Annotated in this window: 51 protein-coding genes (2 of these 51 only partly in view); 34 read left to right on the top strand and 17 right to left on the bottom strand. The window is 68.2% G+C overall.

All coding sequences use genetic code 11. The features are described from left to right. Window positions 1-1,021 carry the 5' portion of a protein kinase gene (locus KK131_RS15045; RefSeq protein WP_214557540.1) on the bottom strand. The gene continues 686 nt to the left of window position 1, outside the view, so only the first 1,021 of its 1,707 coding nucleotides appear in the window; it begins with the start codon at window positions 1,019-1,021; the stop codon falls past the left edge of the window. Continuing rightward, on the bottom strand, window positions 1,018-1,554 hold the full coding sequence (locus KK131_RS15050; RefSeq protein WP_214557541.1) for an FHA domain-containing protein: 537 nt from the start codon (window positions 1,552-1,554) through the stop codon (window positions 1,018-1,020). Before KK131_RS15050 ends, KK131_RS15045 begins: the two co-directional genes overlap by 4 nt. A 191-nt stretch (window positions 1,555-1,745) precedes the next feature. Here KK131_RS15050 and KK131_RS15055 point away from each other — a divergent pair, with 191 nt between their 5' ends. Together KK131_RS15055 and KK131_RS15060 are read left to right on the top strand one after the other, a co-directional pair. Next, window positions 1,746-2,180 carry a PepSY domain-containing protein gene (locus KK131_RS15055; protein WP_214557542.1) on the top strand — a complete coding sequence of 145 codons (435 nt, stop codon included), beginning with the start codon at window positions 1,746-1,748 and terminating at the stop codon, window positions 2,178-2,180. Between the two features lie 81 nt (window positions 2,181-2,261). Then, window positions 2,262-3,914, top strand: a complete 1,653-nt coding sequence (locus tag KK131_RS15060; RefSeq protein WP_214557543.1) for a M28 family metallopeptidase — start codon at window positions 2,262-2,264, stop codon at window positions 3,912-3,914. 63 nt (window positions 3,915-3,977) lie between these two features. Here KK131_RS15060 and KK131_RS15065 read toward each other — a convergent pair whose 3' ends face one another. Both KK131_RS15065 and KK131_RS15070 read right to left on the bottom strand, forming a co-directional pair. Beyond that, on the bottom strand, window positions 3,978-4,949 hold the full coding sequence (locus KK131_RS15065) for an alpha/beta hydrolase-fold protein (RefSeq protein WP_214557544.1): 972 nt from the start codon (window positions 4,947-4,949) through the stop codon (window positions 3,978-3,980). Further along, complete coding sequence (locus KK131_RS15070; protein ID WP_214557545.1) at window positions 4,949-6,571, bottom strand: alpha-glucosidase family protein; 1,623 nt, start codon at window positions 6,569-6,571, stop codon at window positions 4,949-4,951. The genes KK131_RS15065 and KK131_RS15070 overlap by 1 nt, the downstream gene beginning before the upstream one ends. Before the next feature lie 434 nt (window positions 6,572-7,005). Here KK131_RS15070 and KK131_RS15075 point away from each other — a divergent pair, with 434 nt between their 5' ends. From KK131_RS15075 to KK131_RS15135, 13 genes are all read left to right on the top strand, one after another. Further along, on the top strand, window positions 7,006-9,900 hold the full coding sequence (locus tag KK131_RS15075; protein WP_214557546.1) for a TonB-dependent receptor: 2,895 nt from the start codon (window positions 7,006-7,008) through the stop codon (window positions 9,898-9,900). Between the two features lie 126 nt (window positions 9,901-10,026). Then, complete coding sequence (locus KK131_RS15080) at window positions 10,027-11,544, top strand: tryptophan halogenase family protein (protein WP_214557547.1); 1,518 nt, start codon at window positions 10,027-10,029, stop codon at window positions 11,542-11,544. A 35-nt stretch (window positions 11,545-11,579) separates the two neighbouring features. Next, a complete protein-coding gene (locus KK131_RS15085; RefSeq protein WP_214557548.1) occupies window positions 11,580-13,133 on the top strand; it encodes an alpha-amylase family glycosyl hydrolase in 1,554 nt (517 codons plus the stop codon). 25 nt (window positions 13,134-13,158) lie between these two features. Beyond that, complete coding sequence (locus KK131_RS15090) at window positions 13,159-15,537, top strand: TIM-barrel domain-containing protein (RefSeq protein ID WP_345777265.1); 2,379 nt, start codon at window positions 13,159-13,161, stop codon at window positions 15,535-15,537. A 94-nt stretch (window positions 15,538-15,631) separates the two neighbouring features. After that, window positions 15,632-17,659: a glycoside hydrolase family 13 protein gene (locus KK131_RS15095; protein ID WP_214557549.1), complete on the top strand. Its 2,028-nt coding sequence runs from the start codon at window positions 15,632-15,634 to the stop codon at window positions 17,657-17,659. Between the two features lie 361 nt (window positions 17,660-18,020). Beyond that, the gene (locus tag KK131_RS15100; RefSeq protein ID WP_214557550.1) at window positions 18,021-20,210 is read left to right on the top strand and encodes a Six-hairpin glycosidase-like protein; all 2,190 of its coding nucleotides are present in this window, start codon (window positions 18,021-18,023) and stop codon (window positions 20,208-20,210) included. Next, window positions 20,207-21,724, top strand: a complete 1,518-nt coding sequence (locus KK131_RS15105) for an MFS transporter (RefSeq protein ID WP_214557551.1) — start codon at window positions 20,207-20,209, stop codon at window positions 21,722-21,724. The genes KK131_RS15100 and KK131_RS15105 overlap by 4 nt, the downstream gene beginning before the upstream one ends. Next, the gene (locus tag KK131_RS15110; RefSeq protein ID WP_214557552.1) at window positions 21,721-23,406 is read left to right on the top strand and encodes an alpha-amylase family glycosyl hydrolase; all 1,686 of its coding nucleotides are present in this window, start codon (window positions 21,721-21,723) and stop codon (window positions 23,404-23,406) included. Before KK131_RS15105 ends, KK131_RS15110 begins: the two co-directional genes overlap by 4 nt. 201 nt (window positions 23,407-23,607) lie before the next feature. Next, on the top strand, window positions 23,608-24,108 hold the full coding sequence (locus tag KK131_RS15115) for a GNAT family N-acetyltransferase (RefSeq protein ID WP_250887321.1): 501 nt from the start codon (window positions 23,608-23,610) through the stop codon (window positions 24,106-24,108). Then, window positions 24,098-24,472: a hypothetical protein gene (locus tag KK131_RS15120; RefSeq protein ID WP_214557553.1), complete on the top strand. Its 375-nt coding sequence runs from the start codon at window positions 24,098-24,100 to the stop codon at window positions 24,470-24,472. The genes KK131_RS15115 and KK131_RS15120 overlap by 11 nt, the downstream gene beginning before the upstream one ends. Before the next feature lie 185 nt (window positions 24,473-24,657). Beyond that, complete coding sequence (locus tag KK131_RS15125; RefSeq protein WP_345777266.1) at window positions 24,658-25,083, top strand: GFA family protein; 426 nt, start codon at window positions 24,658-24,660, stop codon at window positions 25,081-25,083. A gap of 90 nt (window positions 25,084-25,173) precedes the next feature. Further along, window positions 25,174-25,377 carry a glycosyl transferase family 39 gene (locus tag KK131_RS15130; protein ID WP_214557554.1) on the top strand — a complete coding sequence of 68 codons (204 nt, stop codon included), beginning with the start codon at window positions 25,174-25,176 and terminating at the stop codon, window positions 25,375-25,377. A gap of 50 nt (window positions 25,378-25,427) precedes the next feature. Beyond that, window positions 25,428-25,853: an ACT domain-containing protein gene (locus tag KK131_RS15135; RefSeq protein ID WP_214557555.1), complete on the top strand. Its 426-nt coding sequence runs from the start codon at window positions 25,428-25,430 to the stop codon at window positions 25,851-25,853. 18 nt (window positions 25,854-25,871) lie between these two features. Here the strand turns inward: KK131_RS15135 and KK131_RS15140 are convergent, their stop codons facing one another. From KK131_RS15140 to KK131_RS15160, 5 genes are all read right to left on the bottom strand, one after another. Beyond that, window positions 25,872-28,367, bottom strand: coding sequence for an EAL domain-containing protein (locus tag KK131_RS15140; RefSeq protein ID WP_214557556.1), 2,496 nt, complete (start codon window positions 28,365-28,367; stop codon window positions 25,872-25,874). Between the two features lie 90 nt (window positions 28,368-28,457). After that, on the bottom strand, window positions 28,458-29,480 hold the full coding sequence (locus tag KK131_RS15145) for a LacI family DNA-binding transcriptional regulator (RefSeq protein WP_214557557.1): 1,023 nt from the start codon (window positions 29,478-29,480) through the stop codon (window positions 28,458-28,460). Window positions 29,481-29,633: 153 nt separating this feature from the next. Continuing rightward, window positions 29,634-31,058 (bottom strand): sugar porter family MFS transporter, encoded by a 1,425-nt coding sequence (locus KK131_RS15150; protein ID WP_214557558.1) that lies wholly within the window; start codon window positions 31,056-31,058, stop codon window positions 29,634-29,636. Window positions 31,059-31,344: 286 nt separating this feature from the next. Next, on the bottom strand, window positions 31,345-33,162 hold the full coding sequence (gene recQ / locus KK131_RS15155; protein WP_214557559.1) for a DNA helicase RecQ: 1,818 nt from the start codon (window positions 33,160-33,162) through the stop codon (window positions 31,345-31,347). A gap of 74 nt (window positions 33,163-33,236) precedes the next feature. Next, a complete protein-coding gene (locus KK131_RS15160) occupies window positions 33,237-33,578 on the bottom strand; it encodes an MGMT family protein (protein ID WP_214557560.1) in 342 nt (113 codons plus the stop codon). Between the two features lie 68 nt (window positions 33,579-33,646). Here KK131_RS15160 and KK131_RS15165 point away from each other — a divergent pair, with 68 nt between their 5' ends. Further along, window positions 33,647-34,051, top strand: a complete 405-nt coding sequence (locus KK131_RS15165; protein WP_214557561.1) for a hypothetical protein — start codon at window positions 33,647-33,649, stop codon at window positions 34,049-34,051. 132 nt (window positions 34,052-34,183) lie between these two features. Here the strand turns inward: KK131_RS15165 and KK131_RS15170 are convergent, their stop codons facing one another. After that, window positions 34,184-35,296 (bottom strand): inorganic phosphate transporter, encoded by a 1,113-nt coding sequence (locus KK131_RS15170; RefSeq protein ID WP_214557562.1) that lies wholly within the window; start codon window positions 35,294-35,296, stop codon window positions 34,184-34,186. An 87-nt stretch (window positions 35,297-35,383) separates the two neighbouring features. Then, window positions 35,384-36,013 (bottom strand): pit accessory protein, encoded by a 630-nt coding sequence (locus KK131_RS15175; RefSeq protein WP_214557563.1) that lies wholly within the window; start codon window positions 36,011-36,013, stop codon window positions 35,384-35,386. Between the two features lie 145 nt (window positions 36,014-36,158). Between KK131_RS15175 and KK131_RS15180 the strand changes: the two genes are divergently transcribed. Then, window positions 36,159-37,481, top strand: a complete 1,323-nt coding sequence (locus KK131_RS15180; RefSeq protein WP_214557564.1) for a hemolysin family protein — start codon at window positions 36,159-36,161, stop codon at window positions 37,479-37,481. Window positions 37,482-37,519: 38 nt separating this feature from the next. On the opposite strand, the gene KK131_RS15185 is transcribed toward KK131_RS15180, so the two are convergent. Beyond that, complete coding sequence (locus KK131_RS15185; protein WP_214557565.1) at window positions 37,520-38,278, bottom strand: RNA methyltransferase; 759 nt, start codon at window positions 38,276-38,278, stop codon at window positions 37,520-37,522. Window positions 38,279-38,395: 117 nt separating this feature from the next. On the opposite strand from KK131_RS15185, the gene KK131_RS15190 reads away from it, so the two are divergent. Both KK131_RS15190 and KK131_RS15195 read left to right on the top strand, forming a co-directional pair. Continuing rightward, on the top strand, window positions 38,396-39,199 hold the full coding sequence (locus tag KK131_RS15190) for an inositol monophosphatase family protein (RefSeq protein ID WP_214557566.1): 804 nt from the start codon (window positions 38,396-38,398) through the stop codon (window positions 39,197-39,199). A gap of 307 nt (window positions 39,200-39,506) precedes the next feature. Continuing rightward, window positions 39,507-40,280, top strand: a complete 774-nt coding sequence (locus tag KK131_RS15195) for a YiiX/YebB-like N1pC/P60 family cysteine hydrolase (protein WP_214557567.1) — start codon at window positions 39,507-39,509, stop codon at window positions 40,278-40,280. 79 nt (window positions 40,281-40,359) lie between these two features. Here KK131_RS15195 and hda read toward each other — a convergent pair whose 3' ends face one another. Genes hda through KK131_RS15210 form a run of 3 tightly spaced genes read right to left on the bottom strand, consistent with a single transcriptional unit; the run spans window position 40,360 to window position 43,231 of the window. Next, window positions 40,360-41,067, bottom strand: a complete 708-nt coding sequence (gene hda, locus KK131_RS15200; RefSeq protein ID WP_214557568.1) for a DnaA regulatory inactivator Hda — start codon at window positions 41,065-41,067, stop codon at window positions 40,360-40,362. Continuing rightward, window positions 41,064-42,233, bottom strand: a complete 1,170-nt coding sequence (locus tag KK131_RS15205; protein ID WP_214557569.1) for an AI-2E family transporter — start codon at window positions 42,231-42,233, stop codon at window positions 41,064-41,066. Before KK131_RS15205 ends, hda begins: the two co-directional genes overlap by 4 nt. Before the next feature lie 17 nt (window positions 42,234-42,250). Next, window positions 42,251-43,231, bottom strand: a complete 981-nt coding sequence (locus KK131_RS15210) for a DUF2066 domain-containing protein (protein ID WP_214557570.1) — start codon at window positions 43,229-43,231, stop codon at window positions 42,251-42,253. A gap of 166 nt (window positions 43,232-43,397) precedes the next feature. On the opposite strand from KK131_RS15210, the gene purM reads away from it, so the two are divergent. Genes purM through KK131_RS15225 form a run of 3 tightly spaced genes read left to right on the top strand, consistent with a single transcriptional unit; the run spans window position 43,398 to window position 45,842 of the window. Beyond that, window positions 43,398-44,426, top strand: coding sequence for a phosphoribosylformylglycinamidine cyclo-ligase (gene purM / locus KK131_RS15215; protein WP_214557571.1), 1,029 nt, complete (start codon window positions 43,398-43,400; stop codon window positions 44,424-44,426). 8 nt (window positions 44,427-44,434) lie between these two features. Next, complete coding sequence (gene purN, locus KK131_RS15220; protein ID WP_214557572.1) at window positions 44,435-45,100, top strand: phosphoribosylglycinamide formyltransferase; 666 nt, start codon at window positions 44,435-44,437, stop codon at window positions 45,098-45,100. A 34-nt stretch (window positions 45,101-45,134) separates the two neighbouring features. Further along, entirely contained in the window at window positions 45,135-45,842 is a 708-nt protein-coding gene (locus KK131_RS15225) for a DUF3108 domain-containing protein (RefSeq protein ID WP_214557573.1), read from the top strand. 72 nt (window positions 45,843-45,914) lie between these two features. Here the strand turns inward: KK131_RS15225 and murA are convergent, their stop codons facing one another. Together murA and KK131_RS15235 are read right to left on the bottom strand one after the other, a co-directional pair. Continuing rightward, a complete protein-coding gene (murA, locus tag KK131_RS15230) occupies window positions 45,915-47,174 on the bottom strand; it encodes a UDP-N-acetylglucosamine 1-carboxyvinyltransferase (protein WP_214557574.1) in 1,260 nt (419 codons plus the stop codon). 86 nt (window positions 47,175-47,260) lie between these two features. Then, a complete protein-coding gene (locus KK131_RS15235; protein WP_214557852.1) occupies window positions 47,261-47,503 on the bottom strand; it encodes a BolA/IbaG family iron-sulfur metabolism protein in 243 nt (80 codons plus the stop codon). 211 nt (window positions 47,504-47,714) lie between these two features. On the opposite strand from KK131_RS15235, the gene KK131_RS15240 reads away from it, so the two are divergent. From KK131_RS15240 to ptsP, 12 genes are all read left to right on the top strand, one after another. Then, the gene (locus tag KK131_RS15240) at window positions 47,715-48,725 is read left to right on the top strand and encodes a KpsF/GutQ family sugar-phosphate isomerase (protein ID WP_214557575.1); all 1,011 of its coding nucleotides are present in this window, start codon (window positions 47,715-47,717) and stop codon (window positions 48,723-48,725) included. A 66-nt stretch (window positions 48,726-48,791) separates the two neighbouring features. Beyond that, window positions 48,792-49,340, top strand: a complete 549-nt coding sequence (locus KK131_RS15245; protein WP_214557576.1) for an HAD hydrolase family protein — start codon at window positions 48,792-48,794, stop codon at window positions 49,338-49,340. After that, on the top strand, window positions 49,337-49,939 hold the full coding sequence (lptC, locus tag KK131_RS15250) for an LPS export ABC transporter periplasmic protein LptC (RefSeq protein ID WP_214557577.1): 603 nt from the start codon (window positions 49,337-49,339) through the stop codon (window positions 49,937-49,939). The genes KK131_RS15245 and lptC overlap by 4 nt, the downstream gene beginning before the upstream one ends. A gap of 28 nt (window positions 49,940-49,967) precedes the next feature. Further along, entirely contained in the window at window positions 49,968-50,510 is a 543-nt protein-coding gene (gene lptA / locus KK131_RS15255) for a lipopolysaccharide transport periplasmic protein LptA (protein ID WP_250887322.1), read from the top strand. Window position 50,511: 1 nt separating this feature from the next. After that, entirely contained in the window at window positions 50,512-51,231 is a 720-nt protein-coding gene (lptB, locus tag KK131_RS15260; protein WP_214557579.1) for an LPS export ABC transporter ATP-binding protein, read from the top strand. Window positions 51,232-51,328: 97 nt separating this feature from the next. Then, window positions 51,329-52,786, top strand: a complete 1,458-nt coding sequence (locus KK131_RS15265; RefSeq protein ID WP_214557580.1) for an RNA polymerase factor sigma-54 — start codon at window positions 51,329-51,331, stop codon at window positions 52,784-52,786. Window positions 52,787-52,934: 148 nt separating this feature from the next. Next, on the top strand, window positions 52,935-53,258 hold the full coding sequence (gene raiA, locus KK131_RS15270; RefSeq protein ID WP_214557581.1) for a ribosome-associated translation inhibitor RaiA: 324 nt from the start codon (window positions 52,935-52,937) through the stop codon (window positions 53,256-53,258). A 149-nt stretch (window positions 53,259-53,407) separates the two neighbouring features. After that, the gene (hprK, locus tag KK131_RS15275) at window positions 53,408-54,358 is read left to right on the top strand and encodes an HPr(Ser) kinase/phosphatase (protein ID WP_214557582.1); all 951 of its coding nucleotides are present in this window, start codon (window positions 53,408-53,410) and stop codon (window positions 54,356-54,358) included. Window positions 54,359-54,362: 4 nt separating this feature from the next. Continuing rightward, a complete protein-coding gene (gene rapZ, locus KK131_RS15280) occupies window positions 54,363-55,268 on the top strand; it encodes an RNase adapter RapZ (protein WP_214557583.1) in 906 nt (301 codons plus the stop codon). Between the two features lie 37 nt (window positions 55,269-55,305). After that, window positions 55,306-55,698: a PTS fructose IIA subunit family protein gene (locus tag KK131_RS15285; protein WP_214557584.1), complete on the top strand. Its 393-nt coding sequence runs from the start codon at window positions 55,306-55,308 to the stop codon at window positions 55,696-55,698. Next, complete coding sequence (locus tag KK131_RS15290) at window positions 55,691-55,960, top strand: HPr family phosphocarrier protein (protein ID WP_214557585.1); 270 nt, start codon at window positions 55,691-55,693, stop codon at window positions 55,958-55,960. The genes KK131_RS15285 and KK131_RS15290 overlap by 8 nt, the downstream gene beginning before the upstream one ends. Before the next feature lie 145 nt (window positions 55,961-56,105). Then, on the top strand, window positions 56,106-57,671 hold the 5' portion of the coding sequence (ptsP, locus tag KK131_RS15295) for a phosphoenolpyruvate--protein phosphotransferase (RefSeq protein WP_214557586.1). 180 nt of this gene lie beyond the right edge of the window; the window shows 1,566 of its 1,746 coding nt (coding positions 1-1,566); it begins with the start codon at window positions 56,106-56,108; the stop codon falls past the right edge of the window.

Consider the following 57,671-nt stretch of genomic DNA (forward strand, 5'->3'; position numbering starts at 1 on the left):
TGCGTCCCATCGAACTGCCGAAATCCAGCGCCACGCCGGTCACCGCGGCGCTCTGCTTGGCGTAGATCGCGGCCAGCCCCAGCATCAGCACCAGGCTCAGGATGGCGCCCAGGCTGCTGGCCCAGCGCAGGCGCAATGAAATGATGCGGGTCGCCAGCGGATTTTCGCGCTCGCGCTCGTACTCGCGCGCGGCCAGGCGCAGGTCGTCGATGACTTCCGCGCCGCGCTGGTAGCGCGACTCCGCCGTGGGCGCCAGCAAGGTGCGCACGATGCTGATCAAGATCGACGGCGTGGCCGGGTCGCGCGGGCGGATCGGCGGACGCGGCGAGCGCAGCCGCTTCCTGATCAGCTGCTGCATGTTGCCGATGTCCGGCCACGGCAGCTTGCCGGTGACCAGCCAGTACAGCACCACGCCCAGCGAGAACAGGTCGCTGCGCGCGTCGCTGCGCTCGCCGCGCAGGCGCTCCAGCGCCATGTAGGCCGGCGTGCCGCCGATTTCCGCGGGCATCCCGCCGGCGTCGCGCGGCGAACCGCGGCGCTCGGCGATGCCGAAGTCGCTGATCTTGGCGTAGCTCCAGCCGTCGGCCAGCATGATGTTTTCGGGCTTGACGTCGTGATGGAGGACGCCACGGGCATGCGCATAGTCGAGCGCGGCGGCGAGCTGTCCCACCAGGTCGATGATCACCGGCAGCGGCGGAAACCCCTCGCGGCTGACCGCGCCGGCGAGCGTCTCGCCCGAGAGGCGCTCCATCGCGATGTACGAGCGGCCGTCGTCGGTCTCGCCGACGTCGAAGATGGTGACGATGTGCGGATGGGTCAGGTGGCCTGCCGCGCGCGCCTCGACCAGGAACCGGCGCCGGTAGGCGGGATCGGCGGCAATCTCCCGGTGCAGGCACTTGATCGCCACCTTGCGCTCGATGCCCGGATCGAAACCGGCGTAGACGACGGCCATCGCGCCTTCGCCGAGGATGCCCTCGACGCGATAGCGGCCGACCTGCTGCGGAATGGCGCTCTCGCTCATGGCGACCCGAGGAACCACCACGCCAGCGTGCCCAGGATGCCGAGCACGGCAAGCAGCACGATCGCGCCGATCCAGCGCCGCGATGCGGGCCTCGGCAGGTCGCGCTCGCGGGTCAGGAACACGAACTCCGCCTGCCCCAGCCGGATGTGGTCGCCGTGGCGCAAGGTCGCCTCGTGGATGCGCCGGTCGTTCACGAACGTGCCGTTGGTGGACAGCGTGTTCACGATGACGCAGCGGCCCTGCTGGTTGGTGATCCAGGCATGGCTGCCGGATACGCTGAGGTCGTCGACGACGATCTCGTTGTCGACCCGGCGGCCGATGGCCTGCCGGCCGGGACGAAGGGTGAAGCGGCGCCCCTCGATGCCGGGGCTGCTGCCTTCCAGCACCGGCTCGTGCACGCTGGCCCGGTCATCCACCCTCTCCCCGGCATCGCTGGCGTACTGCCGCAATGCCTCGGTGGAAAAAAACCGGGTGCCCTGCGGTCCTGAAGATCGTTCGCCGGAGCGGAACGGTGCCTGACCACGATCGCTCATCGAAACCCCATGCCTCCGAACCAGTTCGAACTATAACCAACTGGGGGACGGTCGAGGGCGCCAAGGCCAGAAATCGTTGACGCAAAAGTCACGTGCCTGAACGGTAGCCGGCCGCGACGGTCCGCGTTCACTGCGGGTTGAGTGGGGCTGCTCAAGACTCGGGTTTCCCGCAGGCAACGAGGTGCTCCCCCATGACGAACAAGCTCGCTTCACTGACTTTCACTCTGGCGCTGGGAACGCTGGCGTCGGGAGTCTCCGCTGCCGCGGCGGCACAGCAGGCCATGACCGAACCGCAGGTGCAGAGCCAGCTCACCGCGCAAGGCTATACCAAGGTGCACGACCTGAAGTTCAAGAACGGCATGTGGTACGCCGAGGCGAAAAGCGCGAACGGCGAGCGGGTGGACCTGCGCATCGACGCGAGGACCGGCCAGGTGTACCCGGACAAGCAGGTGTCGCAGCTGAGCAAGCAGGACGTGCGTGCGTCGCTGGAAACCCAGGGCTACACGAACGTGCACGACGTGGAATTCGAGGACGGCATGTGGAAGGCCAAGGCGGACAACCCTGCCGGCAACCGCGTCAAACTGAAGATCGACGCCACCAGCGGCAAGGTGATCGGCACCTACTAAGGGCGCGTTCGCCGGATGGACCGGACGGCGGATGCTCACTACCATCGGGGGGATTCCTTCCCCCGACACAGGTGACCGCCCGTGAAGCGACTGCTCCTTTCCGCCCTGATCATGGCCGCATGCTCGGTCGTGCAGGCCGCCGACACGCCGACCTTCAGCCCTCAGCGGCTGTCCGCCGAAGTGAAGACGCTGTCCTCGGATGCCTTCGAGGGCCGCGGTCCGGCCACGCCGGCCGAGACGAAGACCATCGACTATGTGGTGGCGCAGATGAAGGCCGCCGGGCTGCAACCCGGCGGCGACCTCAAGGACGGCAAGCGCAGATGGACCCAGGCGGTGCCGCTGCGGCGCAGCCAGATCGTGGGCACGCCCGCGCTGAAACTGAGCCTGGGCGACAAACATGAGGCGCTGACGCAGGGCGAGCAGATCGCCGTGCGCGCGCCGATGGACGGCTCGACCACGGTCGCGGTCGCCAACGCACCGCTGGTATTCGTCGGTTACGGCGTCAAGGCGCCGGAGCGCAACTGGGACGACTTCAAGGGCGTCGACCTGCACGGCAAGATCGCCGTGGTACTGGTCAACGACCCCGACTTCGAGACCGGCCACGGCGACTTCGGCGGCAAGGCCATGACCTACTACGGCCGCTGGACCTACAAGTACGAAGAAGCCGCGCGGCAAGGCGCGCTCGGCATGCTGGTGATCCACGAGACCGCGCCGGCCTCGTACGGCTGGGCCACGGTGAAGAACTCCAACACCAACGCGATGTTCGACATCGTGCGCGACAAGCCGGCTGCGGTGCACCCGGAGCTGGAAGGCTGGATCCAGCGCGACCTGGCGGTACGGATGTTCAAGCACGCCGGGCTGGATTTCGACGCGCTGAAGAAGCAGGCGCAGACGCGCGCGTTCAAGCCGGTGGCGCTGAAGGGCGAGAGCCTGTCGGCGAACTTCAAGGTCGATTCCGAAGTGATCACCTCGCACAACATCGTGGGCCGCGTCGAGGGCAGCAAGCGCCCGGACGAGACGGTGATCTACAGCGCGCACTGGGACCATCTCGGCGTCGGCGCGCCGGACGCGAAAGGCGACCGCATCTACAACGGCGCCGTCGACAACGCCACCGGCACCGCGGCGCTGATCGAAATGGGCCGCGCGTTCGCGCAGGGGCCGAAGCCCGAGCGTTCGGTGGTGTTCCTCAACGTCACCGCCGAGGAGAAGGGCCTGCTCGGTTCCGAGTACTACGCCGCCAACCCGCTGTACCCCCTGGCCACCACCGTGGGCGTGCTCAACATGGATGCGCTCGACCCGCATGGCCCGGCACGCAACTTCACCATCTCCGGCAGCGCGAAACTCGGCTTGCTGGACGACCTGGTCGCGGTGGCGAAGCAGCATGACGTGGCCTACACCGCGGACCCGAAGCCGGAGGCCGGCCACTTCTTCCGCTCCGACCATTTCTCGTTCGCCAAGCGCGGCGTGCCCGCCATCTCGTTCGGCTCCGGCAACGACTGGATCGAGGGCGGCCTCGCGGCCGGCAAGGCGGCGGAAGACGACTACACCGCCAAGCGCTACCACCAGCCTGCCGACGAATGGCAGGCCAACTGGCCGTTCACCGGCATGGCGCGCGACCTGCAGCTGCTCTACATCGTCGGCCACGACCTGGCGAACTCGGACCAGTGGCCGAACTGGGGCAAGGACTCCGAATTCCGCGCCACCCGCGACGCCAGCGCCGCCGAGCGGAAGTAAGCCCCGGGTTCCTGATGTATTCCCTCCCGAACCTCCCCCTGCGAGCAGGGGGAGGAACAATCGTCAGTGCAGGCCGTAGGCCCAGCGCAGGAACACCGGCAGCATCCGCTTCCACGACGCCTGGTTGTGCACGCCGCCGGGCAGCAGGAACAGCGTGGCGTCGGCGTGACGCGACGGATGCTTCGCGGCATCCATGTTGACCGTATAGCCCAGTTGCTTCAGCCCGCGCAGGCGAAAGCCGTCGGCGCCGCGATAGCCTTGCAGCAGGTCCTGCGTGTCGTCGACGGTATCGTTGATGCCGTCGCCGTCGCGATCCTTGGTTTCCTCCGCCGTGCCCACCGCGAACCACATGCGCAAGCCTGCGCGCTTGCGGCCGTGATCGACCATCGCCTGCGCCAGCCGCGTGTGCTGCACCGCCGTGGCGCTGCCGCGATCCGCGGCCAGCCAGAACGAGGGCGAAAAGGCGCCGACCTGGCCGAACACTTCCGGGTACTGCCAGCCGAGGTTGAACGCGTTCAACGCGCCCAGCGACCAGCCCAGCATCGTGCGCCCGCGCGCGGACTGGCGCGTGCGGTAGTGCGCGTCCACATACGGCACCAGCGCCGTGGCGACCCAGGCGGAATAGTCCTGCGCGCGCGTGCCGATCGGGCCGATCGGCGAACCGCCGACCAGGCTGCGCGCCGCGGCGCGGTCGGACAGGCCGTAGCCGCTGGCGCGATCGGCGAGCATCCCGATCGCCACCACGATCACCGGCCCGATCGCCTTGTCCCGATACAGCTGCGCCAGGGCCGGCTGCAGGCCGACAGCCTCCATGTCCTGGCCGTCGTTCGCGTACAGCACCGGATAACGGCGCATCGCGGCGCGGTCGTAATCCGGCGGCAGATATACCGTGACCGCGATCTTCTCCGGCGCGAACGCCGGTGCATCGAGCCGCAGTTGCACCACGCCGGTTTCGTTCGACGCCAGCGCCGCCGGCACGCCGCCAGTCAGCAGCACGCCGCACAGGAAGCCCCGCACGAACCAGCGCCGCGCCATCATTCCACGCTGGCGAACCAGGCGCCGTAGCCGGGCAATCGCAACTGGCCGCCGTCGAAATGCCCCTGCAACAGCCCATGGCCGTCCAGCAGACGCGGCTGGCCGAGCGCCGCGGGCAGGCGGATGTCGATGGGCGCACCGGCCAGGTTGAACACCACCAGCACGGTCTGCCCGTCCAGGCGGCGGGTGAACGCCAGCACCGGCTCGGCGGTGTCGACGAATGCGATGTCGCCCCAGCGCAGCGCGGGCTGCGATTTGCGCCAGCGCATGAAGGCGCGGAAACCGTTCAACACCGAATGCGGATCGGCATCCTGCCGGCTCACAGCCAGTGCGCGATGTTCCTGCGGCACCGGCAGCCACGGCCTGCCGCGGCTGAAGCCGGCATGTGCGTCGGCATCGTTCCACGGCATCGGCGTGCGGCAACCGTCGCGGCCCTTGAACTGCGGCCAGAACGCGATGCCGTAGGGATCCTGCAGCGACTCGTACGGCAGCTGGGCCTCGGTCAGGCCCAGTTCCTCGCCCTGGTAGACGCACACCGAACCGCGCAGCGAACAGACCATCGCGGCAAGCAGGTTGGCCAGCTGCGGCGAGGGCTGATCCCTGCCCCAGCGCGTCAGCACGCGCTCGACGTCGTGGTTGGAGATCGCCCAGCACGGCCAGCCGTCGGTCATCTGCGCTTCCAGCGCCTGCACCGTGCCGCGGATGTGCGCGGCGCTGAAGTCGTCGGTGAGCAGCTCGAAGCTGTAACCCATGTGCAGCCGGCCGGGGCGGGTGTACTCGGCCATCGTCGCCAGCGAATCCTCCGAGGAGATCTCGCCCAGCGTGGCCACATCCGGGTAACGGTCCATCAGCGCGCGCAACTCGCCGAGGAAGGCCAGGTTCTCCGGCTGCGTGTTGTTGTAGTAGTGGTACTGGAACGCGTACGGATTGTCCGGGCTGAAGCCGCGGCCCACGCGCTTCTCCTTCGGCTTGGGCGGGTTGTCGCGCAGCTCGCGGTCGTGGAAGCAGAAGTTGATCGCGTCCAGGCGGAAGCCGTCCACGCCCTTGTCCAGCCAGAAGCGCACGCTGTCGAGAATGGCCGCGCGCACGTCGGGATGATGGAAATTCAGGTCGGGCTGCGAGGCGAGGAAGTTGTGCAGGTAATACTGGCCGCGCCGCGGCTCCCACTTCCAGGCCGGGCCGCCGAACAGCGACAGCCAGTTGTTCGGCGCACTGCCGTCCTCGCGCGCGTCGGCCCACACGTACCAGTCGGCCTTCGGGTTGTCACGGCTCTCACGGCTTTCCCTGAACCAGGCATGCTCGATCGAGGTGTGGCTGAGCACCTGGTCGATCATCACCTTCAAGCCGAGGCGGTGCGCCTTCGCCAGCAGCGCGTCGAAGTCGGCCAGCGTGCCGAACAGCGGATCGACGTCGCGATAGTCGGCGATGTCGTAGCCGAAGTCCGCCATCGGCGAGCGGAAGAACGGTGCGATCCAGATCGCGTCCACGCCGAGGCTGGCCACGTAGTCGAGCCGCTCGATGATGCCCGGCAGATCGCCCACGCCATCGCCATCGGTATCCAGGAAGCTGCGCGGGTAGATCTGGTAGGTGACGGCTCCGCGCCACCAGGGTGCATCACTCATTTGAACGTGTCCCCTCGGCATGAGGCGGGCACATCCGACCGCCCGTCGTTGAATGCCGATCAGCTTAGCCGCAGCTTCGTTGCGACCAGCACGGATGTGCATACGTATTCATTCGTGCTGCAGTCGCGGCATGCCGCGTGCGCGGCGTGCCGGCGGCGGTTCACGCGTCACGCGCCGATGCCGAGTCGCGTCGCGGCCTGCGCCGCCGGCACCCGCCTTCCGGATGCGCGATGCTGCAATGCGATAAGCGCAACAGGGCGCCGGCCATGAATACGTATGCAGGAAATGCTTCGCTGCGGAAATGCCGGCCTACCATGCAAACACGCCGCCGCAAATTTCGGCAGCGCACCTGCCGACGGTCGTCGCCGACGGAAGCGCGGGGGAATCCAATAACCGAGATCGACGGCGACACACCTTTAGTGGGAGGGGAGTTCATGGTTCTGAAACACAACGTGCTGGCGATGGCGATTGCATCGGTGTGCCTTGGCGTCTGCGCCACGGCTTACGCCGGGACCGCACCTTCGGCCAGCCAGCAGCAGGACACGCAAGATCAGGCCCAGCCGTCGCCGACCGACAAGAACAGCAAGGACGCCGACGGCAAGCACAACAAGGCGCAGAAGATGCAGGCCGTCGAGGTGAACGGCTTCATCAGCAGCATCGAGAACTCCACCGCGCTCAAGCGCAACGCCAGCAGCATCGTCGAGGCGGTATCGGCCGAACAGGTCGGCAAGCTGCCCGGCGTGAGCATCGCCGATACCCTCGGCCGCCTGCCCGGCCTCGCCGTGCAGACCGTCAGCGGTCGTCCGCAGGTGCTGACCATCCACGGCCTCGGCCCGGATTTCTCCACCGCGCTGGTCAACGGCGGCCAGCAGGTTTCCACGTCCAACAACCGCGACGTGCAGTTCGACCAGTATCCGTCGAGCTGGTTCGACAACGTGGTGGTGCACCTGACCCCGCAGGCCGACCTGATCGGCCAGGGCCTCACCGGCACCGTCGACATGCACACCATCCGTCCGCTGGAAAAGAGCGGCCCCGAGGCGGCGCTGAATGCCCACTACATCTGGAACGACATGTCCCAGCTGGCGAGTGGCCCCGGCGTCAGCGACAAGGGCTACAACGTCAACGGCGTGTGGGTGCACCAGTTCGCCGACCACACCCTCGGCGTCACCCTGGGCGTGGACATGGAATCCAACCCCGCGCAGATCCAGCACCAGGCGCCGTGGGGCTATCCGGGCGACAACGACGGCAACGCGGTGGTCGGCGGCGCGAAGAACTACGGCATCTCCGACACGATGAAGCGTCGCGGCGTGCTGGCCACCGTGCAGTGGCAGCCGAACGAGTGGTACAGCGGCGTCGTGGACCTGACCTACGACAACTTCAAGGAAGTGCAGCAGGCCAAGGGCATGGAGTTCCCGCTGTGGTGGAGCTCCGCGCAACTGCAGCCGGGCGGGACCGTGCAGAACGGCATGGTCACCAGCGGCACCTACGGCAACGTCAAGCCGGTGATCCGCAACGACTACAACAGCACCAGCGCCCGGGTCTACAACTTCAACTGGGACAACAAGTTCACCATCAACGAGGACTGGACGGCCGACTTCGACGCGAACTACTCGCGCGCCACCCGCCGCGACATCAACCTCGAGAGCTACTCCGGCACCGGCTTCACTCCGGCCAACGGCGCCACCGACACCGTCGGCTTCGTCGAGCGCAGCAACGGGCTGCTCTACCTCACCCCGTCGCTGGACTACACCAACGGCGTCGTGCTGACCGACCCGCAAGGCTGGGGCGGCGGCAACGACGTGGTGCAGGCGGGCTTCATCAACGCGCCGCACACCGTGGACTACCTGGCCAACCTGCGCCTGAGCGCGGAGCGCAGCTTCTCCAGCGGTCCGTTCTCCAGCATGGAGTTCGGCGTGGCGCACAGCACCCGCGACAAGACCTACCACATCGACCAGAGCTTCCTCACCCTGGGCGGCGGCACCATCAGCGGCGGCGGCGCAGTCACCACCGCGCCGTTCAGCGGCACGTCGTGCTCCCCGCTGTCGTGGATGGGCATCGCCGACCAGCTCTGCTACAACCCGTTCGGCCTGATCGACAACGGCACCCTGCAGCAGGTGCCCACCTTCGGCTCGTCGCTGGCGATGCCGCCGAACTGGAACGTGCGCGAGAAGACGCTGACCCCGTTCGTGCAGTTCAACCTCGACACCTACCTGGGCGGCGTCAGCCTGCGCGGCAACTTCGGTGCGCAGGCACAGCACACCTCGCAGCGTTCGACCGGCGAACGCGTGGCGCCGGGCAGCGCGATCACCGGCAACGCGATCACGCTGATCCCGGTGGTGGGCAGCACCAGCTACACCAAGGTCCTGCCCAGCGCCAACCTGATCTTCGGCTTCGGCGACAACGACGACCTGCGCGTCAGCGCCGCACGTACCCTGGCCCGCCCGCGCATGGACCAGATGAATGCCAGCCTGGGGGTGAGCGGCAACATCACGCGCCTGCAGTCGACCGATCCGAACCAGGCGTACTTCAGCGCCTCGGGCGGCAACGCCAAGCTCAAGCCGACCATGGCCGACAACTACAACGTCAGCTACGAGCACTACTTCTCCGGCGGCAACGGCTACGAGTGCAACGCCGGCGACGCGAAGAACTCGGACCTGTGCCGCAGCGGCGGCGGCTACTTCGCGCTGTCGGGCTACTTCCTCAAGCTGAAGGACTACATCAACCCGAACGCAGCCTTCCTGTACGACTTCAGCTCGTTCCTGCCGTTTGGCCTGACGCCGACGCAGCAGTCCCAGCTGGGCACGCCCCTGGGCATCGTCTCCGGTCCGACCAACGACGGCCACGGCTACGTGAAGGGCGGCCAGGTGACCTTGAACCTGCCGTTCAACCTGGTCACGCCGGCACTCGACGGCTTCGGCACGATCCTCACCGGCAACCGCACCAAGAGTTCGCTGGTGTTCGCCGGCAACAGCACGCCGATCACCGTGCCGGGCCTGTCGAAGTGGGTCGCCAACGCCACGCTGTACTACCAGCACAGCGGCTTCGAGGCCCGCATCAGCGACAGCTACCGTTCGAGCTTCCTGGGCGAGGTGTCGGGCATCAGCGCGTCCCGCATCGAGCAGACCATCCAGGGCGGCAGCACCTACGATGCCCAGGTCAGCTACAGCATCGACAGCGGCAGCCTGAAGGGCCTGACCTTCATCGTGCAGGGCTCCAACCTGTCCAACAAGACCTTCATCACCTACCAGAACAACGACCCGCGCCAGGTGCTGACGTGGGAGCGTTACGGCCGCCGCTACGATATCGGCGTCTCGTACAAGTTCCAGTAAGCCGTATAGGCATTACCTCCCCATGGTGCCCCGCTGTGTGTTCTCCGGCGGGGTTTTTTTTCACGATCCGCGCATCCGCAACGATGGCTGCGTGACAGCGATAACAGGACGCCGAGGAGCCATGACATGAACGATCCCCGCATCCGCCGCATCGTGATCGTCGGCGGCGGCACCGCCGGCTGGATGGCGGCGGCGCTGCTCGCGAAGGCTCTCGGGGCGGGTGTCGCCATACGCCTGGTCGAATCGGCCGAGATCGGCACCGTGGGCGTGGGCGAGGCCACCATTCCGCAGATCCGCCACATCAACCGCTTCCTCGGCATCGACGAGGACGACATGCTGCGTGCCGTCCACGGCACCTACAAGCTGGGCGTGCAGCTCAACGGCTTCGGCCGCCTCGGCGACTCCTACCTGCACGCCTTCGGCGACCTCGGCCTGCCGCTGGGGCTGACGCCGTTCCACCACTACTGGCTGCGCGCCGTGCAGGAGCGCAGCCGCGCGGACGCGCCGGACCTGTGGGCGTACTCGCTCAACGCCGCGGCCGCCGCCGAGAACCGCTTCGCGCCGCTGGAAACCGTGCCGGACAGCCCGGTCGGCGGCATCCGCTACGCCTATCATTTCGACGCCTCGCGCTACGCCCAGTACCTGCGCGAACGCATCGCGCCTGGCGCGGTGCAGCGCACCGAGGGCAAAGTGGTGGACGTGCGCCTGCGCGCCGGCGACGGTTTCATCGAATCGCTGCAGCTGGACAACGGCGAGATCGTCGAGGGCGACTTCTTCATCGACTGCTCCGGCTTCCGCGGCCTGCTGGTCGAGGGCGCGCTGAACACCGGCTACGAGAACTGGCAGCACTGGCTGCCCTGCGACCGCGCACTGGCCGTAGCCAGCGCGCCGGGCGGCCCGATGCGCCCGTATACCCAGGCCAGCGCGCGCACGGCCGGCTGGCAGTGGCGCATCCCGCTGCGCCACCGCGTGGGCAACGGCCACGTGTACTGCAGCCGCTTCATCAGCGACGACGAAGCCGCCGCCCAGCTGCTGGCGAACCTGGAGACCGAAGCGCTGGGCGATCCGCGCCCGCTGCGCTTCGTCACCGGCATGCGCCGGTTGGCATGGAGCCGCAACTGCCTCGCGCTGGGCCTGGCCGCCGGCTTCATGGAGCCGCTGGAATCGACCAGCATCCACCTGGTGCAGTCCGGCATCAACCGCCTGCTGGCGATGTTCCCCGACCGCCACTGCGAGCGGCAGCTGGTGGACGAGTACAACCGCCAGACCCGCTTCGAGTACGAACGCGTGCGCGATTTCCTGATCCTGCACTACAAGGCCACCGAGCGCACCGACACGCCGTTCTGGCAGCAGTGCGGCGCGATGGACATCCCGCCGGCGCTGGCGCGCCGCATCGAGTTGTTCCGGCGCACCGGCATGGTCTTCCGCGAGGCCGACGAGCTGTTCACCGAGACCGGCTGGGTGCAGGTGCTGCTGGGCCAGCGCATCGAGCCGGAGCGCCATCATCCGCTGGCCGACGCGCTGACCGCGGAGCAGCTGGACGGTTTCCTCGCCGACATCCGCACCCTGGTCGGCCGCGCGAAGGACGCGCTGCCGCCGCACCACGAATTCGTGGCGCGCGCGGCCGGCAGCCTCGCCGCATGAGCGCCGCAGCATTCCACCGTGACCGGGGACCGACCATGATCCGACGCATCGCTTCGTCCCTGCTCTTCGCCCTGCTCGCGCTGGGCGGCTCCGCGCCGGCGACGGCCGCGGCCGCGCCCGCCGCTCCTGCTGCATCGGCACCCTCCGGCGTCTGGTACGAGATCTTCGTGCGCAGCTGGTACGACACCGACGGCGACGGCATCGGCGACTTGAACGGCGTCACCGCGAAGCTCGACTACCTCAAGTCGCTCGGCGTCGGCGGCATCTGGCTGATGCCGATCAATCCCTCGCCCAGCTACCACGGCTACGACGTCACCGACTACTACGCGATCAACCCGCAGTACGGCACGATGGCCGATTTCCAGCGGCTGCTGCGCGAGGCGCACCAGCGCCACATCAAGGTGATCATCGACCTGGTGATCAACCACACCAGCGACCGGCACCCCTGGTTCGAGGCCGCCCGCGATCCCGCTGATCCGCATCACGACTGGTACAGCTGGGCCGGCCCGCACACCGACCTGCACGCCGCGGACGCCGCCGGCGCGCAGGCCTGGCATGCACTCGGCGCGACGCACTACCTGGGCGACTTCTCCAGCAACATGCCGGACCTTGACTACGACACGCCGGCGGTGCGCAAGGAGATGGTCAAGCTCGGCCAGTACTGGCTGAAGAAAGGCGTCGACGGCTTCCGCCTCGACGCCGCCCAGCACATCTACTACGACTTCAAGGCGGACGCCCACAATCCGCTCACGCTCAAGAAGAACCTCGCCTGGTGGTCCGAATTCCGCCAGGGCCTGGATGCGGTCAACCCCGCGGCCTACGTCGTCGGCGAGGTGACCCGCGACTCCGCCGACGAGCTGGCGCCGTACTTCAAGCCGCTCGACGCGGTGTTCGACTTCCCGCTGGCGACGCAGCTGATCGACAGCGCGAAGCACGAACGCGCCGGCGATCTCGGCGCACTGCTCGCGCACACCGATGCCGCCTACCGCAAGGTCGCCGGCAAATCCGGCGTGGACGCGCCGTTCCTGTCCAACCACGACCAGGAACGCGTGATGAGCCAGCTCGACGGCAACGCGCAGCACATGCGCATGGCCGCCGCGATGCTGCTCACCCTGCCCGGCCAGCCGTTCGTCTACTACGGCGAGGAGCTGGGCATGCGCGGGAAGAAGCCCGACCCGGACCTGCGCGAGCCGATGCGCTGGCACCGCGATCCGCACGGCGCGGGCGAGACGCGCTGGAAAACGTTCAGTGCCGGCGACGGCCCCGACGTTTCGGTGGAGGCCGAGCAGCAGGCCGGCGATTCGCTGCTGCACTACTACGCCATGCTGATCGGCTGGCGCCGTGAGATCGGCGCGCTGCGCGACGGCACGCTCACCGCGCCCCCGCTGGCCAACCCGCACATCGCCGCGTGGCAGCTCGACGCCGCCGGCAGCCACGTGCTGGTACTGCACAACCTGTCCGGCCAGCCGCAGCAGGTGCCGCTGGGCGACACCCGTTTCCGCCACGTGCTGCGACACAGCCGCGCCGGCACCGCGCTGCGGCGCGGCCGCCTGACATTGCCGCCCTATGCCAGCGCCATCCTGGACTGAACCCGCGACCCGCGAGGAGCCCGCCATGACCATCCCCCCCACCCGTACCGCAAAACCCGGCCCGGCCCTGGCCGCCTGGCTGTGGCTTGGCCTCGCCCTGGCTCCGGCGGGCGGCATCGCTGCGGCCGTCCCCGCGCAGACTGCACAGGCATCTCCCATGGATCAACTTGCCGACCACGCCATCACGATCGACTTCGGTGCCGACCGGCTGGACGTCCACTTCATCGCGCCCGGCGTCGTGCGCGTGCATTTCGAACCCGGCCGCCATGCCGGCGCGCCCGCGCTGGTGCTCGACCCCGCCGCCGCACCGGCGCACTTCGCGCAGGTACGCGGCACGCGGAACGCCGACGGCGCGAGCCTCGCTTCCGCCGCCGCCTCGGTCCACTGGGATCGCCAGCAGCGCCAGCTGCGCATCGACGACGCACGGCAGCGCACGCTGCTGCGCATCGACGTCGATGCGCTGCGCCACGGCAAGCTGCAGGCGCAGCACGCCGCCGCCGACGCGATGTACGGCATCGGCGGCTACAACGCCACCGAGGACGCTTCCGCCGGCATGCTGCGCGGCGGCAAGCAGGTGGCCAGCGCCGGCGAGCAAGGCCATGCCGGCGCACCGTTCGTGTGGAGCAGCGCCGGCTACGGCGTGCTGCTGGACAGCGACGGCGCCACGTTCACGCTGCAGCCCGGCACGATCGGCGCGACCGGCCCGCGCAAGGATACGGACGTCTATATTCTGCTCGGCACGCCGCCGCAGCTGTTCGGCGCGCTGGCGCAGCTCAGCGGCCGCACGCCGCTGTTCCCGAAGTGGGCGATGGGCTTCACCAACAGCCAGTGGGGCATCGACCAGAAGGAACTGCTGCAGATCGTCGACACCTACCGCGCCAGGCACATCCCGATCGACAACATCACGCTGGACTTCGACTGGAAGGCCTGGGGCGAGGACGACTACGGCGAGTTCCGCTGGAATCCGGCCAAGTTCCCCGATGGCCCCAGCGGCGCCTTGAAGAAACGGATGGATGCCCGCGGGATCAAGCTGACCGGCATCATGAAGCCGCGCATCCACGTCGACACGGTGGAAGGACGCTACGCCAGCGCGCACGGTTTCTGGGTGCCGGGCGAACAGGTCAGCGACGATTATTTCTCGCACAAGCCGGTGAAGAACATCGACTTCGATTTGCCCGCCGCGCGCGCCTGGTTCGGCAAGCTGGCGATCAAGTACGGCTACGACGACGGCATCGTGGGCTGGTGGAACGACGAGGCGGACACCACCGGCAGCGATACCGAGTTCATGAACATGCAGCGCGCGCTGTACGACAGCCAGCGCGGCGTCTCGAACCAGCGCGTGTGGTCGATCAACCGCAACTTCTGGCTGGGCTCGCAGCGCTATGCCTACGGCCTGTGGTCCGGCGACATCCCCACCGGCTTCCCCAGCATGGCCGGCCAGCGCGCGCGCATGCTCAGCGCGATCAACGTGGGCGCGATGCAGTGGGGCATGGACGGCGGCGGTTTCAAGGACGGCACGCCGACGCCGGAGAACTACGCGCGATGGATCCAGTTCGGCGCATTCACGCCGATCTTCCGCGTGCACGGCGAGCTGGGCCAGAAGCGCCAGCCGTGGGTGTACGGCGCGGTCGCGGAGAAGGCCGCGACCGCCGCGATCCGCCTGCGCTACACGCTGATTCCCTACATCTACAGCTACGAGCACGCGCGCCGCGCCACCGGCGTCGGCCTGGTGCGTCCGCTGCTGTTCGACTGGCCCGAGGATCCGAACCTGCGCAACGACGTCGACAGCTGGCTGTTCGGCGACTGGCTGCTGGCCTCGCCGGTGGTCGTGCAGGGCCAGACCGCGAAGGACATCTACCTGCCCGCCGGGCGCTGGACCGACTGGTTCAGCGGCAAGGTCTACGACGGCGGCCGCAGCATCCGCCTGGCGATCGACAGCACGACGTGGAGCGACATCCCGCTGTTCGTCCGCGACGGCGCGATCATCCCGACCCGCCCGCCCGAGGACTACGTGGGCGAGCAGCCGCTGACCCAGCTCGACGTCGACGTGTTCCCCGCCGCGCAGCGCAGCACGTTCGACTACTACGACGACGACGGCAGCACCTACGACTACGAGCACGGCGCGTACTTCCTGCAGCCGCTGTCGGCGCAGCGCCGCGCCCACGCGATCCAACTGGAACTCGGCGCCGCCAGCGGCAGCTTCAAGCCGGCACTGCGCTTCTACCTGCTGAAGGTCCATGGCGCCGCGGCCGCCAGCGTCGGCCAGCTGAAAGCCTACGCCGATCTCGACGCCCTGCAGCGCAGCGGCGGCGAAGGCTGGGCCCGCGGCCACGACCGCTACGGCGACGTCATCTACGTACGGGTGGCCGCCGCGCGCGCCGCGCAAATCACGATCGCCATGTAGGGCCTACCGGCTGTTCAAGGTTTCCTGAAAGCGCAAGAACCCCGGCGTTCCCGTGCGGGCACGCCGGATCCACTCACCTGCGGAGGGATGTTCGATGGGCAATCAAGGCAACGCAAGACACGGCTCGAAATCCACCCTGGCGTGCGCGCTCGCCGCGGCGCTGGCGCTCTATGCATTACCGGCCATCCACGAACAGGCGCGGGCCGCCAGCAACGACAACAACGTGGAATGGAGCGGCCTGTTCCACGACCAGGGCCCGCTCTACGACAACCACGTCGAGCCGACTTCCGCCCAGGCGGTCACGCTGACCCTGCGTACCTTCAAGGGCGACATCACCAGCGCCAACATCAAGTACTACGACAGCGCCGACGGCCTGTTCCACTGGGTGGCGATGAGCTGGACGGCCAACGACCCCACCGGCAGCTTCGACTACTGGAAGGGCACCGTGCCGGCCAGCGCCTCGAAGAAGTACTACCGCTTCCAGATCAACGACGGCAGCGCCACCGCCTGGCTCAACGCCGCCGGCATCACTTCCGCCGAACCGTCCTCCGGGGATTTCTTCATCCTGCCGGGTTTCACCACGCCGGCGTGGATGAAGAACGGCGTGATGTACCAGATCTTCCCGGACCGTTTCTACAACGGCGACAGCAGCAACGACGTCACCAACGGCCAGTACACGTACGCGGGCTGCGCCACCGAGAAGCATGCCTGGGGGACGAGCGTGGTGGCCAACGTCAGCGGCTGCAACACCGCCGTGTTCTTCGGTGGCGACCTGGCCGGCATCGACCAGAAGCTGGGCTACATCAAGAACACCGTCGGCGCCGACATCATCTATCTCAACCCGGTCTTCCTCTCGCCGAGCAACCACAAGTACGACACCGAGGACTACATGACGGTGGACCCGGCGTTCGGCAGCAACAGCACGCTGCAGACGCTGAGCGCCGACATCCACAGCACCAGCAACGGACCGAAGGGTTACCTGGTGCTCGACGGCGTGTTCAACCACACCGGCGACACCCACAAGTGGTTCGACCGCTACAACTGGTGGACCAGCATCACCGGCGCCTACGAGTCGCAGTCCAGTCCGACCTACGGCTACTACACCTTCCAGAGCTGGCCCAACACCTACTCGGCCTTCTTCGGCTTCTCCAGCATGCCCAAGCTGGACTACGGCGCCAGCGGCTCGGCGGTGCGCAACGCGATCTACGGCAGCACCGGCTCGGTGGTGAAGACCTACCTGCAGGCGCCCTATTCGATCGACGGCTGGCGCCTCGACGCGGCGCAGTACCTCGACGCCGGCGGCGGCAACGGCAGCGATACCGCCAACCACCAGATCATGGCCGAGCTGCGCAGCGCGGTGAAATCGGTCAACGCCAACGCGGACATCCTCGGCGAGTTCTGGGGCAATGCCGGCCCGTGGACCAGCGGCGGCGACCAGTGGGACGGCGCGATGAACTATGACGGCTTCACCCAGCCGGTGTCGGAGTGGATCACCGGCCAGGACTACGGCGGCAACGCGGCGAGCATCCCGGTCTCGCAGTTCGACAGCTGGCTGCACGGCACCCGTGCGAACTACCCGACCAACGTGCAGCAGGCGATGAGCAATTTCCTCAGCAGCCACGACGTCACCCGCTTCGGCAATCGCGCCGGCGGCGACATCTGGAAGACCTACCTCGCGCTGTTCTTCCAGATGACCTACGTCGGCACGCCCACGATCTACTACGGCGACGAGTACGGCATGCAGGGAGGCGCCGACCCGGACAACCGGCGCACCTTCGACTGGACCGTCGGCAGCATCACCAACAGCGCGGTGGCGCTGACCCAGAAGCTGGTCGCGATCCGCAACGCCTACCCGGCGCTGCGCACCGGCTCGTTCATGACCCTGCTCACCGACGACGCCAACAAGCTGTACGCGTACGGCCGCTTCGACGCCACCAACCGCATCGCGGTAGCGCTGAACAACGACAGCGTGTCGCACACCGTCACCGTGCCGGTGTGGCAGCTGAGCATGACCAACGGCAGCACGGTCACCGAGCTGATCTCGGGCACCCAGTACACCGTGCAGAACGGCCAGGTCAGCGTGGCGGTGAACGGCCATTACGGGGCGATCCTGGCGCAGTAGAGCGGTTTCATGGCGGCGGGGCGGATTCGCTCCGCCGCCGCGAGCTCGCATTCGAGCCTGCGGAATCCAGTTGACCGGACCGTTCGCGCTGAGCATGGTTCGCGCGGCTAACGGAGCCGAAGCGCCGCTTCAGCCGTATCGATGCCGGAACCACGTACCCGCCCCACGCGATCCACCGCATGAATACGTATGCAACCACTGGTTGCTGCAGTGCGACGCTGCCTACCATGCAGGACAAACCAGCCCGTCGTTGATGTTGCAATCGCAGCATGCGGGATATGCCACGCCGTGACATAACAGCCGTCGGAGGGCCCATGCTGATGATCCGGATCGCCCCTATCCAAGCCCGCGTGGCCACGCCATGCTGAGCCTGCTGCTGACCACGGCGCTGGCCGCCAGCGCCAGCGCGCCGGTCTGGCACGACGGGCTGGACTGGCATGGCGTGCACGTCGGCATCAGCCGCGACGCGCAGCACAACTACACGCTGGCGTGGCCGTACGGCGAGCGCGTGATCGCGGCGCAGCCGTTGCGCAGCGAGACCGCCAGCACGCTGTTCGACGGACTCTTCGCGATGGCGCAGGACGACCTGGCGCTGGATTCGGTCAGCGCGATCCGCGACGGCGCGTTCGACCACGGCCAGCCGATTCCCTGCCAGTGCTTCGTGACCGGCCTGAAGTGGCCCTACGTGTGGACGCGCGACCTGTCCTACGCGATCGACCTGGGCCTGTGGCGGTTCGACCCGGCGCGCTCGCGCAACGGGCTGCAGTTCAAGCTGTCCGGCGTGCGCGTTGCGTCCGCGCCGCAAGGCTTGTACCCGATGCAGGACACCGGCTCCGGCGGCAGCTGGCCGATCAGCACCGACCGCGTGGTGTGGTTCCTCGGCGCGCGCCACCTGCTCGGGGACAAGGCCTTTGCCGGCGACGTCGACAAGGCGCTCGGCGCCACCCTGGCGCAGGATCGCCAGTACGCGTTCGACACCACGTTCGGCCTGTACCGCGGCGAGACCTCGTTCCTCGACTGGCGCGAGCAGAGCTACCCCGCGTGGACGGCGGACGAAGTGACCTTCATCGCGCAGTCCTTCGCGCTGTCCACCAACGTGCTGCACTACCAGGCGCTGCAGCTGGCCGCCACGCTGGCCGACGGGCGGCACGACGCGAAAGCGGCGGCCGGCTACCGCAGCCAGGCCGCCGCGCTGAAGAGCGCGATCAACACGCACTTCTGGCGCGCCGACCGCGGCATGTACATGAGCTACATCGGCGGCGACGGCACGCCTTACGACAGCTACGACCTGCTCGGCATCGCGCTGGCGATCGACAGCGGCGTGGCCGACGGCGAACGCGCGCGGCAGGCGCTGGCGAATTACCCGACCTGGCCCGCCGGCAGCCCGGTGATCTGGCCCGAGCGTTCCGACCAGCCGATCTACCACAACCGCGCGATCTGGCCGTTCGTCAGCGCCTACGCGTTGCGCGCCGCACGCATGACGGAACAGCCCGCGCGCATCGCGCACGAGATCGAGTCGGTGATGCGCGGCGCCGCGCTGTACGGTTCCAACATGGAAAACTACGAGCTGCTCACCCAGGGCCAGCACGTGGACGAAGGCAAGCTCAGCGGCCCGGTGGTGAATTCGCCGCGCCAGCTGTGGTCGGTGGCGGCCTATCTGGCGGTGGTCACCGAAGGCGTGTTCGGCCTCGGCGAAGACGGCCGGGTGGAACCGAAGCTGCCCACCGCGCTGGTGCCGATGCTGTTCGGCCAGCGCCACGCGATCACGCTCGACCTGCGCGACCGCCGGATCACCCTGCGGCTTCCGGAAAAATACACCGGCAACCTGCTCGTCGCCGATCGCACCGGCACGCACGGCACGGCCACCACGGTGACGCTCAAGGCGGTGCAGGTGCCGGACGCGCCGCTGCGCACCGATGCACCGCTGTACGCGCCCGTCGCGCCTGCCGCGCCGCTGCTGCATGCCGACGGCGACGGCTGGAAGATCACGACGGACGGCAAGGTGCGGCTCTACCTCAACGGCCAGGTTCACGGCAGCGTCGACGGTGACGGCCATCTCGCGCGGCAACCGGGCCTGGCCTGCCTCAGCGCCACGCGCGTGGATGCGCACGGGCTGGAGTCGCTGCACAGCCCTGACACCTGCGTGGGCGAGGCGGCGAAGGTCATCGGAAACTGGCCGCGCACGTGGACCGCACCGGCCGGCGGCAACTATCGCGTCGCGCTCGACTACGCGAACGACCACGGCCCGATCAACACCGGCATCACCGCCGCGGTGAAGATGCTGGTGATCCGCTGCGCGGGCGGCGACGAGCAGCGCCTGCCGATCGTGATGCCGCACAGCCTGCGCACGCAGCCATCCACCTGGGGCCGCTTCGACGCCAAGGCCGGCGCCACCTGCCGGTTCACGCTCGACGACGGCTTCAACATGAGCTATCTCGGCCACTTCGCCCATTACACCGGTGGCAGCGGCGGCAGCGATGGCGCCTTGAACCAGGCCGACGTGCACGCCCTGCTGATCGCCCCGCTCGCCACCGGCCACGCCACCCCATGAAGGACGGCACCCTCTTGAACAACAAACCGGCGCTGTCGTTCTGGCAGATATGGAACATGTGCTTCGGCTTCCTCGGCCTGCAGTTCGGCTTCGCGCTGCAGAACGCGAACGTCAGCCGGATCTTCCAGACCCTGGGCGCCGACGTGAACGACATCCCGGCGCTGTGGATCGCCGCGCCGCTGACAGGGTTGATCGTGCAGCCGATCATCGGCCATTTCTCCGACCGCACCTGGAACCGGCTGGGCCGGCGCCGGCCGTACTTCCTGGTCGGCGCGGTGTTCGCCTCGCTGGCCCTGCTGTGGATGCCGAACGCGCCGGTGCTGTGGATGGCCGCCGGCCTGCTGTGGATCCTGGACGCATCGATCAACGTGTCGATGGAGCCGTTCCGCGCCTTCGTCGGCGACCAGTTGCCGACGCAGCAGCGGCCGAGCGGCTACGCGATGCAGAGCTTCTTCATCGGCGTGGGCGCGGTGGTGGCGTCGGCGCTGCCGTGGATCCTGGCGCGGTTCGGCGTGGCCAACGTGGCCGCGGACGGCGGCATCCCCGACACGGTGAAGTACGCGTTCTACGCCGGCGGCGCGGTGCTGCTGGGCGCGGTGCTGTGGACGATCCTGCGCACGCGCGAATACCCGCCCGCGCAACTGCAGTCGTTCACCGACAACGTGGCGGAAAAGCCGCCAGTGGACGCGGCGCAGGCCTGGCGCCCCGGCCTGGCGCTGCTGGTGGCCGGCATCGCGGTGCTGTTCGCCATCGGGCATTTTGCGCTGGAGAAAGAGGTCTACCTGCTCGCCGGCGGCCTGCTCGTGTTCGGCCTGCTGTTCGTCTGGCTGGGCCTCACCCGCAGCCGCGGCATGCTGCGCGAGGTGATGGGCGATCTCTACGACATGCCCGCCGCGATGCGCCGGCTGGCCTGGGTGCAGTTGTTCTCCTGGTTCGCGCTGTTCGCCATGTGGATCTACACCACGCCGGGCGTGACGCAGACCATCTACGGCACCACCGACGTCGGTTCGGCGCTCTACAACGAGGGCGCGAACTGGGTCGGCGTGCTGTTCGCCGCGTACAACGGCTTCGCCGCGCTGGCCGCGGTGGTGATCCCGCTGATGGTGCGCCGCTGGGGCCTGCGCATCAGCCACCTGCTGAACCTGGGTCTGGGCGGCGCGGGACTGCTGTCGTTCCTGGTCATCCGCGACCCGCAGTGGCTGCTCGTCTCGATGGTCGGCGTGGGTTTTGCGTGGGCGTCGATCCTGTCGCTGCCGTACGCCTTGCTGTCGGACAACCTGCCGGCAGCGAAGATGGGCGTCTACATGGGCATCTTCAATTTCTTCATCGTGATCCCGCAACTGCTGGCCGCCAGCGTGCTCGGCCTGCTGCTGCGGTTGTGCTTCCATGACCAGCCGATCTGGGCGCTGGCGCTGGGCGGCGCCTGCCTGCTGGTCGCCGGCCTGTTCACCCTGCGCGTGCGCGAGCCGGTCTACGTGCCACCCGCAGCCCTCGCCAGCGGAACCCCGACATGATCAGGAAAACGACCCTGCTGGCCATCGCGCTGACGCTGGCCTGCGGCTGCGCGCAGGCCGCCACGACCGCCACGCCGGAATTCGTCGGCACCGATGCGCCGTTCGCATCGAACGCGATCTACTTCGTGCTGACCGACCGCTTCGTCAACGGCGATCCGTCGAACGACCAGCGCGACCAGGGCGGCGCCCACCGCACCTTCGACATCCCCGTGCCCGGCGCACCGCCTGGCGAGAGCGCGAACATCGGCTACCTCGGCGGCGATTTCAAGGGCGTGCTGGACAACGCCGGCTACATCCGCGGCATGGGTTTCGGCGCGGTGTGGATCACCCCGATCGTGGACAACCCGAACGAGGCGTTCACCGGCGGCGACCCGGTGAGCTGGGGCTCGAAGTTCACCGACCGCGGCAAGACCGGCTTCCACGGCTACTGGGGCGTCAACTTCTACAAGCTCGACGAACACCTGCCCAGCAAGGGCCTCGACTTCGCCCAGTTCACCACGAAGATGCGCGCGCACGGCCTGAAGACCGTGCTCGACATCGTGGCCAACCACGGCTCGCCTGCCTTCACGATGCCGAAGGCACAGCCGATGTTCGGCCAGATCTACGACAAGCACGGCAAGCTGGTCGCCGACCAGCAGAACCTGCCGCCGTACCGGCTCGACCCGGTGCGCAACCCGCTGCACCGCTTCTATCACGCCTACGACGACCTGGTGCAGCTGTCCAACAACGACGACCGGAACCCGGCCGTGCTCGACTACTTCGTCGGCGCATACAACCAGTGGGCCGACCAGGGCGCCGACGCGTTCCGCATCGACACCATCAGCCACATGCCCACCGCATTCTGGAAACAGTTCGCCGCGCGCATCCGCGCGAAGCACCCCGGCTTCTTCATGTTCGGCGAGGCGTTCGACTACAGCCCCGACAACATCGGCCAGTACACCTGGCCACAGAACGGCGGCATCAGCCTGCTCGACTTCCCGCTGCGCGGCCGCATCGCCGACGTGTTCGAACACCCCGGCAGCGACTACGCGAAACTGCTCGACCGCCTGTATCTCGCCAACGGCCCGTACCAGAACCCGTACGAGCTGGTGACCTTCTACGACAACCACGACATGGCACGGTTGAACGCCAGCGACAACGGCTTCATCGACGCCAACAACTGGCTGTTCACCGCGCGCGGCATCCCGGCGATCTACTACGGCTCCGAAACCGGCTTCGAGCGCGGCAAGGCCGAACACCAGGGCAACCGCAACTACTACGGCCAGCAGCGCATCGACGCGGCATCGGAAAGCCCGATCTACCGCCAGCTCAAACGCATCGCCCAGCTGCGCGAAAACACCCCCTCCCTGCAACGCGGCCTGATGCTGCCGCTGCGCTTCGCCGGCAACCAGGCGGCGTTCTACCGCGTGTACCAGAAAGGCGACGTGCATCAGATCGCGCTGGTATTGCTCAACAAGGGCGACGCCGCCGCGCAATTCGACGTCAGCGACTACCTGCAGGCCGGCCGCTGGCAGCCGGCGCTCGGCGGCGCCGCGATCGACGTGCCCGAAGGCGGTAGCCTGCGCACCGGCGTCGCGGCGCACGGCGTGCAGGTCTATCTGCTGGATGCGGCGGCGAAGCGTGCGGACTTTGTGGCGGAACTGACGCGACTGATGCAGGAGCGCGGGCATCCAGAGCACTGATCCGCCCGATTCAACACTGCGGGACCAGGCTGCCAAATCAGGCGGCAATCAAGAAGCTGATGTGCCGATTTTCGGGCTTGGCATAACGACGTCGGACCCGATGGTACGGGATGGCCGCGGGATTAAACTGGAATTTGAAATCTACCTGGCGCCAAGAGCCCATGTCCGGTTTACGAATCTCGACAAGCCGAGAGGAGCTTGATGTCCAGCTCATCCATCACTTCTTGTCGGAGCAATCGCATTGGGCAAGGGGCATTTCCATCTCGTCGGTTCGCACGTCGTTGGCCAACTCCTTGTGCTTCGGGGGGGTTTCTTGGCCAGTCTCAGGTTGCTTTTGGCAGAGTCGTTACTGATTACACCCGCTTCGGATATCTCATGGACATATTCGTGCTCCCCGAGCACCGCGGCTTCGGTCACGGCAAAGCCATTGTTCATGCCATCTGTCAGCACCCGGACTTGCGGTCGGTGGCCCTCATGCTTCGCACATCCGACGCACCCGCTCTGTACGAAAAATTTGGCTTTGAGCAGCTTCCCAGCCCAGACAAATATATGCGTCGCCCGGCAGTGCCAAGGCGCGGCCAACTCGGCGGCGCTGGCCTGGACCCTGACAATTCCCGCAAGACTTCCGATCAAGCCCAGGCGCATGATGCTTTTGCCCTGAGCTTTCGGGCCGATGAAGGGCAAGGGAGCCATGAGCTTTGATTTTTATTTATACCGCGCCTCTCCTGGCTTGCCTGCAATCAATGACTGGAAGAAAGATCACGCCGAGCCGCTGGGAACACCAGCCGAGCTTCGCGCCAGAGTCAGTGAGTTATTTCCTGGCTTGACTTGGCTGGGGGATGCAGGTGGACGCATGTCAGCCCAAGGCCAGGGGCTCGGTGAATCAATCGAGTTGAGTCTGAATCCAAACAAAGGACCATTCGTGCAGTTCGTCGTGACCTATGCGTCTCCCCCAGTGCTCAGAAAACTAATGGAGGCGCTAGGGTTGAACTACTGCTGCACTCCAGAATCCGGTGAGTTGCGCGATCCATTCTCGGTTGGTGACAGCTGGCGAACATCCCCGTGACTCGCCCTGACTATTCCGTATGAGGCTTCCGATCAATACCGTGCGCTCGAAGCTTTCGCCCTGAGCTTTCGTGCCGATGCTTGTCGTCATGTTGTTCTCTCGTTTCGTACTGCCTTGTCAGCGCTGTGCGGGATGCAACGATGGTCAGACGGCATTTCCGTCCCGTGAGGAGATTTCCTCCGGTCATGGACGGCCTCGCCGCAACGCTGCATTATCGCGGCAGTACCGGACCGGGCATGAACGCAGAATTCGGGAGGTCGGCAATGAACTACAAGGGAAGCTGCCATTGCGGCAGGGTCGCATTCGAGGTGGAGGGCGAGATCGAGGGCGCCCTGGCGTGCAACTGCTCGATCTGCCAGCGCAAGGGTTCGCTGCTGTGGTTCGTTCCGCGTGAGAAGCTTCATCTCCTCACGCCCGACGACGCGGCAAGCAGCTACACGTTCAACAAGCACGCCATCAAGCACAGGTTCTGTCCGGTCTGCGGCATGCATCCGTACGGCGAAGGCACGGACCCTAAAGGCAACGCCATGGCCGCCATCAACATCCGCTGCATCGAGGGCATCGACCTTTCGGCCATCCCGGTCCGGCATTACGATGGCCGTTCCCTATGAAACGGCAGGCCTTGGTCCTCTCCTTCCACGGCACGGCCTGCGGCTATCCGTGACAGCCACGCACAATGCACTACGCAAAGAGGTGAGCCCATGCGGCACTTGATCGCGTTCGCCATCTTCCTCGCGGCTGTCGCCGCCTATGCCTTCGGCGTCGGCCCGCTGTTCTTCGGCACTCCGCTGGTCGGCAGCGTGCTGGTTCTCGTCGGTGTGCTGCTCGAGTTGGCGTTCTGGCTGCGGCTGTTGCGCCGAATGCCGGCAGCGCCCACGCCGGCGTCACCGCCGGCGAGCCAATGACCTGCCGCCGATAGCAGCATGGGCGTGAGCGACAAGATGGCCCTGCCGCCATGAGCAACGCCGTCTCGAACCTCGCCGAACTGCTGCAGTCGATGAACCCCGTGTTGAATCGCGGCGTGTACGCGTTCGTCTCGCTGCCTGCGGGCGGCGTGCCGGATCGGGCCGAACCGGTCGCCACGTTCCGCGAGAGCGAGGGGCTCACCCTGATCGTCGGGGAGCAGCAGGCGAAAGATGCGGGGCTTCCGGTCCTGTTCCGCGCCGCGTGGATCACCCTGACCGTGCACTCCGACCTGCAGGCCGCCGGCTTGACCGCCGCCGTCGCGACCGCGCTGGCCGAAGTCGGCATCAGTTGCAACGTCGTCGCCGCGGCGTATCACGACCACCTCTTCGTGCCGGTCGAATCGGCCAGCCAGGCGATCGCCGTCCTGCAGGCACTGCAGGAACGTGCCGGTCCGGAGCCCGGCACGACGACCTGACCGGGCACCACGGATGCGCTACGCGCGCCCGGGGCCGAAGCGCTCCCCTGCCTGCTGCACACGCAACGCCGGGGCGAGATGGTTGCCCTGCAGTTCGTCGCAGCCGGCAGCGGCGAGGAAGTCCACCTGTGCCTGGCTCGCCACGCCTTCGGCCGCCACGCACATGTGCAGCTCGTGCGCCATCGCGATGATGGTGCGCACGATCGCCGCATCGGCAGCGTCGGTTGGCAGGCCGCGCACGAAAGCCTGGTCGATCTTCAATTTGTCGATCGGGAACTGCTTCAAATAGGCCAGGCTGGAATAGCCGGTGCCGAAGTCGTCCAGCGACAGCTTGATGCCCAGCGCCTTCAGCTCGGCCAGCGTGCGCTGCGCGCGCGCCACGTTCTCCATGTACGAGCTCTCGGTGATCTCGATGTCCAGCATCGCCGGCGGCACGTCGTGCCGTTGCAGCGCCGCGCCGACCTGCGCGACCAGGCCGTGACGCTGCAGTTGCTGCGCCGACACGTTCACCGCGACGGTGAAGCCGCGATGGCCGCGGTCCAGCCACGCGCGCAGCTGCCGGCAGGCCGCGTCGAGCACCCACTCGCCGATCTCGGGCATCAGGCCCAGCGCCTCGGCGATCGGGATGAAGCGGGCCGGCGGGACCTGGCCAAGATTCCGGCTGTTCCAGCGCAGCAGCGCCTCGAAACCGGTCAGCCGGCGATCTGCGGCCCGATACTGCGGCTGGTAGTGGAGCTCCAGCTCGCCGTGCCGGATCGCGTCGCGCAACTGGTTGCCCATCACCAGGCGGTCTTCCAGGTCGCGCATCTGCTCGACGGAGAATTCGGACACCCGGTCGCGCCCTTCCCGCTTGGCCAGGTTCATCGCGGCCTCGGCCCGGCGCAACAGGTTGTTCGGGTCGGTACCGTGATCGGGCGAATGGCTGATGCCCACGCTGGCGGTCAGCAGCAACCGGTAATCGCTGCCCTCGACCGGCTCGGCCACGGCGGCGCGCAGACGCTCGGCCAGCGCATGCGCGCCATTCGCCGACAGGCCGGCCACCGTCACCACGAACTCGTCGCCGGCGAACCGGGCGATCCGGCCCTGCCCGGCCAGCGCCGCTTGCAGGCGGGCGGCCAGCTGCCGCAGCACGTCGTCGCCGGTGAGATGGCCCACCGATTCGTTGACGCCCTGGAAGCGGTCCAGCCCGATCACCAGCACCCAGACCGGTGCCGCGTCCTTCAGCATGTCCCTCACTTCCCGCCCGAGCAGCAGGTGCTGCGGCAGGCCGGTGACCGGATCGTGGCTGGAGGCATACGCCAGCTCGGCCTCGACCTGGCGCCGCTCGGTGATGTCGCGCGCCACCGCGTAGACCAGTCCGTCGGGCGCAGCGAACGAGACCCACTCCAGCAGCCGTTCGCTTCCGTCGCGACAGCGGCAGCGGTTGACGAATTCGTGGACCCGCTCGCCGGAGCGGCCCAGCACCACCATCGGATCGGAGCCGTCGCCGGGGTCTTCCGGCTGCAGGAATTCGCGGTAACTGCGCGAGGTCAGTTCGCCGGCGCCGTAGCCGGCCAGGCGCGGCAACGACGGATTGAACTGCAGCAGCCGCTCGCTGCGCGGGTCGAGGATGCAGAAGATTTCCTGCGACATCTCGAAGAAGCGGTTGCGCTCGCGCAGGCGGTCGACCAGGCGCGCGCTTTCTATCGCGATGGCGGTGATCGGCAGCATGCGATCGATGCTGCGCAGTTCTTCTTCGCGCGGTTCGCGCGGCTCGCGGAAATACACCGCAAAGGTGCCCAGCACTTCGTGATGGCTGCCGAACACCGGCGTCGACCAGCACGCCTTGAGGCCATGCGCCAGCGCCGGCCCGCGGTAATTCTCCCAGTACGGGTGACTGGCGATGTCGGCCACCACCACGCGCTCGCCGCGCCACGCGGCGGTACCGCACGAGCCGTGCGCCTCGCCGATCTCCAGCCCATGCAGGCTGCGGCTGTACGCTTCCGGCAAACTCGGCGCGGCGCCATGCAACACGTGCCGGCCGTCGTCGTCGAGCAGCAGCAGCGAGCACAGCGCGCCGGGGTTCATCGTTTCGTGCAGGCGCGCGATCCGTTCGAGGCTTTCCAACAGCGGCCGCTGCGCCGCGACGCCCTCCAGGATCTCGTGCTGGCCGGCTTCCAGTTGCTCGGCGCGCTTGCGCTCGGTGATGTCGTGGAAATAGATCGTCAGCCCGTCCGCCGACGGATAGATGCGGTTCTCGAACCAGCGGTTGTACGGCGGATAGAACGCCTCGACCTGCAGCGGGCGCTGTTCGGCCATCGCCTGTTCGTAGGCGTGATGGAACGGCTGCCCGGCGCCCTCCGGAAATTCCGTCCAGATGTGCCGGCCGACCAGCTCCCCGACGGCACGCCCGAAGAGCTGGCAGGCCTTCGCATTGGCGTAGGTGTAGCGCCAGTCCCGATCCAGCGCCACGTAGGCGTCGGTGACCCGCTCGAACACCTGATGAAAGTCCAGTTCCAGCCGCGGGTGGTCCATGGTGCGAGCGTCCCGTCACGCAAGTGGGTAGGCAGCCAGGGCAGGTTAAGCCATCGCACGTGATGGCCGCAACGACCGCGCCACGCCGCTTCAGCGCAGGCTCGAACGTCGCACCACCAGCTTCACCGGCAGCACCTCGCTGTCCACCGGTTCGCCGCGGATCAGGCCGAGCAGGCTGTCCACCAGCACTTCGCCGGCCTGCTTGGTGTCCTGCAGCACGGTGGTCAGCGGCGGATTCACGAAGCTGGCCATGGGGATGTCGTCGAAGCCGGCCAGTGCCACATCCTGCGGTATGCGCAGGCCGTGGTCGCTGAGCGCGCGCATCGCGCCGATCGCGATCAGGTCGCTGGCGGCGAAGACCGCGTCGAAGCCGACCTCGCGCAGGATCAGGCTGCGCATCGCCTCGTAGCCGAAGCGCTCGGTGCTCTCGGCGTTTTCCTGCAGATCGGGGTCGACTTCCACCCCGGCCCGCTGCAGGGCGTCGACGTAGCCGCGATAGCGCCCGAAGAATTCCGGGTAGTGGCTGGACGCGTCGCCGAGGAAGGCGATGCGGCGGCAGCCGCGCTCCAGCAGGTGTTCGGCCACCGCCTGGCCGCCGCGGAAGTTGTCGCAGCCGATCGACACGCCGGGCTGGTCCGGCAGCACCGCGCCCCAGCGCACGAAGCGGGTGCCCTGGGCGACCAGTTTCTCCAGCTTGTCGGTGTAGGCGAGGTAATCGCCGTAGCCGAGCAGGATCAGGCCGTCGGCCTTCTTGCTGTCGGCGAAGTCGGCGTGCCAGTCGCGCGAGAACTGCTGGAACGAGATCAGCAGGTCGTAGCCCTGCAGTGCGCAGGCGCGGGTGATCGAGCCCAGCATCGACAGGAAGAACGGGTTGATGTGCGACTCGTCGGCGGTGGGGTCTTCGAAGAACAGCAGCGCCAGCGTGCCGGAATGCATCCGGCGCAGGTTGGAGGCGTTCTTGTCGACCTTGTAGTTGAGCTGCTCGGCGGCGGCCTGGATGCGCCGCCGGGTTTCCTCATTGACCAGCGGGCTGCCGCGCAGCGCGCGCGACACCGTGGCCTGGGATACCCCGGCCAGGTGGGCAATGTCGATCGATGTGGCTTTTGCCTTCATCCGCAGCGCGACCCGCAAGCTTTTGCGACGACGCCATGCCGTCCGTGCCAAATCCTAGCCGGTTTGCGCGCCGCTTGTCGTATACCGCCTGCCGCTGGTCGAGGCAGGCGCATGTCGCCGACGACACGACGGATGCCGGCTGAGCAATGAGCCTCATGCGCGCATGTCCTCCAGCTCGACGCCCTTGGTCTCGCGCACGCCGGCCAGCACGAACAGCAGCGACAGCAGCGCGAAGCCGGCGTACAGGCCGTAGGCGAAACTGAGGCCCAGTTCGGCCAGTGCGGGGAACGTGCTGGTGATCGCGAAATTGGCCAGCCACTGCGCTGCCGCGGCCACCGCCAGCGCGGTGGCGCGGATCCGGTTCGGGAACATCTCGCCCAGCAGCACCCATACCACCGGGCCCCAGCTCACGCCGAAGAACACCACGTAGGCATTCGCCGCGACCAGCGCCACCACGCCGGTGGCGCCGGGCAGGCTCAGCGTGGCGCCGCTGCCGGTGGCCTGCGAGAAGCACCACGCCATCAGCCCCAGGGTGACCGCCATGCCGGCCGAGCCGATCACCAGCAGCGGCTTGCGCCCGATCTTGTCGACCAGCGCGATCGCCACCAGGGTCACCAGCACGTTGACGATCGAGGTGACCACGGTGATGGTGAACGAGTCGGCCTCGCTGAAGCCCACCGAATGCCACAAGGTGGACGAGTAGTAGAAGATCACGTTGATGCCCACGAACTGCTGGAACACCGACAGCAGGATGCCGATCCACACCACCGGCAGCAGCCCGGCGGTCTTGCCGCACAGATCGCGCAGGCGCGGCTTGTGCTCCGAGCGCAGGCTGTCCTCGATGTCGCGCAGCTTGTTGTCCAGCGCGGTCTCGCTGTGCATGTTCAGCACCTTGCGCAGCACCACGCGGGCCTCGTCGATGCGGCCCTTGGCGACCAGGTGCCGCGGCGATTCCGGCACGCCCAGCACCAGGGTGCCGTAGACCAGCGCCGGCACCGTCGCCACCAGGAACATCCAGCGCCACGCGGCCAGCCCGAGCCACAGCGGCTCCGCCGCGCCGCCGGCCACGCCGGCCAGCCACGCATCGCTGAGCAGCGCGGCGAAGATGCCCAGCACGATCGCCAGCTGCTGCATCGAGCCGAGCCGGCCGCGGATGTGCGCGGGCGACACCTCGGCAATGTAGGTGGGCGCGATCACCGAGGCCACGCCCACGCCGATGCCGCCGACCAGACGCCACAGGATCAGGTCCCACACCGCGGTCACCAGCCCCGAACCCAGCGCACTGGCCACCAGCAGCACCGCCGCCACCTGCATCGTGCGCACGCGGCCGAAGCGGTTCGCCAGCATGCCGGCATACCACGCACCCAGCGCCGAACCGAGCAGCGCGCAGGACACCGCGAAGCCGATCTGCGCCGCGTCCAGCGCGAAGCCGCCGCGGACCGCGTCGACCGCGCCGTTGATCACCGCCGTATCGAAACCGAACAGGAAGCCGCCCAGCGCCGCCGCCGCCGAGATCAGCACCACCCGTGCGGTGGCCCGCTGGCCCAGCCCGTCGCCCGTCATGTCCATCGTGCTCATCGCGTCTCCCCAACGTCATGGCATCAAGATGCGCCCGAGTCTGCACCGCGACCGTTGCCGTGTCTGGCTGAATACGTATGCAGCACCTTAGCACCAGCCTTTGGCAGGGGAGAGCACCTTCCACCCCACACCCGCTCACCCTGAGCGTAGGCCCGCAGGGCTGGAGTCGAAGGGCCGCGTACCCCGGGCTGCCAGGCCCTTCGACTTCGCTCCGCTACGCTCAGGGAGAACGGGACTGGGCCAGAGTGAACGGAGCTGGGGTTGAGCAGGTGAACGATGCAACGACCTACGCCGGCGCGTTGATCACCGCGAGGAAATCGCTGCCGTAGCGCTTGAGCTTGGCTTCGCCGACGCCGCTGATGGTGGCCAGTTCGTCCTCGTTGGCCGGCATGGCGCGCAGCATCGCCAGCAAGGTGGCGTCGTGGAACACCACGTACGGCGGCACGCCCTGCTGCTTCGCCAGTTGCGTGCGCAGCGCGCGCAGCGCATCCCACAGTTCCTGCTCGTAGGCCTCGATGCCGAGACTGCCGCCGCCGGTGACCAGCTTGCTGTCGCGCCGGCGACGGCTGCCGCGTTCGGGGCGCGCGTCCTCGCGCAGCTTCACCGGCTTGCCGCCGCTGAGCACGCTGCGGCTGGCGGCGGTGAGGCGCAAGGTGCCGTAGCCTTCGGCGTCCGCCTCCAGCAGGCCGGCGGCGAGCAGTTGGCGGAACACCGAGCGCCATTGCTTCTCGTCCATCTCGGCACCGATGCCGAAGGTGCTGAGCCGGTGATGGTCGAGGCTGAGCACGCGCTCGGTCTCCTCGCCGCGCAGCACGTCGATCACGTGGCCGGAGCCGAAGCGCTGGCCGGTGCGGTACACCGCCGACAACGCCTTCTGCGCCGGCACGGTGGCGTCCCAGGTCTTCGGCGGCGCAATGCAGTTGTCGCAATGGCCGCAGGGTCCAGGGTAGCTTTCGCCGAACGTGCCCAGCAGCAACTGGCGGCGGCAACCGGTGGCCTCGGCGTAGGCCAGCAGCGACTCCAGCTTCTGCCGCTCCACGCGCTTGCGCTCGTCGGCCGATTCGGACTGCGCGATCATCTGGCTCATGGTGACCACGTCGGACAGGCCGTAGATCATCCACGCCTCTGCGGCCAAGCCATCGCGGCCGGCGCGGCCGGTCTCCTGGTAGTAACCCTCGATGCTGCGCGGCAGGTCCAGGTGCGCCACGAAGCGCACGTCCGGCTTGTCGATGCCCATGCCGAAGGCGACGGTGGCGACCATCACCACGCCGTCTTCGCGCAGGAAGCGCTGCTGGTTCTTCGCGCGGGTCGCCGCATCGAGGCCGGCATGGTACGGCAGCGCCTCGACGCCGAGTTCGGCCAGCCATTCGGCGGTGTCGTCCACCTTGCGCCGGCTGAGGCAGTAGACGATGCCGGACTCGCCCTGGTGGCCCTGCAGGAATTCGGTGAGCTGGCGCTTCGCGTTGTGGCGCAGGCCGACCCGGTAGCCGATGTTCGGGCGGTCGAAGCTGGACACGAACTGCCGCGCATTCTGCAGCGACAGCCGCTCGACGATTTCCTCGCGCGTGCGCGGGTCGGCCGTGGCGGTGAGCGCAATCCGCGGCACCTGCGGGAAACGCTGGTGCAGGATCGCCAGCTCGCGGTACTCGGGACGGAAGTCGTGGCCCCACTGCGATACGCAGTGCGCCTCGTCGATCGCGAACAGCGCCACCTCGGTACGTTCGAGCTGGCCGAGGAAGCGTTGGGTCAGCAGCCGCTCCGGCGCCACGTAGAGCAGGTTCAGCTCGCCGGCCAGCAGTTGCCGCTCGACCTCGCGCTGCGCTTCCGCGCCGAGGCTGGAGTTGAGATAGGCGGCGGCCACGCCGGCCTCGCGCAGCGCATCGACCTGGTCCTGCATCAGCGCGATCAGCGGCGACACCACGATGCCGGTGCCTTGGCGCATGAGCGCTGGGATCTGGTAGCACAGCGACTTGCCGCCGCCGGTCGGCATCAGCACCAGCGCGTCGCCGCCCTCGCCGAGGTGTTCGACCACGGCCTGCTGCTGGCCGCGGAAACTGGGGTAACCGAAAACGCTTTGGAGCAGGTCGAGGGCTGAGGCTTTCATCGATGACATGGTAACAAACCGACCCGACCCGGCCGCCGGAAACATCCGCGACGACTCGTCGGCAGCGCCGCCGCTCAGGCGTCCGGCATACCCCACAACGCGTGGTCGAGATCGCCATCCAGGCCGAATCGCGACAACGGCACGCGGCCGTTCTTCACCTCCACGCCTTCGGCGCGCAGGCGCCGGGACTGCTCGCGGAAACCGCGGCTGCCCGGTGGCATCGCGATGTGTCCGCTGGAACGCAGCACGCGGTACCACGGCAATTCCATGCCGTCGGGCACCTCGCCGAGCAGCCGGCCGACCAGCCGCGCCCGCCCCGGCAGCCCCGCACGGGCGGCGATCGCACCGTAACTGGCGACGCGGCCGCGCGGAATCGCGGCGATGGCGGCGTAGATACGGGCGGCAGTGTCATTCATGGTTCACGCGACGCTAGCAGGGATACGTGGCAGAGTAGCTTCCGACCCTCGCCGACGGAAGCCGCTGCATGCGCCATTTCGAAGCCGTGCGTTCCCACATCGGCAGCCTGCACGAGCTGCGCCAGAACGATCCCTACCTGATCAGCTTCGACCTGAAACTGGCGCCGGATCGCTATCAGGGGATCTATCTGGCCGAGCTGGAGGACGAGGCGGGGCTGCGCTACCTGCGGGTTTCCACCCCGATCGGCCCGCTCGCCGGCACCGATCCCATCCGCTGCCTGCGCTTCAACTGGCAGCAGCGCACCGGCTTCCTCGCGGTGACCGACCTGGATGGCTCGCCGTACCTGCACCTGTGCGAAAACCGCCCCTACGAATTCCTCGATCGCGCCGAGCTGCAGCGCGTGGTGCGCGAACTGGGCGTGCTCGGCGACCAGTTGGAGCAGCTCATCGCCACCGGCGACGATTCGCTGTAAGCGCGAACCTGGCGCTGCTTTGGTTTCGCAGGGCGGCACGCCCGCCGGCTTTTCGATGGCACACCGCGGGCACGCCCGCCGGCTTTTCGACGACACTCCGCGGGCACGGCCTGCCCCGAAGCCTGAAGTCGCCTAGAACACCAGCCGGAACGCCACCACCAGGCCGTAGGCCAGCAGCGCGGTGATCGGCAAGGTCAGGATCCACGCCCACACCATGCGTTCGACCACCGACCAGCGGATCGAATTGAAACGCTTGGCCGCGCCCACGCCCATGATCGAGGCCGACACGTTGTGCGTGGTCGACACTGGGATGCCGAACGCCGAGGCGCTGAGGATCACCAGAGCGGAACTGGTCTCGGCGGCGAAGCCGTTGATCGGATGCAGCTTGACCATCTTGTGGCCGAGCGTCTTGATGATGCGCCAGCCGCCGCCGGCGGTACCGGCGGCCATGGTCAGCGCGGAGACCACCTTCACCCACACCGGAATGGCGAAACCGCCGGCGGGATTGCCGTCGATGCGCAGGAAGCCCAGCCACGCCGGCAGGTGATCGAACTGGTGCGCGGCGGTGGCGCCGGCCAGCGCCAGCGCGATGATGCCCATGCTCTTCTGCGCGTCGTTCATGCCGTGCGCCACGCCCATGGCACTGGCCGACACGATCTGCGCCTTGCCGAAAAAGAAATTGACGAAAGGGGTGCGCCCGAAGCGGCGCGACCAGCCGTGCCGGTTCGCGAACCAGGCCAGCAGCGCATACAGCGCGCCCATCAGGATGAAGCTGATGATGAAGCCGGCCAATGGCGAGAGCACCATCGGGATGATCACCTTCGGGATCACGCCGTGCCCCTTCAGCCAGCTGCCTTCCGCCCAGATCACTGAGGCGAAGTTGTTGTCCGAGGCAGCCAGCGCCGCACCCACCAGCGAACCCACCAGCGCATGGCTGGAGCTGGACGGCAGACCCAGCCACCAGGTGATCAGGTTCCACACGATCGCCGCCAGCAGCGCGCAGATCAGCAGCTGCGAGCTCATCTCGATCACCCCGGCGTTGATCAGCCCGGAGGCGATCGTGGCCGCCACCGCGGTGCCCATGAACGCGCCGGCCAGGTTGGTGCCCGCCGCCAACAGCACCGCCTGGCCAGGGGTGAGCACCTTGGTCGCCACCACCGTGGCGATCGAGTTGGCGGTGTCGTGGAAACCGTTGATGTAGGTGAAGACGAGTGCGATCACCACCACCGCGATGACGATGCTCATGCGCGGCTCCCGGCAATGCGGGGGCAGGCGCGCGGTGCCGACGGCCGCGCCGGGCAATGCGGAATGCGCAGGGTCACGGGCGTGGCCTCAGGAGTTCTTCAGGACGATCGAATAGACGATGTTGCCGACGTCGCGGCACTTGTCGATGGCCTTCTCGATCAGCTCGAACAGGTCCTTGGCCAGCATCGCCCGCATCACGTCGCCGCCCTCGATGTACAGCGTGCGGTACGGCGCCAGCAGCATGCGGTCGCCTTCCGACTCCAGCGCCTGCAGGCGATCCTGCAGCTTCTTCACCGGGTCGATGCGCAGGCCGCGGCGCAGTTCGCCGATCATCTCGGCAACCACTTCGCTGGAACGCTGCAGCACCAGGGCGCGCTGGGCGAAATCCACCCCGGCCAGGCGATCGGAGACGATTTCGTAACGCTCGGCAAATTTCTCGATGCTCTTGGGGATCTTGTACAGCGACGAGTTCAGCGCCTCGATGTCCTCGCGATCGAGCGCGGTGACGAAGGTGTTCACCAGCTCCTCGCTGATCTGCGCGGCCAGCGCCTTCTCGCGCGTCCGGGTGGCGGTGAACGCGGCCATCACCGCGCCCTGGTCGGGCTGGGTCAGCAGCTCGTGCAGGGCCCTGGCGCTTTCGCAGACGGTGGCGGCGCTCTGTTCGAGCAGTCCGTAGAACTTGTCGCCTTTGCCGAAAATCGTCTGCAGTGAAAACATGCTGGCCATGCCTGAGGGAACGGGATGACGGGAATGTTACAGGACTGTCGTGCTGCCCTGCATCAATGCCCGGCCCTGCCGGGGTGATGCGAAAGCCCCGCAACCCTTACACTGTGCCCATGCACCCTCCTCCACCATCACCGCGATGCTGACCGAAATCGCGCTCGTTCTCGTGCTGACTCTGTTCAACGGCTTCTTCGCCCTGTCGGAGATGGCGCTGGTGGCCTCGCGCAAGAGCCGCCTCAAGCAGATGGCCCGGAACAGCCGCAAGGCCGCCTCGGCCTTGCGGCACGCCGAGGCGCCGGAGCACTTCCTGTCTACCGTGCAGGTCGGCATCACCCTGGTGACGCTGATCACCGGTGCGGTCGCCGGCGACGCGCTGGGCGAACACATCGCTGCCACCTTGCGGGGCGAACAGCTGGCGTGGCTGTTGCCGTACTCGCGGATCATCGGCATCGTGCTGGGCTTCGTGCTGATCTCCTTCATCCAGATCGTGATCGGCGAACTGGTGCCCAAGCGGCTGGCGCTGGCGGCGCCGGAAAAAGTGTCGTCGTACGTGGCGATCCCGATGCTGCTGCTGTCGCGGCTGACCGCGCCGTTCGTGTGGCTGCTGAACGCGTCGAGCAACCTGCTGCTGCGCCTGCTGCGGGTCAACCGGCAGGGCAGCGGCGTGGTCACCGAGGAGGAGATCCGCCTGCTCGTCGCCGAGAGTGCCGAACAGGGCGTGCTCGACCCGGACGAACACAACATGGTCAACCGCGTGCTGCGCCTGGGCGACCGCACGGTGGACAGCGTGATGACCCCGCGCATGCGCATCGCCTGGCTGGACATCGCGGCAACCCGCGAGGAGAACTTCGAGGTGCTGCGCGAGACCCCGTATTCGTGCTACCCGGTGTATCGCGGCGACGAGAGCGAAGTGGTCGGCGTGGTCGAGGTCAAGCGCCTGCTGCGCAGCTTCGCCGAAGGCACGCCGGAGCTGTTCGGCCACCTGGCCAAGCCGCTGTTCGTGCCGGCCACCGCGCGCGCGCTGGACCTGCTGGAAGAATTCCGCGACGCCGAGACGCCGCTGGCCCTGGTGGTCGACGAGTACGGCGACATCGAGGGCGTGGTCACCGTCAACGACCTGCTCGCGGCGGTGGTCGGCGCCAGCCAGATCGGCCACGGCGGCGGCAACGAGGACAGCCCGATCATGCAGCGCGCCGACGGCAGCTGGCTGATCGACGGCAGCCTGTCCACCGACGACCTGCGCGAACTGCTGCAGATCGGCGAACTGCCCGGCGAGGACGAACACGACTACCGCACCGCCGCCGGCATGGTGATGACCGCCCTGGGCCATATCCCGCAGACCGGCGAAGTGTTCGCCTGGCGCGGCATCCGCTTCGAGGTGGTCGACCTGGACGGTGCCCGCATCGACAAGCTGCTGGTCACGCCGGCGCCATCGCTGGAGCTGTCGGACGACGAGCAGTAAGGCGCCGCTTCGCAGGGGCGTCGCCCTGGCGGAGCCGGCTACTTGCCGTTGGCCAGCCCCGCCATCCGCTGTGCATCGGCGAGGATGCCGTGCAGCACGCGCAACTCGCGCTCGTCCGGCTGCGCGCGCTGGAACAGCTTGCGCAGGCGCAGCATGATCGTGGTGGGTTCGCGGCCCTTGTGGAAGTCGATGTCGTCCAGCGTCTGCGCCAGGTGGCGGTAGAACTGCTCCATCTGCGCCGCGTCGGCGGGCGGCTCGCCGTGTTCCGGCGGCGTCGCCGGCGGCGCGTCGCCGAGCATCGCCACGCGCAGCTCGTAGGCCATCACCTGCACCGCCTGCGACAGGTTGAGCGAGCTGAAATCGTCCACGCTGGGAATCCGCACCATCGCATGGCAACGCGCCAGTTCCTCGTTCTCCAGGCCAGTGCGCTCGTTGCCGAACACCAGCGCCACCTGCTCGCCGCGGGCGGCGGCGGCCAGCACCTGCTGCGCCGCCTCGCGCGGGGAGATCTCCGGCAGGTTCACCCCGCGCCGGCGCGCCGACAGGCCCAGCGCCAGGCTGCTGCCGGCCAGGCCGTCCACCAGGTCGGCGTGGATGCCGGCATGGGCCAGCACGTCGTCCGCGCCGGCGGCCAGCGCATTCGCCTCAGGATCGGGGAAACGATACGGGCCGACCAGCTCCAGCCGCGCGAAGCCCATCGTGCGGATCGCCCGCGCCGCGCTGCCGATATTGCCCGGGTGCGAGGTGCGCACCAGCACGTAGCGGATGCGGGCGGCGAGGTCGTGGAGGTCGGTCATGCGAGAAGTGGCGTTTTTGCGGCTGGAGCGGACAAGGATAGTGGAGGCGGGGCGGCTTCCGCCCGCCTCTGCTAGAATCGCCGGCCGCAACCCAAGCTCTCTTCCAAAGTCGAAACCATGGCCAGACCACACGTCACGATCGCGGCGCGCGCCGCGCGTTCTGCAGGCAATGTGATCCTGCGCTACATGAACCGCATCGACGGCCTCAACATCGTCGAGAAGCAGCAGATGGACTTCGTCTCCGAAGTCGACAAGCTGGCCGAGGCGGAAATCATCAAGGAACTGCGCCGCGCCTACCCCGACCACGCGATCCTCGCCGAGGAAAGCGGCGCGACCGGCAAGGGCCCGCTGACCTGGGTGATCGACCCGCTGGACGGCACCCACAACTACCTGCGCGGCATCCCGCACTTCTGCGTGTCGATCGCGCTGCTGGAAAAGGGCGTGCCGATCCATGCCGTGGTGTTCGACCCGCTGCGCGACGAGCTGTACACCGCCAGCAAGGGCGATGGCGCCTACCTCAACGACCGCCGCATGCGCGTCAGCAAGCGCGAGAACCTGGGCGGCGCGATGATCGCCACCGGCTTCCCGTTCCGCCAGCGCGAGCACCTGGCGCCGCAGCTCGACATGACCCGCGCGATCCTCGGCCAGGCCGAGGACATCCGCCGCTCCGGCTCCGCCGCGCTGGACCTGGCCTACGTCGCCGCCGGCCGCTACGACGGCTACTTCGAGATCGGCCTGAAGCCGTGGGACATGGCCGCCGGCGTGCTGCTGGTGCACGAAGCCGGCGGCCGCTACTGCGACTTCGCCGGCCGCGACGGCATCCCGGAGAGCGGCAACCTCGTCGCCGGCAACCTCAACGTGGCGAAGGCCATGGTCGACGCGATCGGGCAGCAGGCGACGCCGGGGCTGCTCAAGGCCTGAGCGGTTCGACCCATTGAAAAAGCAAAGGCGCCCAAGGGCGCCTTTGCTTTTTTCGCCGCCCGACCCCCGTCCCCGCACCAGGCGGGGAACCTGCAAAGAGCCAGTCCATCTACTGGGATGAAGGCCGGGCGCGAGATGCCAACAACCGACTCCGCGCTGCCACGCCAGGCCGAACCGGTTGCCACCGATCGCGCAGGTTTGCGAACGTGTATCCCGAACCGCTCCATCCCAATCACCGTCCGTCGCGGCGAGACGCCGGCTCCCACTTCAACCGGCGCGGCGCCAGCCACCATGCCGGGAGTGTCCGATGAACCGCATCACGCAACGACTGGGCAGCGCGCTGGCGCGCTACCTCAATCATCCGGCGCGCGGGCCGTATCCGCACTTGCCGGCCGACCTGGCGACCTTGCGACGCATCCTGCGCCCGGCCGACGTGATCCTGGTGGAAGGCCGCGCACGCATCAGCAGCGCCATCAAGTACCTGACACAATCGACCTGGTCGCACGTTGCGCTGTATGTGGGCGACTACGCCGGACAGTCCCTGGCGGGCCATACCGACCTGGTAGTCGAGGCGGACACCGAACTCGGCGTGCACCTGCTCGACCTGCAGCAACTGGGCGGCTATCACCTGCGGATCTGCCGACCCGCGGGACTGAGCGACGCCGACGCCCATCGCGTGGTCGACTACGTGATAGCGCGACTGGGCCAGCGCTACGACCTGAAAAACGTCTTCGACCTGGCCCGCTACCTGCTGCCGACACCGCCGGTACCCGGCCCGTGGCGGCGGCGCCTGCTGGCGCTGGGCAGCGGCGACCCCACCCGGGCGATCTGCTCCACCCTGGTCGCCGAAGCATTCCAGTCGGTGCCCTTCCCGATCCTGCCAGTCATCCATACCGAATCCGCGGCTACTCCCGAATGCCGCGATTGCATCCGCGAAATCTTCCACATCCGCGACCACAGCCTTTACACCCCGCGCGATTTCGACGTTTCGCCGTATTTCGAGGTGATCAAGCCAACCCTGGCCAAGGGCTTCGACTACCGCCAGCTGACCTGGGACACCAGTCCATCCCCCCAAGCCTGAGGCACACCAACCGGCACCGACTCAAGACGCTGCCTGGTCGAGCGTGTCCGGCAAACAGGAGGCTCGACAGCCGCGCCGTTCAGGGCGCCGTTTCGCCGCCTTCGCGCAGGAACCCCCGCAGGAACGGAATGGTGATCCGCCGCTGCGCTGCCAGCGAGGCCGCATCCAGCTTGTCGAGCAGATCCAGCAGCGCGCCCAGGTCGCGCGCATAGCGGGCGAACAGCCAGTCCAGCACGCTGTCGTCCAGTTCGATGCCTCGCGCAGCGGCCTGCGCCTTCAGCACGGCGCGGCGTTCGTCGTCGTCGAGCGGCTTCAGCGCGAACTGGGTGCAGGCGCCGAGGCGCGAGCGCAGGTCGGGCAGGTCGATGCCGAGCTGGGTCGGGGTGGCATCGGCGGCGAACAGCAGTGCGCTGCCTTCGGCGCGGGCGCGGTTGTACAGGTCGAACAGCGCGTGTTCGGCCTCGCGCTCGCCGGCGATCGCGCCGAGGTCGTCCAGCGCCAGCAGTTCGCTGCCGGCGACGCCGCGCAGGGCGGCGGCGCGATCTGCGATCGTCGCCAGCGGCAGATACTGCACGCGCCGTCCCGCCGCACTGGCCGCCTGGCAGGCGGCCATCAGCAGGTGGCTGCGGCCGCTGCCGCTGGCGCCGTGCAGGTAGATCCACGGTGCGCCGGGTTGCAGCGCCAGCGCCTGCACCGCGGCCAGCGCGGCGGCGTTGGCGCCGGCGTGGAAATGTTCGAAGCGCTGGCGGCGCGGCCAGCGCAAGGCCAGCGGCAACTGCGGGATCATGGCTCGGCCCGGTCGTCCCGCGGCGGCTCGACCCTGGCCTCGACCTCGCCATCGCGATGCACGGCGACCTCCACCTCGGCGACCACCGGATCCTGCGGCCCCGCCTCGTTGTACAGCTCGCTCATGCGGTAGCGCTCGATCAGGTAGCGCAGCAGCACCATGATCACCGACGCCGCCGGCAGCGCCAGCAGCACGCCGAGGAAACCGAACAGGTAGCCGCCGGCCAGCACCGCGAACATCACCGCCACCGGGTGCAGGCCGATCTTGTCGCCGACCAGCTTGGGCACCAGCACATAGCCTTCCAGCAGCTGGCCGACCGCGAACACGCCGCAGACCAGGAGCACGTGGGTCCAGTCGCCGTACTGCACCAGCGCGGCCACGATCGCCGCGACGAAGCCGATGATGAAACCCAGGTACGGCACGAAGCTGAGCAGGCCGGCGACCATGCCGATCAGCGGGCCCACGGTCAGCCCGACCACGCCCAGGCCGGCGCCGTAGAACACGCCCAGCGCCAGCATCACCAGCAGTTGGCCGCGCACGAACGCGCCCAGGATCTTGTCCGACTCGCTCGCCAGGTAGGCGACGGTGGGCTGGATCGAACGCGGCAGCATGCCGTCGACCTTCGCCACCAGCCGGTCCCAGTCGCGCAGCAGGTAGAACGCCACCACCGGGATCAGCACCAGGTTGGTCAGCCACATCGCGATGCCCAGGCCGGAACGCGACACCTTGCCCAGCACCGCCGTGGCGACGCCGCCGATCGAGGCCATGTGCTCCTTGATCGCGGTCAGCAGGCGGTCGCTGTCGAAGGTGTGCGGGTCCAGATGCAGGCGCGCCTGCAGCCATGGCCACACGGTGTTCTGCGCCCAGTCGCCGTAGCGCGGCAGGTTGTTGATCAGGTTCTCGACCTGGCGCGCGATCAGCGGGATCAGCAGCAGCAGCACGCCGACCACCACGACCATGATCACCACGAACACGATCGTGGCCGCCCACATCCGGTTCAGCCCCAGCCGTTCCAGCCGGTCGGCCAGCGGATCGCCGAGGTAGGCCAGCATGGCGGCCACCGCGAACGGCATCAGCACCGGCGCCAGCAGCCAGATCAGGTAAACGATGACCGCCGTGATGGCGAACAGCTGCCAGCGGCGCGAGATGTCCTTGTCTTGATTCACTCGGCACGCATCCTTAATCACCTCAGCCAGCGCAGGTTCGCGTCCGCGCCCGGATGCGGCTCGCCCTGCAGCAGCAGGTGGCCGCCGGCGGCGAGGTTCGCGGCCAGACCGCCCATCGGCACGGAAGCCTTGACGTACAGCAGCACGCCGTCGTTCTGCGCGCCCAGGGTCAGCACCTGCTTCACCGACGGGTCGTCCTGCAGGGTCGCCACCAGGTTCGCGTAATCCATCGCCGAATCCAGCCCGCTGACCCACAGCTTGCCCTCGCTGGGGCCGGCGCCGATCACGTTGAGCTGCCTGCCGATGCGGTCGACCATGCCGTTGCCGGCGTCGCCGAGCAGCGCATCCGCGCTTTCGCCCTGGCCGTTCCAGCGCTGCGCCTGGCCGCCGGAGATCAGCGTCCAGTCCGCGCCGCCGTCGCGCAGCCTGCCGAGCAGCACCAGGCCGGTGTGGTACTGCCGGTTGACCGCCGCCAGCGCGGCCGGGTCGGCGGCGGCGACCTTGGCCGGATCCGGCGGAGTGCTGTCGGGATAGATCACATTGGTGCCGCGCGCAGCGGCGGCAGAGGCCAGGCTGGCCAGCGCCGCCTGGTCGAGCAGATGTCCGTCGCTGCCCTGCACCAGCAGCAGCACCGGCGGCTTGATCCCCGCGCTCTGCACGCCCAGCTTCGACACCAGCCGGCGCACCGAGCCCGGCTCGAACTCGACGTCCAGGATCAGCCCGGTCGCGGCGCGCTGGTACTGGAATTTCTGCACCATCGAACCGGCCTTGCCCAGCGCGTCGGCATAACCGGCGTTGCTGCGCAGGTCCTGGCCGCCGGCGATCCGCGTCAGCACCTGGCCGAGCGCAGTGGCGAACGCCTGGTCGCGCTGGGCGTCGCTGGTATCGGCGACCGGCACGACCACCGAATACGGCGAGCCGGCAACCTGCGCACGCAGCAGCGGCAGCGCGGCAAGAAACAGCAGCAGGGTGGCGATCAACAGACGGGACAGGCGCATGGATGTGGGCATCTTCAGGGGGAAGCTCACGGGAAGTCTGCCCAATCGCGCCCGCAGCGTCCATCGCGGTCGTCACGAACCCGCCATCGCCTGCCGGCAACCGCGCCACAAGCTGGTAAACTTGCGCGTTTCACCCACGCCGCAGATCCTGATCAAGGTCCTCGCCATGTCTGACGCCCTCACCTACCGCGCCGCCGGCGTCGATATCGATGCCGGCAATGCGCTGGTCGAACGCATCAAGCCGCTGGTCAAGCGCACTTCCCGCCCCGAAGTGATGGGCGGCCTGGGCGGTTTCGGCGGCCTGTTCGACTTGAGCGGCCGCTACAAGGATCCGGTGCTGGTGTCCGGCACCGACGGCGTGGGCACCAAGCTGAAGCTGGCGCAGATCCTGAACCGCCACGACACGATCGGCATCGACCTGGTCGGCATGTGCGTCAACGACGTGCTGGTGCAGGGCGCCGAGCCGCTATTCTTCCTCGACTACTTCGCCACCGGCAAGCTGGATGTGGACACCGCGGTGGCGGTGGTCGGCGGCATCGCGAAAGGCTGCGAACTGGCCGGCTGCGCGCTGATCGGCGGCGAAACCGCCGAGATGCCGGACATGTATCCGCCAGGCGAATACGACCTGGCCGGCTTCACCGTGGGCGCGGTGGAGAAATCGCAGATGCTGACCGGCGCGGCGATCGTCGCCGGCGACGTGGTGCTGGGCGTGGCCTCCAGCGGCCCGCACTCGAACGGCTATTCGCTGGTGCGCAAGATCCTCGAGCGCGCCGGCAACCCGCTCGACCTCGACCTGGGCGGCGTGAAGCTGGCCGACGCGCTGATGGCGCCGACCACGATCTACGTGAAGTCGATGCTGGAATTGATGAAGGCGAGCCCGGTGCACGGCATGGCCCACATCACCGGCGGCGGCCTCAAGGAAAACATCATCCGGGTGGTGCCGAACGGCCTCGGCATCGCGCTGGACGCCTCCGCCATCGTATTGCCGCCGGTGTTCGACTGGCTGATGCGCGAAGGCAACGTGGCGCGCGAGGAAATGTGGCGCACGTTCAACTGCGGCGTCGGCTTCACCGTGATCCTGCCGCGCGACGCGGTGGCCGGCGCATCCGCGCTGCTGGCGAAACATGGCCTGGCCAGTTCGGTGATCGGCGACATCGTGCCCGCACTGGGCGACGAACGCGTGCATATCGGCTGAACCGCTCCGTGACAACCGCACCTGCCAAAGTCGCCGTGCTCGCTTCCGGGCGCGGCAGCAACCTCGCTGCGCTGCTCGCCGCGCGCGAGCACGGCGACTTGCCGGTCGAGTTCGTGCTGGTCGGCAGCGACAGGGCCAGTGCCGGCGCGCTGCGCCTGGCCGAGGCGGCGAACATTCCCACCCTGGCGCTGGACCCGCGCAGCTATCCGGACCGCCGCGCGTTCGACCTGGACCTGTTCCAGCGCGTTGCCGCCAGCGGCGCCGAATGGCTGGTGCTGGCCGGCTTCATGCGCATCCTCGACGGCGAGGCGCTGCGGCCGTGGGTGGGCCGCATCATCAACATCCACCCTTCGCTGCTGCCGAAATACCGCGGCCTGCACACGCATCGCCGCGCGCTGGAAGCGGGCGACCGCGAGCACGGCGCCAGCGTGCATTTCGTCACCGCCGAACTGGATGGCGGCCCGGTGATCGCACAGGCACGCCTGCCGATCGAAGCCGGCGACGACGAGCAACTGCTGGCGCAACGGCTGCTGCCGCTGGAACACCGGCTGCTGCCTGCGGTGCTGGGCCTGCTGGTCAGCGGGCGCCTGCAATGGGACGGCCAGGCGCCACGCTTCGACGGCCAGCCGCTGGCGGCGCCATTGCGGCTGGACGACGACGGCCTTTCTCCTTAAAGCCGGTTCAGCCCGGTCTCGGCAGACTCGGCGCATGACTATCCGACCCCTGCTCGCTCCCCTGCTCGGCCTCGGCCTGCTGCTCGGTACCCCGGCCGCGCCCGCCGCCACGCCCACCGCGTTCACCGCCACCTACGACGTGTCGCAGGCTGGCTCGCCGATGGGTCGGGCCACGGTGAGCCTGCGCGCGGCCGGCAACGGCGAGTGGATCTACAGCAAGGACGTCAAGGGCACCGGCGGACTGGCCGCCCTGCTCGGCGCCAGCGTCACGGAAAGCTCGCGCTTCCGCTGGAGAGGCGACGTGCCCGAGGCGATCAGCTACGACTACCAGTTGCAGGCGGCGGTGAAGACCAAGCAGCGCCACATGGTGGTCGACTGGGCGAAAAAGCAGGTCGCCGTCGACGAGGGCAAGGGTCCGCAGACCTATCCGGCCAGTCCGGGCATGGTCGAGCGCAATACCCTCGCGCTGGCACTGGGCCTGGCCTTGCGCGACGGCAAGCAGCAGGTCGCGTTGCCGGTAGCGGTGCGCCAGGAAGTGCAGGTGCAGAACTTCAAGGTGACCGGCAAGGAAGCCATCACCGTTCCTGCCGGCAGCTTCGACGCCGAACGGATCGACCGCACCGACGCCGACCGCGGCTTCAGCGCGTGGTACGCCCCCGACCGCTATCCGCTGCCGGTGAAACTGTCGCAGCACGACGGCGGCGACATGGTGATGGAGCTGGTGAGCTACAAAGCCGACTGAGCTTTTCAGGCGCAACCAGCACGAAAAAGCCCGGCAATGCCGGGCTTTTTGCCGTGCGCGATGCAGCGCCGATCAGTTCGGCAGGCGGCGGATCTTGGCGCCGAGCACGCCGAGCTTTTCCTCGATGTTCTCGTAGCCGCGGTCGATGTGGTAGACGCGATCGACCGTGGTGTCGCCCTTGGCCACCAGGCCGGCCAGCACCAGGCAGGCCGAGGCGCGCAGGTCGGTGGCCATGATCGGCGCGCCGCTCATCTGCGCGACGCCCTGCACCACCGCGGTGTTGCCCTCGAGGCGGATGTCCGCACCGAGGCGCTGCAGCTCGTGCGCATGCATGAAGCGGTTCTCGAACACCGTCTCGGTGACCACGCCGGTGCCCTCGGCGACGCAGTTCAGCGCGGTGAACTGCGCCTGCATGTCGGTGGGAAACGCCGGGTACGGCGCGGTGCTGATGTTGACCGCCTTCGGCCGGCGGCCGCCCATGTCCAGCTCGATCCAGTCGTCGCCGGTGGAGATGTGCGCACCGGATTCCTCCAGCTTGGCCAGCACCGCCTCGAGCGTGTTGGCGCGGGCGTGGCGCGCGCGTACCTTGCCGCCGGTCATCGCCGCGCCGACCAGGAAGGTGCCGGTCTCGATGCGGTCGGGCAGCACCTCGTACTCGGCGCCGTGCAGGCGCTCGACGCCGTGGATCACCATGGTGGACGTGCCGGCGCCCTCGATTTGCGCGCCCATCGCGATCAGGCAATGCGCCAGGTCGACCACCTCGGGCTCCTGCGCCGCGTTCTCGATCACCGTGGTGCCGTGGGCCAGGGTGGCCGCCATCATGATGTTCTCGGTGCCGGTGACGGTGACCATGTCCATCACGATGCGCGTGCCCTTCAGCCGCGATGCCTTCGCCTTGATGTAGCCGTTCTCGACCGTGATCTCGGCACCCAGCGCCTGCAGGCCACGGATGTGCTGGTCGACCGGGCGCGAGCCGATCGCGCAGCCGCCCGGCAGCGAGACCTCGGCCTGGCCGAAGCGCGCCACCAGCGGGCCGAGCACCAGGATCGAGGCGCGCATCGTGCGCACCAGGTCGTACGGCGCCACGCAGGTGCTGGTGGTGCGCGGGTCGACGTGCATCTTCATGCGGTCGTCCAACACCAGTTGCACGCCCATCTGGCCGAGCAGTTCGATGAACGTGGTGACGTCGTGCAGGTGCGGCACGTTGCCGATGCTGACCGGCTCATCGGCCAGCAGGCAGCCAGCAAGAATCGGCAGCACGGCATTCTTGGCGCCGGAAATGCCGACCTCGCCATGAAGCGGCGTGCCGCCGCTGATCAGAATTTTGGCCATATGTACGGGATTCGAGATTCGGGATTTGAGATTCGGAACAGCCAGGGGGCGAGATGGTGGCGGGGTTCGCTTTCGCGAATCCCGAATCACGAATCCCGAATCCCGGCTTCTTGGGGTGTCAGGGTCTTCAGGGCCAGCGCGTGGATCGCGCCGCCCATCAGCTCGCCCAGCGTGGCATACACCAGCCGATGCCGCGCCAGCGGCAGCTTGCCGGCGAACTGGCCGGCGATCACGGTGGCCTCGAAATGCACGCCATCGGCCCCGCTGACCTCCACTCGGGCACCGGGCAGGCCATTTTCGATCATCGCCTGGATGCGGGCGGGGTCCATCGGGGAGTGTTCCATGCGGGAGCTCGGGCCAACCGGCAGCGGATTCCGTCACGACTGGAATCCATTGCGCTGGCTTATGACGTTAAAATGCGGATATGCCATGGTAATGGAAATCCGCTGGCGCAGAAATGACAGCGGTTCCAGATCGGCCCGAACGTGGCCGCCCGCCACGGCTACCCGGGCATTCGTCCCGCCCTTTCATCGAGCCCCCATGAACGCACGCATCGCCCCACCCGCCCCGATCGACCTGAACCCGGACGCCATCACGCGCAGCGCGCGCACGGTGATCGCCACCGAAGCGGCCGCGGTCGAGGCGCTGGAGGCGCGGATCGGGCCGGCCTTCGTCGAAGCCTGCCGGCTGATCCTGGCCTGCAAGGGCCGCGTGGTGGTCAGCGGCATGGGCAAGTCCGGGCATATCGGGCGCAAGATCGCCGCCACCCTGGCTTCCACCGGCACGCCGGCGTTCTTCGTGCACCCGGGCGAAGCCAGCCACGGCGACCTCGGCATGATCCTGCCGCAGGACGTGGTGCTGGCGATCTCCTACTCCGGCGAGACCGACGAACTGCTGCTGATCCTGCCGGTGATCAAGCGCCAGGGCATCCCGCTGATCGCGATCACCGGCCGCCCCGGTTCCTCGCTGGCGACCCAGGCCGACGTGCACCTGGACGGCAGCATCTCCAACGAAGCCTGCCCGCTCGGCCTGGCGCCGACCACCAGCACCACCGTGGCGCTGGTGCTGGGCGACGCGCTGGCGATCGCGCTGCTGGAGGCGCGCGGCTTCACCTCGGACGACTTCGCCCGCTCGCATCCGGCCGGCGCGCTGGGCCGGCGCCTGCTGCTGCACATCGGCGACGTGATGCACACCGGCGACGACGTGCCGCGGGTCTCGCCCGACGCCAGCCTCACCGCGGCCCTGGTCGAGATGACCCGCAAGCACCTGGGCATGACCGCCGTGGTCGACGCCGAACAGCGCCTGCTGGGCGTGTTCACCGATGGCGACCTGCGCCGCGCGCTGGACGACGAGGGCGTGGACCTGCGCGGCGCCACCGTCGCGGAACTGATGACGCGTGGTCCGAAGACGATCGGCGCCGACAAGCTGGCGGCGGAAGCGGCGCAGCTGATGGAGAAGTACCAGATCCACGCGCTGCTGGTGGTCGACGACGAACAGCACGTGGTCGGCGCACTGAACATTCACGATCTGCTCCGTGCGCGTGTCGTCTGATTCGTCTCGACGAATCAGACAAATCAAATACGCTGCTCTTGATCCTGCTCTCCCAGAATCCCGCCCGTGCCCACCAACTACCTCGCCGATCTCCCCGCCGATCTCCTGACCCGCGCCGCGAAAATCCGCCTGGCGGTGTTCGACGTGGACGGCACGCTGACCGACGGGCGCCTGTGGTACGCCGAGGACGGCCGCGAGACCAAGGTGTTCCACGTGCACGACGGCCTCGGCCTGAAACGGCTGCAGGCGAACGGCGTGCAGGTCGCCATCATCACCGCGCGGATCAGCCACCCGGTCGCGCTGCGTGCCGAGGAACTGGACATCGCCCACGTCTACCAGGGCCAGAGCGACAAGCGCGCCTGCCTGCGGGAATTGCTCGATGCGTTGAACCTCGCCCCCGAACAGGCCGCCTTCACCGGCGACGACCTGCCCGACTTGCCGCCGATGCGCCTCGCCGGGCTGGCCGTGGCGGTGGCGAACGCGCACCCGTGGGTAGCCGAGGCGGCGCACTGGCAGACCGCACGGAGCGGCGGCATGGGCGCGGCGCGCGAGGTCTGCGACCTGATCCTGCACGCCCAGGGCAAGGGCGACGCGGAGCGGGAGCGCTGGCAGTGAGCCTTCGCCGCTACCTGCGCGACCGGCGCCTGCCGGCCGCGACCATCGCCATCGCGCTCGCCGCGGGCGTGGCCCAGCTGCTGTTGTGGTGGTTCGGGCCGGCACCGAAGACCAGCGACTTCGTCGGTCCGCCGCGCTCCAGCTACACCCTCTCCGACGCCCGGATGACCGAATTCAACGCCGCGGGCCAGCCCAGCTTCCGCCTGCAGTCGCCGCACCTGGAACGCCGCGAGGGCGACGACTCGCTCTACCTCAATTCGCCCACCTTCCAGTTGCCGGCCAGGCAGGCCGGCGTGCCGGACTGGCAGGGCGAATCGCTGTATGGCTGGGTCAACAAGGATGGCAGCCTGCTCAAGCTGCAGGGCCCGGTGACCATGCACCGGCCGGCATTCGGCAGCACGCCGGCCACCGAGATGCATACCTCCGACGTCACCGCCTGGCCGAAGGAAAACCGCCTGGAGACCGCCGCGCCGGCACGGATCGTTCAAGGAGCATCTACAATCAGCGGGGTCGGCATGCGCGCCAACCTCACCAACAAGCACCTGGAGTTGCTCGATGATGTCCACAGCACGTTCATGCCAGCCAAGCCGGGCCGTTAAGCTCGCGGTCCTGGGCCTTGGACTGGCCATGCTGCAACCCGCGCTTGCCCGCAAGGATGACCGCCAGAAGCCGGCGAACATCGCAGCGAAATCATTCGACGCAACCCAGCAAGACAACGGCGTCATCCACTACAAGGGCAACGTGCTGCTCACCCAGGGCACCCTGAAGGCAACCGGCGCGCTGGCCACCGCTTACCTGGACGCGGACAACAGCGTCACGCGGGTCGTCATCACCGGCACGCCGGCGCACATCGAACAGCTCGATGACAGCGGCAACCTGATGCAGGGCGACGCCACCGCGATCGACTACGACAACGTCAAGCAGGTCGCCGTGCTGACCGGCAATGCATCGGTCAAGCAGAAAGGCCGCGGCGAAGCCCAGGGCGACAAGCTGACCTACAACACCCAGACCAGCCAGATGACCGGCGAGAGCAGCGGCGACGGCATGGTGCACATGACCTTCCAGCCCAGGCCGAAACCGGCCACGCCGGCCGCATCCTCAACTACGCCGGCCTCCGTCTCGCCGGCCCCGGCGCAAAGCAGTCCGGCCCCAGCGCAGGAACAACCCTGACGTGCTCTCCGCCGAAGGTTTGCAGAAAAGCTTCAAGGCGCGCCAGGTCGTTCGCGATTTCGGCTTCTCGATCCGCGAGGGCGAGGTGGTCGGCCTGCTCGGCCCCAACGGCGCCGGCAAGACCACCTGTTTCTACATGGTGGTCGGCCTGATCGAGGCCGATGGCGGCACGATCAAGCTGGACAAGCAGGACATCACCGGGCTGCCGATGCATGCGCGTGCCCGGCTCGGCATCGGCTACCTGCCGCAGGAGGCGTCGGTGTTCCGCCGGCTCAGCGTGTCCGACAACATCATGGCCGTGCTGGAGCTGCGCGACGGGCTCGGCGAGCAGCAGCGCAGCGCCGAGCTGGAAAACCTGCTGGACGAGCTGAAGATCGCGCACATCGCCGGGCAAAAGGGCATCAGTCTGTCCGGCGGCGAACGGCGCCGGGTGGAGATCGCCCGCGCGCTGGCCGCCAACCCGCGCTACATGCTGCTGGACGAGCCGTTCGCCGGGGTCGACCCGATCTCGGTCGGCGAGATCCAGCGCATCGTGCGGCACCTGAAGGAGCGCGGCATCGGCGTGCTGATCACCGACCACAACGTGCGCGAGACCCTGGGCATCTGCGACCGCGCCTACATCCTGAACGACGGCGAGGTGCTGTCGCGCGGCACCCCGGCGCACATCCTCGCCGACGAGAAGGTGCGCGAGGTCTACCTGGGCCGCGAATTCCGCCTCTGAATTGCCTGTCGCGTCCGCTTCTGCCGCGAACCGCAGCTATGGCCGCACCTGCGGGCACGCGTTACGATGGTGGCGACCCCCATTCGACCCGGCTGGCATGAAACCTGCGCTACAGTTTCGCCTCCACCAGCAGCTGACCCTGACGCCGCAATTGCAGCAGGCGATACGCTTGCTGCAACTGTCGCAACTGGAGCTGGAAGCCGAACTGCGGCAGATCGCCGAGAGCAACCCCCTGCTGGAGTTCGCCGAGGAAGTCGAGGACGACGAGGCGACCGAGAGCGTCGAGGCCGAAAGCGAATACCCCAGCGTCGAGGCGGTCGCCGCCAGCAGCAGTGATGACGGCGACGCCGGCGACTGGTCGGACGGCGGTGGCGTGGCCGAAACGCCGATCGACTTCTCCAGCAACAGCGGGGGCAACGGCAGCAGCGGTTCGCGCGGCGACGACGATTTCGAGCCGCAGAACGCCGCGCCGGAAACGCTGCAGCAGCACCTGCTGTGGCAGCTCAACCTGGCCTCGTTCAATCCGCGCCAACACCTGATCGCCACCGTGCTGATCGACGCGCTCAATCCCGCCGGCTACCTGGGCGAAGGGCTGGAGGCGGTGCTCGCCGCCCTGCCCGCCGACTTCAACGCCAGCGTCGAGGAGGTCGAGGCCGTGCGCCGCCGGCTGCAGGGCTTCGACCCCACCGGCGTGGGCAGCCTCGACCTGCGCGACTGCCTGCGCGTGCAGTTGGAGCAGTTCGACCCGGATACGCCGCAGCGCGATCTGGCGCTGCGCATCGTCGACGCCGAACTCGACCTGCTCGCGCGCAACGACATCGCCCGACTGGCGCGGCGCCTGCGCGCCAGCGAGGACGACGTGGCCGCGGCCGCCGTGCTGATCCGCAGCCTCGACCCGCGCCCCGGCGCGGCGCTCGACGCCACCCCGGTGGAATACGTGGCGCCGGACGTCTACGCGCTGCGCGACGGCAGCCGCTGGCGGGTCAGCCTGAACCCGGACGCGCAACCGCGGCTGGGCCTGAACCAGCACTACTGCGGCCTGATCGCCCAGGCCCGCGGCGAGGATGCCAGCTGGATGCGCGGCCAGCTGCAGGAGGCGCGCTGGCTGATCAAGAGCCTGGAGTCGCGCGCCGAGACCCTGCTCAAGGTCGCCGAGGCGATCGTGCGGCGGCAGAGCGCGTTCCTCGACTACGGCCCCGAAGCCATGCACCCGCTGGTGCTGCGCGAGGTGGCCGAGGAAGTGGGCATGCACGAATCCACCATTTCCCGCGTCACCACCCGCAAGTACATGCACACCCCGCGCGGCACGTTCGAGCTGAAATACTTCTTTTCCAGCGGTGTTTCCACCGAGGACGGCGGCAGCGCCTCGGCCACTGCGATCCAGGCCATGCTGCGCAAGCTGATCGAGTCCGAGGACGTGCGCAAGCCGTTGTCCGACCTGGCGATCGCCGAGGAACTGCAGCGCAAGGGCATCCAGGTCGCCCGCCGCACCGTCGCCAAATACCGGGAAGGGCTGCGCATTCCCACGTCCAGCGAACGCCAGCGCGCGGGCTGATTGTCGCCGGGGACACCCACGGGAACTTGGTTAACGGAAAAGCGCTCCCATACCTGCTAGTAGAGTGATTGACGATGTGCCCGGCCCCCGGGCCGGGTACGTCCACCCCGCCGCGAAAGCGGCACTGCACCACCAGAGGAGGCGCCCCATGCAATTCCAACTCAGCGGCCAGCAGATTGAAGTCACCCCGGCCCTGCGCGACCACGCCACCGCCAAGCTCGACCGCCTCACCCGCCTCGACGACAAATTGAAGAGCCTCGCGATCGTGCTGTCGGTCGACAAGCTGCAGCACCGCGCGGATGGCACCCTGGGCGTCGTCGGCGCCACTCTGCACGCCGAGGCTACCGAGGCCGACATGTACGCCTCCCTCGACGTGCTGTTCGACAAACTGGTCGCCCAGTTGCGCAAGTACCGTGAAAAGGTCGCCGACAAACACCAGCGCGAAGCGCGCGAAGAGCGCCAGTACGGCTGATTCCGGCCGCGTCCGGCCGATCGCGGCCCGCCCGTTCCGGGGCGGGCCGTTTTCCGCTCTGAACACGCGTATCCGTCCAAGCTGGCACAATGGCCATGCTGCCGCAAAGGCCCGTCGGGCCCCGACATGCGGCGCAAAGGACCCAAGGTTTGGACCGGATCAGCGCGCGACAACTCTACGATGGCGTCCACGAACGCATGGCCCTGCGCTGGGTATCCGGCATGCGCGGGGAGTCGCGCGTGCTCGAGCCTGGCGTGGCGCAGGCGCGCCGGCCGTCGCTGATCGGCTACCTCAACGTCATCTATCCGAACAAGATCCAGATCATCGGCTCGGAGGAGCTGAACTTCCTCGACGGGCTGGACTCGCGCCAGCGCTGGGAGGTGATGCACAAGATCGCCGCCTACCAGCCGGTGGCGCTGATCGTGACCAAGGACCAGACCGTGCCGGCCGACCTGCGCGAGGTCGCCGAGGAAACCAACACGCCACTGTGGATCAGCCCCAAGCGCGGCCACGAACTGCTGACCTACCTGCAGTACCACCTGGCGCGCATGCTGGCGGCCAAGACCACCCTGCACGGCGTGTTCCTGGAAGTGTTCTCGATCGGCGTGCTGATCACCGGCGAGGCCGGCTCCGGCAAGAGCGAGCTGGCGCTGGAACTGATCAGCCGCGGCCACCGGCTGGTCGCCGACGACGCCACCGAATTCACCCTGATCGCGCCGGACGTGATCGACGGCAGCTGCCCCGAGCTGCTGCAGGACCTGCTGGAAGTGCGCGGGCTGGGCGTGCTCAACGTGCGCGAGATGTTCGGCCACATGTCGGTCAAGACGTCCAAGTACCTGCGCCTGGTGGTCCACCTCAAGCCGCTGCGCGACGGCGAGGAGACCGACGCGCTGACCCGTCTCACCGGCGACATCGGCCACCGCGAGATATTCGACGTGCAGGTGCCGATGATCACCCTCCCGGTGGCCTCGGGCCGCAACCTGGCGGTGCTGGTCGAAGCCGCCGTGCGCAGCCACGCGCTGAAGAGCAAGGGCATCGACCCGGCACAGACCTTCATCGACCGCCAGGCGCACCAGTTGCGCCGGCTGCCCCCATGGTGAATGCATGAGCGACAACCACACATCCCCCAATCCGCTGGTCGACCCGCACGAGATCCACCTGATCGTGCTCACCGGCATGTCCGGCGGCGGCAAGACGGTGGCGCTGCGCGCGCTGGAGGACCTGGAGTTCTACTGCGTCGACAACCTGCCCTCGGTGCTGCTGCCGCAACTGGTCAACGCAGCCACCAGCGGCGACCGCCGCGGCCGGCCGCGGCGCATCGCCGTGGGCGTGGACGTGCGCAACCGCGGCACCGATTTCGCGCACATGCCGACCGTGCTGTCGGAACTGGCCGCCGCCGGCGTGCAGGTGCACCTGATTTTTCTGGACTGCCGCGACGAAGTGCTGATCAAGCGCTATTCGGAAACCCGCCGGCGCCATCCGCTGGCCATCCGCGGCGTGTCGCTGGCCGACGCGATCGTCGAGGAGCGCCGGCTGCTGCGCCCGCTGATGGCGATCGCCGAGAAGGTGATCGACTCCAGCGAGCTCAACGTGCACCAGCTGCGCCGGCTGGTCGCCACCGGCTACGCGCAGGCCACCGAGGGGCTGACCCTGATGTTCCAGTCGTTCGCGTTCAAGCGCGGGCTGCCGCTGGACGCGGACTTCGTGTTCGACGCGCGCTGCCTGCCTAATCCGCACTGGCACCCGCACCTGCGCCCGCTGTCGGGCAAGGACGCGCCGGTGCGCGAATTCCTCGAGGCGGAACCGCTGGTCGGCGAATACTTCGCCGACACCGCGCGCTGGCTGGACGCCTGGCTGCCGCGCTTCGAACAGGACGACCGCAGCTACGTGACCATCTCGATCGGCTGTACCGGCGGCCGCCATCGTTCGGTCTACCTGGTCGAGAAGCTCGCCGCGCACTACCGCGGCCGTCGCGAAGGCGTGCTCACCTTCCACCGCGAGCTGGAGTGACCATGACGACCCCCGCAAACACCTCGGGTCGCCGGCCATGAGCGTCGGCGTGCTGCTGATGACCCACGAGGCGGTCGGCCACGCGCTGATCTCCGCCGCGCATCACGTGATGCCGAAGCTGCCGCTGCAGGTGGCCGCTGTGGAAGTGCCGCCCAGCGCCGACCCGGACGTGATGCGCACACTTACCGCACATCACGCGCGCGAACTCGACCAGGGCGACGGCGTACTGATCCTGGCCGACCTGTACGGCGCCACGCCGTGCAACATCGGCCTGTCGCTGGGCGCGCTCGGCGTACATCTTCGCTGCGTCTCCGGCCTCAACCTGCCGATGCTGCTGCGCGTACTCAACTATGCGGAAAAACCACTCGACGAACTGGCCGAGATCGCGGCCAGCGGTGGCCGCGGGGGAATCTTCATCGACCATGCGTGAGCAAGACATCGTCATCACCAACAAGCTGGGGCTGCACGCCCGCGCCTCGGCCAAGCTGGTGCAACTGGTACAGGGCTTCAAATCCACCGTGTGGCTGGTCAGCAAGGGCCGCGAGGTCAACGCGCAAAGCATCATGGGCGTGATGATGCTGGCCGCCGGGCTCGGCAGCCCGCTGACCGTTCGCGCCGACGGGCCGGACGAGGAATCCGCGCTGGCCGCCGTGGTTCAGCTGTTCGAGCGCAAGTTCGACGAGGGAGCATGACTGGTATGGGAGTCGGGAGTCGGGAATCGGGAATCGGCAAAGCCGGCAGCATGAAGCTGGCGGTGAACCGCCATTCCGTGCGCGCGCTGCTTCTGCCGATTCCCGATTCCCGACTCCCGATTCCCGGCCCTGCAAGGAGCCGCCTGTGAGGCACATCCTGCACGGCACCATCGCCGCCCACGGCATGGCGCTGGGCCGCGCCCGCCTGGTGCAGCCCAGCCGCTACGCGGTGGACACCCGGCCGCTGGCCGAGCACGAGATCGAGGGCGAACTGGCCAAGCTGCACCAGGCGCTGGACACCGCGCGGCAGGAGCTGCGCGAGCTGCGCGGCAAGCTGCACGGCGCGCTGGCGCGCGAGGTCAACGAATTCATCGACGCGCACAGCCTGCTGCTGGACGACGCCGAGCTGCTGCGCGGGCTGGACGACCTGGTAAAGATCGGCCACTACCGCCCCGGCGCCGCGCTGAAGAAGCAGCGCGACCGCCTGTCCGCGGTGTTCGAGGCGATGGACGATCCCTACCTGCGCAGCCGCAAGGAAGACGTCGAGCAGGTGATCAACCGGGTGATCTCCGCGTTGCAGCGGCAGACCAGCCCGGAGGAACGCAAGCTGGCCGCGCGCGTGGGCGAGATCCTGATCGCCGACAACATCGCGCCGGGCGACATGGCGCAGCTGGCCGGCAACGGCCTGCTCGGCGTGGTCGCCAGCTCCGGCAGCGCGTATTCGCACAGCGCGATCCTGGCGCGCAGCCTCGGCCTGCCGATGCTGGTGGGCACCCGCGACGCCCTGTCGAACATCCACGACGACGACCTGATCCTGCTCGACGCCGAGCGCGGCGAGGCGATCGTGCATCCCGCCGCACAGGACCTGTCGCGTTACCGCGCGTGGCAGCGCGAAGCCCTTGCCGAAGGCCGCCGCCTGGCCAAGCTGGCGAACGCGCCCACGCGCACCCGCGACGGCGTCGAGATCGCCCTGCTGGCGAACGCCGAGACGCCGGCCGACGTGGCGATGGCGCGCGCCCGCGGCGCCGACGGCGTGGGCCTGTACCGCACCGAATTCCTGTTCCTCAAGCACAAGGGCCTGCCGTCGGAAGACGAGCAGTTCATCGCCTACCGCGACCTGGTGATGGGCATGGGCGGCCTGCCGGTGACCATCCGCACGCTGGACCTGGGCGCCGACAAGGCCGATGCCGCCGGGCTCACCCTGCGCGGCGAGGACAACCCCGCGCTCGGCGTGCGCGGCGTGCGCCTGTCGCTGCGCTACCCGGCGGTGTTCACCACGCAGATCCGCGCGATCCTGCGCGCCGCCTGCTACGGCCCGGTACGCGTGCTGGTGCCGATGGTGACCCAGCCCGACGAACTGATCGCGGTGCGTACGCTGTTCAAGCTGGCGCGGCAGGACCTGAAGCGCGAAGCCATCGACCTGCCGGAAAAACTGCCGCTGGGCGCGATGATCGAGGTGCCGGCGGCGGCGATCAACGTGCGCGCGCTGCTGGAGCACGCCGACTTCCTCGCGATCGGCACCAACGACCTGGCCCAGTACGTGCTCGCCGCCGACCGCGGCAACGACGCGCTGGAAAACATCTACAACCCGCTGCAGCCGGCGCTGCTGCGGCTGATCTCGCACGTGCTCAGCGCCGGCCGCCGCGCCGGGAAGCCGGTCAGCCTGTGCGGCGAGATCGCCGGCGACGTGAACTTCACCGCGCTGCTGCTG

It is taken from the genome of Rhodanobacter sp. LX-99 (assembly GCF_018599185.1).
In the GTDB taxonomy this organism is placed as follows: Bacteria; Pseudomonadota; Gammaproteobacteria; order Xanthomonadales; family Rhodanobacteraceae; genus Rhodanobacter.

Excerpts from the sequence above, each read along its gene's own strand:
- rapZ (WP_214557583.1), top strand. The coding sequence starts at position 54,363 with ATGAGCGACAACCACACATCCCCCAATCCGCTGGTCGACCCGCACGAG.
- KK131_RS15080 (WP_214557547.1), top strand. The coding sequence starts at position 10,027 with ATGAACGATCCCCGCATCCGCCGCATCGTGATCGTCGGCGGCGGCACC.
- KK131_RS15075 (WP_214557546.1), top strand. The coding sequence starts at position 7,006 with ATGGTTCTGAAACACAACGTGCTGGCGATGGCGATTGCATCGGTGTGC.
- KK131_RS15130 (WP_214557554.1), top strand. The coding sequence starts at position 25,174 with ATGCGGCACTTGATCGCGTTCGCCATCTTCCTCGCGGCTGTCGCCGCC.
- KK131_RS15235 (WP_214557852.1), bottom strand. The coding sequence starts at position 47,503 with ATGGACCCCGCCCGCATCCAGGCGATGATCGAAAATGGCCTGCCCGGT.
- KK131_RS15150 (WP_214557558.1), bottom strand. The coding sequence starts at position 31,058 with ATGAGCACGATGGACATGACGGGCGACGGGCTGGGCCAGCGGGCCACC.
- KK131_RS15115 (WP_250887321.1), top strand. The coding sequence starts at position 23,608 with ATGTCCAGCTCATCCATCACTTCTTGTCGGAGCAATCGCATTGGGCAA.
- KK131_RS15065 (WP_214557544.1), bottom strand. The coding sequence starts at position 4,949 with ATGGCGCGGCGCTGGTTCGTGCGGGGCTTCCTGTGCGGCGTGCTGCTG.
- KK131_RS15285 (WP_214557584.1), top strand. The coding sequence starts at position 55,306 with ATGAGCGTCGGCGTGCTGCTGATGACCCACGAGGCGGTCGGCCACGCG.
- KK131_RS15190 (WP_214557566.1), top strand. The coding sequence starts at position 38,396 with ATGGCCAGACCACACGTCACGATCGCGGCGCGCGCCGCGCGTTCTGCA.
- KK131_RS15085 (WP_214557548.1), top strand. The coding sequence starts at position 11,580 with ATGATCCGACGCATCGCTTCGTCCCTGCTCTTCGCCCTGCTCGCGCTG.
- KK131_RS15135 (WP_214557555.1), top strand. The coding sequence starts at position 25,428 with ATGAGCAACGCCGTCTCGAACCTCGCCGAACTGCTGCAGTCGATGAAC.
- KK131_RS15165 (WP_214557561.1), top strand. The coding sequence starts at position 33,647 with ATGCGCCATTTCGAAGCCGTGCGTTCCCACATCGGCAGCCTGCACGAG.
- KK131_RS15265 (WP_214557580.1), top strand. The coding sequence starts at position 51,329 with ATGAAACCTGCGCTACAGTTTCGCCTCCACCAGCAGCTGACCCTGACG.
- lptA (WP_250887322.1), top strand. The coding sequence starts at position 49,968 with ATGCTGCAACCCGCGCTTGCCCGCAAGGATGACCGCCAGAAGCCGGCG.
- KK131_RS15185 (WP_214557565.1), bottom strand. The coding sequence starts at position 38,278 with ATGACCGACCTCCACGACCTCGCCGCCCGCATCCGCTACGTGCTGGTG.
- KK131_RS15240 (WP_214557575.1), top strand. The coding sequence starts at position 47,715 with ATGAACGCACGCATCGCCCCACCCGCCCCGATCGACCTGAACCCGGAC.
- murA (WP_214557574.1), bottom strand. The coding sequence starts at position 47,174 with ATGGCCAAAATTCTGATCAGCGGCGGCACGCCGCTTCATGGCGAGGTC.
- KK131_RS15290 (WP_214557585.1), top strand. The coding sequence starts at position 55,691 with ATGCGTGAGCAAGACATCGTCATCACCAACAAGCTGGGGCTGCACGCC.
- recQ (WP_214557559.1), bottom strand. The coding sequence starts at position 33,162 with ATGAAAGCCTCAGCCCTCGACCTGCTCCAAAGCGTTTTCGGTTACCCC.
- KK131_RS15070 (WP_214557545.1), bottom strand. The coding sequence starts at position 6,571 with ATGAGTGATGCACCCTGGTGGCGCGGAGCCGTCACCTACCAGATCTAC.
- KK131_RS15145 (WP_214557557.1), bottom strand. The coding sequence starts at position 29,480 with ATGAAGGCAAAAGCCACATCGATCGACATTGCCCACCTGGCCGGGGTA.
- KK131_RS15175 (WP_214557563.1), bottom strand. The coding sequence starts at position 36,013 with ATGTTTTCACTGCAGACGATTTTCGGCAAAGGCGACAAGTTCTACGGA.
- KK131_RS15160 (WP_214557560.1), bottom strand. The coding sequence starts at position 33,578 with ATGAATGACACTGCCGCCCGTATCTACGCCGCCATCGCCGCGATTCCG.
- KK131_RS15170 (WP_214557562.1), bottom strand. The coding sequence starts at position 35,296 with ATGAGCATCGTCATCGCGGTGGTGGTGATCGCACTCGTCTTCACCTAC.
- KK131_RS15110 (WP_214557552.1), top strand. The coding sequence starts at position 21,721 with ATGATCAGGAAAACGACCCTGCTGGCCATCGCGCTGACGCTGGCCTGC.
- KK131_RS15180 (WP_214557564.1), top strand. The coding sequence starts at position 36,159 with ATGCTGACCGAAATCGCGCTCGTTCTCGTGCTGACTCTGTTCAACGGC.
- KK131_RS15125 (WP_345777266.1), top strand. The coding sequence starts at position 24,658 with ATGGACGGCCTCGCCGCAACGCTGCATTATCGCGGCAGTACCGGACCG.
- KK131_RS15055 (WP_214557542.1), top strand. The coding sequence starts at position 1,746 with ATGACGAACAAGCTCGCTTCACTGACTTTCACTCTGGCGCTGGGAACG.
- KK131_RS15095 (WP_214557549.1), top strand. The coding sequence starts at position 15,632 with ATGGGCAATCAAGGCAACGCAAGACACGGCTCGAAATCCACCCTGGCG.
- KK131_RS15105 (WP_214557551.1), top strand. The coding sequence starts at position 20,207 with ATGAAGGACGGCACCCTCTTGAACAACAAACCGGCGCTGTCGTTCTGG.
- hda (WP_214557568.1), bottom strand. The coding sequence starts at position 41,067 with ATGATCCCGCAGTTGCCGCTGGCCTTGCGCTGGCCGCGCCGCCAGCGC.
- KK131_RS15090 (WP_345777265.1), top strand. The coding sequence starts at position 13,159 with ATGACCATCCCCCCCACCCGTACCGCAAAACCCGGCCCGGCCCTGGCC.
- raiA (WP_214557581.1), top strand. The coding sequence starts at position 52,935 with ATGCAATTCCAACTCAGCGGCCAGCAGATTGAAGTCACCCCGGCCCTG.
- KK131_RS15210 (WP_214557570.1), bottom strand. The coding sequence starts at position 43,231 with ATGCGCCTGTCCCGTCTGTTGATCGCCACCCTGCTGCTGTTTCTTGCC.
- purM (WP_214557571.1), top strand. The coding sequence starts at position 43,398 with ATGTCTGACGCCCTCACCTACCGCGCCGCCGGCGTCGATATCGATGCC.
- KK131_RS15225 (WP_214557573.1), top strand. The coding sequence starts at position 45,135 with ATGACTATCCGACCCCTGCTCGCTCCCCTGCTCGGCCTCGGCCTGCTG.
- KK131_RS15100 (WP_214557550.1), top strand. The coding sequence starts at position 18,021 with ATGCTGAGCCTGCTGCTGACCACGGCGCTGGCCGCCAGCGCCAGCGCG.
- KK131_RS15050 (WP_214557541.1), bottom strand. The coding sequence starts at position 1,554 with ATGAGCGATCGTGGTCAGGCACCGTTCCGCTCCGGCGAACGATCTTCA.
- KK131_RS15120 (WP_214557553.1), top strand. The coding sequence starts at position 24,098 with ATGAGCTTTGATTTTTATTTATACCGCGCCTCTCCTGGCTTGCCTGCA.
- KK131_RS15195 (WP_214557567.1), top strand. The coding sequence starts at position 39,507 with ATGAACCGCATCACGCAACGACTGGGCAGCGCGCTGGCGCGCTACCTC.
- KK131_RS15140 (WP_214557556.1), bottom strand. The coding sequence starts at position 28,367 with ATGGACCACCCGCGGCTGGAACTGGACTTTCATCAGGTGTTCGAGCGG.